The organism is Isoptericola dokdonensis DS-3, assembly GCF_001636295.1.
In the GTDB taxonomy this organism is placed as follows: domain Bacteria; phylum Actinomycetota; class Actinomycetes; order Actinomycetales; family Cellulomonadaceae; genus Isoptericola; species Isoptericola dokdonensis.
The window spans coordinates 3,084,138-3,141,411 of record NZ_CP014209.1; the positions used below are offsets into that span (position 1 = coordinate 3,084,138).

A 57,274-nucleotide genomic window follows, 5' to 3' on the forward strand; every position below is an offset into this window, starting at 1 on the left:
CCGCCACCGTCGGCGTGGTGTCCGTGCTGGGGGCGATGAGCGGAGGCGAGCCCGCGCCGCTCCCGGAGCTGCCGCCCGTCGCCGTCGCGTCGCCCTGGCCGAGCCCCGAGGCCGAGGAGCTCCCCGAGGTGGTCGCCTCGCCGGCACCCGAGCCGAGCGCCGACCCGACGAACCCCGTCAACGTGCCTCCGCTCGTCGATGCGGACGCGGTCGACCACGTCGTCGTGCCCCCGCCGGCGGACGTCACGGTCGCCCTGGTCGACCCGGGCGACGTGATCGAGCCGCGGGTCACCGACCACGTCGCCCTCCAGGTCGGCAACGCAGGCGGCAGCACCGCGACGGACGCCCAGCTGCGGGTGACGCTCCCGGCCGGGATGGCGCTGGGTGTCTCGTCGTCCCCGGCGGGCGCGTCGACGGGACCGCAGGTGCCGATCGACACGACGTCCCTGCCGTGCACGGCCACGGTCGAGCCGCAGGTCGTGCAGTGCCGCGTCGGCACGCTCGACCCGGGCGAGACGCGGACCGTGACGGTGCCCGTGGTCGCGAGCTCCGGCGGCACCTACGGTCTCGGCGCCAGTGTGTGGGCCGACGGGCTCGAGGAGCGCACGACCGCCCTGCCCGAGACGCAGGTGGCGTACTTCGGGCCGGAGCTGACGGCCGACGCGGGCCAGGTCGCGGCGGTCGACAACCCGGGCCGCGCCGACGTGACCTTCACCGTACGGAACTCGGGCGACCTCACGGCCGCGGCCGGCTGGGTCACGCGCGTCAAGGTCCCGGCGAGCCTCGCCCCCCACTCCGTCGCCGGGGGGCTCACCTGCGAGGGCGCGGGCGACGCCGCCGACGGCTACCGGTCGTGGCGCTGCACCGGCCCCGAGCTCGACGCCGGAGCCAGCCTCGCCGGGGTGGCGACGGTCGTCGCCGACGGCGCGACCAGCGCCGGGTACTACACCCTCCAGGTGGTGCCGGAGCTGCCCGGCGACGGCCCGGTCGTGCGTGACGCGGCCACGTTCCCCGTGGCGCGCGCCTGGGCCGGCGCGGTCGCGGGCGCGGGCGCGATGGAGGCCTCGTGCCGGGCCGGCGGGGGGATCGGTGTGGCCGACGCCGTCGTGACGGGCAAGTACACCAACCTCACGTCCCGGACGCTGACGGTCGCCCTCGACGCCGCCGGGTCCAGCTCCGCGTCGTCGCGGACTCTGGCGCCGGGGGAGTCGGCGAACCTCGTCGTCCCCGACGGTCTGCGCGTCCCGGCGGGGACGGGGACCTGGCGGCTCTCGACGACGGTCGCCGGCGGCACCTACTCCCGCACGGTCGACACGTCCGGGTTCGGGGACGCGGAGTGCTACGACCCGCCGTGGAACGTGGACCCCACCGCCCGGGTCGTCAACGACGGCGGCACAGTGCGGATCGAGGGCACCCTCGTCAACCGCGACGACGACCCCATGCAGGTGACGATGAACGCCGCGGGCACGTCCTCGGGCGCCACGCAGCTCGGTGCCGGGGAGACCCTGACGCTCTCGGTCGCCACCGACAAGCGGTCGGTGGACGCCGGCTCCGTGACGTTCGACGTCGTGCGCTGGCGCACCGACCGGGACGGCGACCAGCCCACCCGCGGCGTGCGACCGGCGAGCACGCCGACCGCCGCCTACCGGGCCGCGACGATCGCCCCGGCGGCCGGCGACGCCCAGGGGGCCGACGAGTGCGCCTACGACCCGGCGTCGGAGACGTCGACCCGCACCTTCACCGTGCTGCTCGACAACTCGGCCTCGACGCTCCCGGTGGACTTCGAGGTCCGGGTCGGCGACCGCACCGAGCGGGTTCGTCTCGCCGACGGCGTGACGAAGACCGTCCGGCTGTCGGTGCCGTGGGGCACGGCGTCCGGCCGGGTCCTCGCCGACGGTCGCGAGATCCGCACCCTCGACGTGTCGTTCGCGTCGTGCGCGACCCCGCTCACCTGGCCCGACGACGTCACGGTGACCGCGGCCGCGCAGTGCGAGGCCGGCTCGGTGCTGGTGGTCGTCGACGTGGCCAACGGCGGCGTCCGGGCGTGGGACGCGTCGGTGGAGCGGCGCGGGGCGACCGCCGCCTCGGGGAAGCTCGCCGCGTCCGGCGCGCAGCGGTTCGTCATCGACACCGACCGCTGGTACGCCCGCGGCGGCGAGGTGACGGTGCGGCTGGCCCGCACCGTCGAGGGTTCCGAGCAGGTGGTGTCCCGCACGGCGACCCACCGCGGCGCACGCTGCCCGGTCGTGGCCCCGGCCGCCCGCCTGGCGGACGTCGAGACGCGTCTGGACCGCTACGGGGACTGGGCGACGTCGTGGCGCGAGCCCCAGGTCGTGCTCGACAACTCCGGTTCCAACATCCCCGTGACGTTCACGGTGACCGGGCCGGCAGGGTTCGAGCGCGCGGTGAAGGTCGCCGCCGGCGGCAGCGAGACGGTGGCCGCGCCCCGGGTCGACGGCCGGCACGGCGCCACGTACACCGTGACGACCCGGAGGTGGAGCACCACCCTGGACACGGGGACCTTCACGGCCGCCGAGGCCGGCTGGTGCGCCGAGGGCATCGCGTGGGGCATGCAGTACACCGCCGGTGACGTGCGGTCCTGGAAGGGCGTCGCCTACCGGTACGCGGGCTGGGACGGCTCCGCTCCGGAGGGTGCGCCCACCGACGGTCCGGGCGCGGCGTGGTGGAAGGACGGCAGCCGCTGGAACGGCCAGTGGCGCCAGTGGGAGAAGATCGGGCTCTGCGAGTACCGCTGACCGGCGCTGCGGCCCGGGGAGCTCCGCGGGCCCGCAGACCGGGACGGGGTCAGACGACGCCGTAGAGGCGGTCCCCGGCGTCGCCGAGCCCCGGCACGATGTACTTCTTCTCGTTGAGCCGCTCGTCGACGGCGGCGACGACGATCTGCACGTCGGCGCGGTCACCCACGGCGTCCTGGACGACCTGGACACCCTCGGGGGCGGCCAGCAGGCAGACGGCGGTGACGTCGCGGGCACCACGCTGGAGCACGTAGTCGATCGAGGCGACGAGCGTGGCGCCGGTCGCGAGCATCGGGTCGAGGAGGAACACCTGGCGGCCGGTGAGGTCGTCGGGCAGGCGGTTGGCGTACGTCACCGCCTCGAAGGTGCTCTCGTCGCGCTGCAGGCCGAGGAACCCGACCTCGGCGGTCGGCAGCAGCCGGGTCATGCCGTCCAGCATCCCCAGGCCGGCGCGCAGGATGGGGATGACGATCGGGCTGGGGTCGCTCAGCTTCACGCCCGTCGTCGTGGTGACCGGTGTGCGGACCTCCTGCGGCTCGACGCGGACGTGCCGCGTCGCCTCGTACGCCAGGAGGGTGACCAGCTCGTCGACCAGGAGCCGGAAGATCGGCGACGGCGTGGCCTCGTCGCGCAGGACGGACAGCTTGTGGGCGACCAGCGGGTGGTCGGCGACGTGCAGGCGCATGCTGCCACGGTACCGGGCCCCCGGCCGCCAGGCCCGGGCCGGCGGTGTGACACGCGTCCGGCTCCGGTTCGCCCGCCGCACCCGGTCGCGCACGACAGCCCGTACCGGCAGGGACGACGACGGGCCCGGTGCGGGGGAGTCCCCGCGCCGGGCCCGTCGTCGAGGGGTCAGCGCTGCGACACGCGGCGGCGCACCACGAACAGGGTGGCGCCGGCGGCGACGAGCAGGGCGGCCACGGCGGCGGTGATGCCGACGGTCGCACCCGTGCGGGGGAGCTCGGTCGTCTGCGCGGCGACCTGCTCACCCGTGGCGTCCTCGACCTCGGTGTCGTCCACCTCGGTGTCCACGGCGACCTCCTGGGCGCCCGCGCGGTCCTCGGTGGGCTCCTCGACGGCCTCGGTGGGCTCCTCGGTGGGCTCCTCGGCCGGCGTGGTCGCGCACGGCTCGTCCGTGAAGACGGACTCGTCGACGGCGTAGACGGCGGTGGACGCGTCGACCGCGGCGTACCCGGCGGGCAGCTCGCCCAGCGTGTAGCCCGCGGCGGCGGTGGCCACGATGCCCTCGGCGGACGAGGAGTACGTCAGGCCCTCGGCGGCGGCCGGCAGGACCAGCTCGTCGGCCTCGGTGCCGCACTCGTCGATCACCTGCGGGGCGTCCGGCGTTACCACGACGGGCTCGCTCGCGCAGGCCTCACCGGTGAGCGTGTAGGTCCACGACAGGGCGGTCTCGGGAGCCACCTCGACGCCCTCGGCGAGGGCCGCGGTGACCATCACCTCGGTGCGGTCCCCGTTCCACTCCTCGGAGTAGGTCGCGAGGTCCGTGTCGGGCATCGTCACGGTGATCCCGGCGTCGCAGCTCTCCACGAAGGACGGGGAGGGCACGGCGACGGGCTCGGGGGCGTCCTCGCCGCACTCGGCCAGGTAGTTGCTCAGGTCGTCGTGGCGGGCCTTCTGGAGGCGGTCGCCGAACAGCGGGCCGTCGGGGTAGGTGATGTGCTGGAACTCGTCCCAGGAGAAGTCACCATCGACGCGCACGACGTCCTGCTGGACGCCCCAGGAGCCCTCGCAGACGTCCGCCGGCAGGGTGGTGCCGTCGAACAGCTCACCGGGGTACTCCTGCGGCAGCTCGTCCCAGAACTCCTCGCCCTCGCGGGTGGTGATCAGGGTCTGCTCGCCCGAGTTCTCCCAGGCGGCCGGCTTGGTCGAGTCCAGCTTCGGGTAGACGTAGAAGGCGGTCTCCAGCTCCGGCTCGACCTCCGGCGTGGGCTCGGGCGTGGGCTCCGGCTCGACGCAGGCGGCCAGGTCGCCCGACATGTTCCAGTCCCAGTCGTCGTCGTCCCACGCGTCGACGGACACGGTCCACGTGTGGGCCTCGTCCTCGGACAGCTCGAGCTCGGTGCGGAACTCCCGGCCGAAGGACTCCTCGACGCGGGTCTCGTCGTCGACGACGACGGTGACCGTGTTCGTGTTCCCGCCGCTCGAGCCGGCGTACTGCGTCAGGTTGATCGACAAGGAGCCGCAGACAGCATCGACGTCCGGGGTGTGGGCGGCGGCGGTCGTCGCGGTGGCGACGAGCCCGCCGAGAGCGAGCGTCGCGGTCGCGACGGTCGCCAGAATCCTCTTCACGTGGGGGTCTTTCCCTTCGGTGGTGGGTCGAGCACCGGCACAGCACCCGACAGTGGGTCTCAGGGGGAACTACGACATCCCAGCACCATCGGGTGAAAAAGTACAGATGACGGACAAGTCCTCCACAGGGGAGTTCTCCCCATCGACTCCGCGGCACCGGTGCCGGTTCCCTACGCTGAGCCCGTGGACGAACAGCAGGACGGCGAGCGGGGGCTGGCGCTGCCGTGGGCGGACGGCACGTTCCCGCCCGGCACGTTGAGCGCGCGGCGCGCCGTCTGGCACGACCTCATGGGCCTGGCCCTGCACGAGGCGACGCACGCGCTGGCGTCCGACGACGTCCCCGTGGGCGCCCTCGTCGTCTCCCCGGACGGCCGCCTGCTCGGTGTGGGGCGCAACCGTCGCGAGGAGACCGGCGACCCCACCGCGCACGCCGAGGTCCTGGCACTGCGCCAGGCCGCGGCATCCTGGGGGCGGTGGCGGTTGGAGGGCTGCACCCTCGTCGTCACCCTCGAGCCGTGCGTGATGTGCGCGGGCGCGCTCGTCGCCGCGCGCGTCGACCGGCTCGTCGTCGGCGCCTGGGACCCGAAGGCCGGCGCCACGGGCTCCGTGTGGGACCTGGTGCGCGACCAGCGGTCCCTGCACGCCGTCGAGGTGGTCGGCGGCGTCCGCGAGGACGAGTGCGCCGCCGTGCTCCAGGAGTTCTTCGCCGCCCGCCGCGGCACGGCGGGGTAGGGCGAGCCCTACCCCGGAGACGGGGGCGTGCCGCATGTCGCGGCACGTCGCCGCTCCGTAGTGTCGTGGGCATGACGATCCCTGCTCCGACGAGCCGCGTCGCCCCGGCACTCACGGACCTGCGTGGTCTGCTGCGCGCCCCCTGGGCACGGGCGACCTTCGACGGCGTCGCCCAGATCGTGGTGGGCTGGTTCTGGCTGCTCGTCGTCGGGCTGCCGCTGTGGATCCTCGTGGTCACCTCCGTGGGTCTCGTGCCGGCGCTCGGGATCGGCCTGCTCCTGCTCCCGCTCACGCTGGGGCTGGCCCGCGGGTTCGGCGCGGTCGAGCGGGCCCGGCTGGCCGCACAGACCGGCGTCGTCGTCGGGACGCCGCCGCGTCGCGTGCCCGCCCGGCCCGGCTGGTGGTCGTGGCTGTGGGCGCAGGTGGCCGACGGTCGCAGCTGGCTCGCCGCCGCCTACCTCCTCGTCGCTCTCCTGCTCTACGAGGTGCTGTTCACGCTCGTCGTCGCCGCGTCCGCCGCGTCGGTGGCCGCCGTCGTGCTCGGCGTAGGGGCGCTCGCCGACGGCGACCTCCTCGGTCTGCTCGCGATCCCCGCCGCCGTGCTGCTCGTCTGGCTGGCGGCCGTCGTCGCCCAGCTCGGCAGCCTCGTCACCCTCCTGCTCGCTCGCGCCCTGCTCGGGCCGCCCCTCGACGCCGAGGCCCGAGCCGCCCAGCAGGCCGCCGAGCACCAGGCTCGCGCCGCCGAGTCCGCCGCCGCCACCGCCACCGCGCGCGCCGACGTCCTCACCGAGACCCGGGCCGCCGCCCTCGAGGCCGCCGACGCCGAGCGCCGCCGCATCGAGCGGGACCTGCACGACGGCGTCCAGCAGCGGCTCGTCGCCCTCGGCGTCACCCTCGGCACGGCCCGCCGCGAGGCGGAGCGCGACCCGTCCACCGCCGTCGCCGCCCTGGAGCACGCGCACGGCGAGGTCAAGGAGTCCCTCGCCGAGCTGCGCGACCTCGTGCGCGGCATCCACCCCGCCGTGCTCGCCGACCGCGGCCTCGACGCCGCCCTGTCGGCGCTCGCCGCCCGCAGCCCCGTCCCCGTCCGGGTCGAGGCGGGCACCGGCCTGGAACGCGCCGGCACGACGGCGCAGGCCGCCGCCTACTTCGTCGTCGCCGAAGCGCTGACGAACGTCGCCCGCCACGCCGACGCGGGCAGCGCCGTCGTGCGCGCCGCCGTCGTCGAGGACGACCGGGGCGGGCGGCTGCGCGTCGAGGTCGCCGACGACGGCCACGGCGGCGCCGAGCCGGCCCCCGGCAGCGGCCTGGCCGGCCTGCGCGGACGCGTCGCCGCCCTCGACGGCACCTTCGACCTGACCAGCCCGACCGGCGCTGGCACCCGACTGACCGTGGAGGTGCCGTGCGCATCGTGATCGCGGAGGACTCCGTCCTCCTGCTCGACGGGCTCGCCCGGCTGCTGCGTGCGGAGGGCCACGGCGTGGCCACGTTCCGCACCGCCGAGGAGATGGTGGCCGCGCTGACCCGCTCCGCCGACATGCTGCCGGACCTGCTCGTCACCGACGTGCGGATGCCGCCGTCGCACACCGACGAGGGCCTGCGCGCCGCCGTCCACCTGCGCTCGCTGCACCCCGACCTGCCCGTCCTCGTGCTGTCCCAGTACGTCGAGCAGCGGTACGCCGCCGAGCTGTTCGCCGCCGGCACCCGCGGCCTGGGCTACGTGCTCAAGGACCGCGTGGCCGACGTCGACGAGTTCCTCGGCGCGGTCGAGCGGGTCGCCTCCGGCGGCACCGTCCTCGACCCGGAGGTCGTCTCCCAGGTCCTCGCCCGGTCGCGCAGCGACCTCGGGGACCTCACCCGGCGCGAGCGCGAGGTCCTCGCGCTCATCGCCGAAGGACTGTCCAACGCCGCGATCGCGGAGCGGCTCGTCGTCGGCCTGCCCGCCGTCGAGAAGCACGTGACCAACATCCTCACCAAGCTGGGGCTGCCGCCCGACGCCGACACCCACCGGCGCGTGCTCGCGGTGCTCCGCTGGCTCGACCTGAACGGAGACCTGCGATGACCGAGACCCGAGACCTCAGCCCGGCGGGTGCTGTGCCCCCTGCCGACCCTCCCGGCCCGGCCGGAGGCGAACCCGCCCGTCCCCGCAGCGCCGTCGGCCGGGTGCTGCTCGTCGTCGGCGTGACGTTCGGGGCGCTCGCGGCCGTCTGGGGCGGCGTGCACCTCGTGGACCTCGCCCTGAACGACACCACCCGTGCCCAGGAGTCGTACGACGCCGTCGCGCGGGTCGAGCTCGTGGCCGACGGCGAGGTGACCGTCCGCGCCGCCGACGACGCCACCGGTGTCGAGGTGGAGGCGGTCTCCCGGGGCGGCCTCGTCACCCCGGAGTACTCGGCGCAGGAGATCGGCTCCGACGGCCTCGTCGTCACGAACGAGTGCCCCGCCTGGGCCGGGCTGGTGTCGTGGTCGTGCTCCGGCGGGCTGAACGCCGTCGTGCCCGCCGGGACCGAGGTCGTGGTGCGGACGTCGAACGGCGACGTGATCGCCGCGGGTCCCGTCGGGTCCGTGGACGTGCAGACCTCCAACGGCGAGGTGCAGGCCGACGGCGTCGGCGGTGACCTGGTCGCCCGGTCGTCCAACGGGGACGTCGAGGTGCGCTCCGTCACCGGCGACGCCGACGTGCGGACCTCCAACGGCAGCATCGACGTCTCCGGCGTGACCGGCGACCTCACCGCGCAGACGTCGAACGGCCGGGCCGAGGCGTCCGACGTCGGCGGGTCGGCGGACGTGCGTTCCAGCAACGGCCGCGTCGACGTCGCCGGGGTCGCGGGGGACGTGCTCGCCCGGACCTCGAACGGTGACGTGACCGTCGTCGGCGACGGGGAGCCCGTGCGGCTCACCCTCGACACGTCCAACGGCGACGAGATCATCGAGGGTCCGACCGACCCGGCCGCGACCCGCACGGTGGAGATCCGCAGCGCCAACGGGGACGTCGCCTACCTGGCCCCCTGACCGGCCGTCCCGCGGCGCCGACGACCACCCGCTCGTCGGCGCCGTGCTGCTCACAGGGTGGGCAGGCGCAGGCCGAACACATCGCGGGCCGCGCGCCGGGCCGCGTGGTGGCCGGCCATGCCGTGCACGCCCGGGCCGGGCGGCGTGGAGGCCGAGCACAGGAAGACGCCCCCGGCCTGGCGGTAGGGGTTCGCGGTCGGCGTCGGCCGGGCGATCATCCGCCACAGGTCCGGCGAGCCGCCGGCGATGTCCCCGCCGACGAGGCTCGGGTTGTGGTGGGCCATCTCGGCGGCGGGCGTGCAGCGGCTCGCCACGACGACGTCCCGCACCCCGGGCGCGAACCGTTCGAGCCGGCCCAGCACGTCCTGCGTGACGTCCCGGGTGGAGCCCGCCGGGACGTGCGCGTACGCCCACAGCGGGCGCAGGCCGCGCACCTCCCGGGTGGTGTCGACGACGGCGGGGTCGCTCACCAGGCACATCGGCGTCTCGGCGTGCCGGCCCGCCGCGACGGCCCCCTCGGCGCCCACCATCTCGGTGCGGGTGCCGCCCACGTGCACCGTCCCGGCGAGGCCGACCTCCGGGTCCGTCCACGGCACCGGGCCCGACAGCACGAGGTCGACCTTCGCGGCGGCGTTGCCGCGGGGGAACGCCGTCAGCGCCCGGCGTCGTGCGGGGCGCAGGACCGCCCCGAGGACGCGCACCAGCGTGGCCGGGTCCGTGTCGAACAGGTACGCGCGCGCCGGGGGCAGGTCGGCGCGCGTGCGCACCGGGTGGTCCGTGACGACCGTGCCGCCGTGCGCCGCCAGGTCCGCGAGCAGCGCCGCCGTGATCGCGCCGGAGCCGCCGCGGGGGATCGGCCAGCCCGCCCCGGCGTGCCCGAGCGTGGCGAGCAGCAGCGCGGTCCCCGCGGCGGCGAGGGAGGGCAGCGGGGTGATGGCGTGCGCGCCGACGCCGGTCAGCAGGGCGGCGGCCTCCGCCGTCCGGAACCGGGAGCCCCACGCGCGGGTGCCCTGCTCCAGCAGCCCGGCCCCGAACCGGGCGGCCGTGACCAGGCCGCCGACGTCGTCCGCCCCGGGCGGGAGCGAGCGCTTGTCGCCCATCGCGACGCCGACGACCGCGTCCCACCGGGCGGCGAGGGGGCCCAGCAGGCGTCGCCAGGCCGGGCCGTCGACGCCGAGCCGGCCCAGCGTGCGGTCCAGGTCCCGGTAGGCGATCCCGGCACGACCACCGGGCAGCGGCTGCGCGTACGACACCTCCGGCGTCAGCAGCTCCACGCCGTGCGCGGGCAGGTCGAACGCGCGGAAGAACGGCGACGCCCACGCCATCGGGTGGACGGCGGAGCAGACGTCGTGCACCACGCCGTCCGCCAGGCCGAGGTCCAGCGTGCGCGCACCCCCGCCCGGCGTGGGCTGCGCCTCCAGGACGGTGACCGACAGCCCGACCCGGGCGAGCGTCACCGCTGCTGACAGCCCGTTCGGGCCGGAGCCCACCACGACGACGTCGTTCATGGTGGCCACCCTAGGGCGACCGGTCCCGACGGGTGCTGCACCTTCTCCGCCGTCGGCGACCGATGGGTGAGGTTCCGCGGTGGCGTGAGGAGCGGCGCCGTGAATCCTCTGCCATCGGCGCGTGATGCGTGAGGAGGTGCGTCGCCGCCGGGTCAGAGCCGTGCGGCCAGCGCGGTGAGGGTCGGGGTCACCCCGGCGTCGACCTTGACGGTCGCGAGCGGGTCGCCACGGGTCTCGCCCCGGTTGACGATGACGACCGGCATCCCGGCCTTCGCCGCGTGCCGCACGAACCGCAGCCCGCTCATCACGGTGAGGCTCGTACCCGCCACGAGCAGTGCGTCGGCCGAGTCGACCAGGTCGAAGGCCCGCCGCACCCGCTCGCGCGGCACGTTCTCCCCGAAGTAGACGATCTCCGGCTTGAGCACCCCGCCGCAGAACTCACAGTCCGCGGGCCGGAAGTGCGACGTCCGCTCGATGACGGCGTCGGCGTCGGGCGCCACCTCGATGTCCGCGACCGTCGTGCCGCCGTGGAGCACCGACTCCACGAAGCCCGGGTTGAGCGCGTCCAGCCGCTCCGCGAGGTGCGCGCGCGAGATGACGCGCGAGCACTGGAGGCAGATGACGCGGTCGTAGCGTCCGTGCAGGTCGATGACGGTGCGCGAGCCGGCGTCCTCGTGCAGCAGGTCCACGTTCTGCGTGATGACGCCCCGCACGACGCCCCGCTCCTCCAGCTCCGCGAGCACCCGGTGCCCGGCGTTCGGGTGCGTGCGGCGCACGTGCTGCCAGCCCACGTGGTTGCGCGCCCAGTAATGGCGGCGGAACGCGTCGTCGCCGACGAACTGCTGGTACGTCATCGGGTTGCGCGGCGGCGAGTCGGGGGAGCGGTAGTCGGGGATGCCCGAGTCCGTGGAGACCCCCGCCCCGGTCAGCACGGTCAGGGTGCGGCCCTCCAGCACGCGGGCGGCGTCGTCCACCGTGCCGTGGTGCACCACCGCGTCCGGCGGCAGCTCCCAGCGGCGGTCCTGGTAGGTCGGGGCGAGCGGTCGGGCGGCGGGCTGCACCGTTCGAGCGTACGTCGGTCGGCCGTCCGACGACGTCGTTCACCGGCGCCGCGCGGACGGAGGGCACCGAGATGTTCATCGGACGTTCGTCGACATCTCGGGCACCGGCTGGGAGCATCCGAGACGTGCGCCGAACATCTCGCCTGGTCACCGTCCTCCTCGCAGCCCTCTCGCTCGTCCTCGTCGGTCTCGTGCCGGCAGAGGCGGCCCCTCCCAGGGGGACCGGGACGTTCACGCTCAAGCAGGTCGACCTCGACGTCACCGTGTCGATGGCCGACGTCGTCGTGGGGCCGTCGCCGAAGGTGGCCCGGATGTGGTTCACGTTCGACCACCCGCGCGAACGCCTGTCGCTCGACGGCAGCGGCAAGAGCGTGGTTTCCGTCGACGGTCCAGGCATCAGCTCGCTCGGGATCGCCTACCTCGTCAAGACGTCGGAGCGTCGCGCCTACGCCGACTTCGTGCTGTCCGCCGGGGACCGGCCCGGGACCTACGCCGCCACCGTGGAGCTGCGGACGACGGTGGACGGCCAGGACTACGTCTTCTTCCGCGAGAACGCCGTCTCGTTCCAGGTGCGACGAGCCACCCAGGCGTCGGCGTCGGCGAAGCGATCGGGCGGGAAGGCCGTCGTCACCGGGCGCCTGACGCGATGGCAGGACGTCGAGCATCGGACGGCGATCGCTCGACGACCCGTCGCGGGGGCCGCGGTGCGACTGTCGTTCGACCCGAAGGGCAAGGCCGGGGCACGGTATGTGACGACCGTCCGCACCGACGGCGACGGCCGATTCCGCAAGGTCCTCCGGGATCGGGGCAAGGGACGGTGGGTCGCCTCCTACCGGGGGAGCGCACAGCAGGCGCCGTCGTGGGCACGGCCGACGGGAGCGAAGGAACCGGCCGTCGACCACTGGTTCTCGCGCAGCCGGACCACGGACGGCACGAGGGTCACGATGAAGGTCCGCACGCGGGACGTGGTCGTCAAGGGCGCGTCGACGAAGACCCGTGTCGACGTCGAGTGGTCCGCCTCCGGTCCCGGTCGGCTGGAGCACGGGACGACGTACGTCTGTGCGTCGAGCCGGATCGGCCGCTACGAGGGGGGCTGCTCCACGGTGCGCAAGGACGGCCCGAACAAGGTGTACGCACACCTGTACCTGGGGCCGGACGAACCTGCCGGGGTCTACGACGTCGAGGTCTGGGCGGACCCGGAGGTCCGCACGACGTCCGGGACGTCGTTCACCTACTTCCCGACCGCGCGGGCCGGGAGCTTCCGTGTCAGCAAGGCGACGCGGACGAACGTGCGGGTGAGCGACACGTCGGTCCGCCAGGGTGAGCGGGTCGTCGTGTCCGGCAGGCTGCGCATGCCGTCGCAGCTGGACCGGTGGAACTACGGGGGCTGGCGCGGTGCCGCCGGGGAGAAGGTCAAGATCTACTTCGACCCGAAGGGCTCCCGTGGCCCGGTGCTCAAGGGTTCCGACACGGTGGGTGCCGACGGGCGGTTCCGGCAGACGTTCGCCGTGCGCAAGTCGGGGACGTGGGTCGTGAGGTACGCGGGGTCGTCGGTGGCGCACCTGCGGCCGTCGTCGGCGAAGGTGTCCGTGGTGGTGCGCTGATCATCGTGATGGTCTCCGCCGAGCGTCTCTGAAAGTCGGGATCCGCCGCCGTATGGCCGACATTCAGAGACGCTCGGCGGAGATTGCACCCTTGACGAACCGTTGGGCAAGCGGTTACCTTACGAGAAACCGGTTTCTCGCGTCGATCACCGCAGAACGACGCGCATCTCGACGAGGAGATCCATGACACCGATCGGGCGGACCCTCCGCACGTCGCTGGCAGCCCTGGCCGCCGCGGCGCTCACCCTCACCCCCGCGGTCACCGCGTCCGCCGTCGGACCGGCGGGCGCCTTCGACGCGAACGACCTCACCCCCGGCAACATCACCGCGGACCTCGTGGTGGGGGACTTCACCGTCAAGGCCACCGCCGCCAAGGGCGTGACCGTCGACGCGTCGGACCGCACCTCCGACCGCGGCGACGTCTACACCCAGCGCGTCAAGCTCAACGGCTCCGGCGACGCCGCCCAGCGCTCCCTGCAGCTCACCGCCGAGGGCCCCGGCGAGGTGATCGTCCACGCCCGCAGCGGCAGCGGCACCGCCGACCGCGCGCTCGCGCTCTACGACGCCGCGTGGACGCCGCTGGACACCGCGCCGGCGCTCGCCGACGACGGCAGCCGCACCATCACCACCGAGACCCTCGACATCCCGGCCGCCGGGACGTACTGGATCGCGTCCCCGAGCTCGGGCGTCAACCTCTACTACGCCGAGATCAGCGACGGCTCCGCGCCGCAGCGCGCCCCGTGGACCGACGTCGCCGCACCCGTCGTGGACGCCGTCGAGGTCGACCCGGCCGACCCGTCGAGCCTGCTCGTGCACTACACGGGTCTGCTCGGCGAGGACGGCGCCGACGTCGCGCACGCCGTCCTCACGGACGCCGCGGGCGCCGAGGTGGACCGCGCGTTCACCGCGACCGACGGCACCTCCGGCACGATCGCGCTGTCCCCGCCGTCGTCCGGCACCTACACCGTGCAGGTCGAGCTCACCCGCTCCGGGGAAGCCGACGGCCTCGTCTCCGAGCCCGTGGCCGCCCCCGCGTTCCGGCTGCCCCTCGGTGCGCCCGCCGTGACCGGGGCGCTGACCTCCGGCGTGAGCGGCGGCCAGGCCACCGTCACCGTCGACTGGGGCGCCGTCGCCGAGGCCGAGACCTACTCGGTGCAGACCGCCCAGGGTGGCGACTTCACGGACGCCGTCACCGGCGTCACCGGCACCACCGCGGACGTCGCCGGCCTCACGCCGGGCGGCGTCTACCAGGTGCGCGTCGTCGCCCACCGCGGCACCGACTCCACCGCGGGCGAGCCGACCGAGGTCACCGTGGCCGCCGCCGTCGAGCGCTGGCAGTCCGCCGACATCGGCTCCAACGCGAACTCCGGCGGGTCGATCGTCGAGAACGCCGACGGCACCATCACGTTCGACGCGCGCGCCAGCTCGACCAAGCTCGCCTCCTCCGAGGACGGGTTCCAATACCACTACACGGAGATCGACCCCGAGACGGAGAACTTCACGCTCACCGCGACGTTCACCGTGGACGACGCCGCCGCGAAGGACAACCAGTCCGGCTTCGGCGTGCTCGCCGTCGACACCCTCACCCCCGGCGTCTCCGCCGCCCGCTACATGAACTCCGCGGGCGCCCTCATCACCCGCTACGGCGAGGGCACCGGCACCGTGAGCGACGGCACCCCCGGCGCGCGGTTCGTGCACGGGTACACCGGCGCACCGACCGACAACACCGCCGGGGCGCGCGACTCCTCCGACTCGGTCGTCTTCGACGAGACGTGGCGCTCCGACGTCGCGACCGGCCCCAAGTTCGCCACCGGCGACGTGTTCACGCTCAGCCTGCGCAAGTCGAACACCGGCTACCACGCGACCTGGCTGCGTGACGCCGCCGACGGCGGGGACGTCGAGGTCATCCAGTACGACCCCGACATGCTGCTCCAGCAGGACGGCGAGCGCCTCTACGTCGGCATGGCCGTCGCCCGCAAGATCATGGTGACGGTCTCCGACTGGGAGCTCACCACGATCCTGCCGGCCGACGACGAGGCCGCCCAGGAGCCGCCGACCGAGTACGTCCCGGCGACCCTCGGCGTCGACATCACCTCGACGACGCCGCACGACAGCCTCGACATCCCCCTCGTCGCGAACATGTACGGCACCGGGCAGATCCTCGACGCCGCCGGTGACGTCGTCGTCGACGGCGTCGCGCTCGCTCCCGGCGAGCGGGCGCTCGCCACCGTGGAGCTGGCCGACGGCGTCAACGAGCTCACCGCGCGGCTCCTCCCGGACGCCGAGCAGCCGCACCTCGGCGAGCGGGAGGAGATCGAGTCCACCGACCCGGTCGACGTGCCGCTCACCATCACGGTGAAGGCGTACGGCGAGCCCGGCCAGTCCCTCCGGGTCGCGCCCGACGGCACCCCCGACGGCGCCGGCACCACCGCCGACCCGCTCGACCTGCACACCGCCGTGGGCTTCGCCCAGCCCGGCCAGCAGATCGTGCTCGCCGGCGGCGACTACGCCCTCGACCGCAAGGTCGTCGTCGAGCGCGGCCGCGACGGCACGCCCGACGCGCCCATCACGCTCATGTCCGAGCCGGGGGCCCGCGCGACCCTCGACCTCGCCGGTTCGCCCGACGGCGGACTCGTGCTCCGCGGCGACTGGTGGCACGTCTACGACCTGGAGATCACCGGGTCGCGCGACAAGGCCAAGCCGATGCTCATCGAGGGCAACCACAACGTCGTCGAACGCGTCGAGTCGCACCACAACGCCGACACCGGCATCCAGATCTCCGGCCGCAGCGCCGAGCCGCCGTCGATGTGGCCGTCGCACAACCTCGTCGTGTCCTCCGAGTCGCACAACAACGCCGACCCGGGCGGCAACGACGCGGACGGGTTCGGCGTCAAGCTCACCGTCGGCGAGGGCAACGTGCTGCGGCACAACATCGCCCACCACAACATCGACGACGGCTGGGACCTCTACGCCAAGTCGACCACCGGACCCATCGGCACCGTGATCGTCGAGGACTCCGTCGCGTACGCCAACGGGTTCCTCGAGGCCGACCCGAGCAAGACGGGCGAGGGCAACGGGTTCAAGCTCGGCGGCGAGTCCATGCCGGGCGACCACCTGCTGCGCAACTCGCTCAGCTATGGCAACCTCGGCACCGGCGTCACGTCGAACTCCGGGCCCGACGTCCGGCTGCGCGACGTCACCACCGTCAGCAACGACCGCGGCGTCCGCCTCGAGACCAACGCCGCCACCACGGCGTACGAGGCGACCGGCGTCATCTCCTGGCAGAACCCCACCGTCGACCTGCTCGACCTCCAGCAGGCCGACACCTCCCTGCTGACCGACCCGTCGAACCACTGGCACCTCGGCGCCGGGACCGACGTCGACGCCTCCTGGTTCGTCTCCACCGACGAGACCCTGCGCCCCGAGATCGCCGCCGACGGATCCGTCGAGATGCACGGGCTCTACGAGCTGACCGACGCCGCACCGGCCGACACGGGCGCACGCTTCGTGCCCGTCGAGGACCCGACCGTCATCGACGTCCTGCCCGAGGTCTCCGCCGGCGAGCCCGGCCCCGCCGCCTGGTACGACACCGCCGTGTACGTGCGTGGCGACGTCGTCCAGCACGACGGCGTCGTCTACGAGGCCCGCTGGTGGACCCGCAACCAGGAGCCCGGTGCCCCCGGCTACGGGCCGTGGGCGGAGGTCGGCCCCGCCGACGCCGCCCCCGCCGTCGCCGAGTGCGCCCCCGCCTGGGACCCGCGGACCGTCTACACCGGCGGAGAGATCGTCTCCTTCGACGGCCTCAACCACCGCGCCCTGTGGTGGACGCTCCGCCAGGAGCCGGGTGCCTCCGTCTGGGGTGCCTGGTCGGCGGTCGAGGCCTGCGCCTGACGAGCGTGTGCTGACCGACGCCGGCTTCGAGCTGGCGTCGGTCAGCTTTCCGCTCGGTGTCAGGTCCGGTGTGGGTGTCGGTCCGGCCGGTGGAGGGGTGCCGCGCGTCGTCGCGTTCACGGGCCCCAGGGGGCCCTCCACTCCCGGTCTGACGACGACGCGCGGCACCCCTCCACCGGCCTTCGGCGTCCGGGCCTGCACCCTTGGCGCGAGTCAGCGCAGGTCCAGCCGAGTCAGCGCAAGAAACGGCCAGTCAGCGCAGGTCGGCGCGAGTCAGCGTACGAAACGGCCAGTCATCGCAAGCGGGTGGTCAGTCAGCGCAAGAGCTGCCGAGTCAGCGTAAGTAGGGACCAGTCAGCGCTCGTGTTCGTCAGTCAGCGCAGATGGGCGCGAGTCAGCGCAAGGAACGGCGAGTCAGCGCGGACTTCGAGAAGACCTTGCGCTGACTCGCGCTCGCCTGCGCTGACTCGCGCTCGCCTGCGCTGACTCGCGCTCGCTTGCGCTGACTCGCGCTCGCTTGCGCTGACTCGCGCTCGCTTGCGCTGAATCGCGCCGTCGTGCGCTGACTCGCGCTGGTTTGCGCTGACTCGCGTCAGGCGTCGGTCGTCGTCCCGTCCGTCGTGCCCGACGTCGTGCCCGACGTCGTGCCCGACGTCGTGCCGTCGGTGGTGCCGCCGGGCAGCTGGCCGCCCTCGGGCGGGGTCACACCCTCCGGCAGCTCGCCCTCGGGCGGGGTGCCGCCGCCGGGCCGCTGCCCGCCGCCGGGGCCGCCACCCATGGTGCCGGTCACCGACTCCTCGGCGGTGGCGGTGCCGACCTGCTCGCCGTCGACGAGCACCGTCACCTCGTCGCCCGCGGTCATGCCGTCGGCGGTGAACCCGAGCGACGACGTCTCCCGCGTCAGCTCGACGGACGCCAGTGTCTCGCCGTCCGACGACGCGACCTCGACCGTGGCGCCCGCCGCGACGGACGCGTCCAGGCTCGCCCAGCCGTTGCTGACGTCGACGGCGCCGGTGGCGGCGTTGCCCGACGTGACGACGGTGCCGCCCGAGACGGTGACGCTGCCGTTGGCGTCGATCGCGCCCTCGCCGCCGCCGCCCATCGCCTGACCGGCGTCGGCGGAGCCCGACCCGGCGGCCTCGACCACCGTGGTGCCGCCGCTGATCGCGATGACGCCGTTGGAGTCCAGCCCGTCGGTCCCGGCGACGGCGTGCACCGTGCCGCCGGTGATGGTCAGCGACGCGCCCTCCTGGACGGCCATGTCGCCTCCGCCTCCTCCGCCGGGTCCGGCCGGCATCGCCTGGTCGTCGGTCGCGTCGTCCTCGGCAGTGGCGTCGGCCGCGTCGTCCGTCGAGCTGCTCGACTCCTCGGTCGTCTCGACCTCCGCCTCCTTGACGGTGGCGTTGAGCGCGTCGTCGGTGGCGGTCAGGTCGACGTCACCGCCGGAGATCGCGATGACGGCCGCCTCGACGCCCTCCTCGGACTCCGTCACGGTCAGCGCGCCGTCGACGACGGCGACGTCGGTGAAGCCCTGCACGCCGTCCGACCCGGCCGCGACCGTCACCTCGCCGCCCAGGAGGGCGACGTACCCGGCGGTCGCGTCGTCGTCGGCGTCGGACTTCAGCCCGTCGCCACCGGCGGTGAGGTCGAGCGTGCCGCCCGAGACGACGAGGTAGTCCTTGCCGCGCACTGCGTCGTCGGCCGCGGTGACGGTGATGTTCCCGCCCGCGACGATCAGACCGTCCTTGCCGGTGATCCCGTCGTTCGCGTTGCCGACGACCTCGAGCGCGCCGCTGCCGGAGATCGCCAGGTCGGCGGTCGAGTAGAGGGCGGCGTTGGCGGCGTTGTCGCTGGTGGTGTCCTCGTAGGTCGCGGCGTCCTCCAGGCGGTTCGTCGACCCGTCGGCGAGCACCACCGACACCTGGTCGGCGTCGCGGACGTCGATCGCCGCACCCGTGGACGACGTGATGTCGGCGCCGTCGAGCACGAGCCGCACGACGCCGTCGGAGGCGGAGTCGACGACGACCTGTCCGGCGAGCGTGCCGGACAGCACGTACGTGCCGGGTGCGGTGATGGTGACGGTGTCGCCGTCGACCTCGACGCCGTCGGCCGCGGCGGGGTTGCCGAGGTCGACCGCGACCTCGTCCGCGGTGTCCCAGGTCGACGCGGCGAGCTCGACGGTCCCGGACGCGTCGAGGTTCTCGGCGAGCACCTCGGTGGCGGTCATCCCGACCGACGACGTGGCGGACACCTCGCTCGTGCTCGTCGAGGAGCCGGCGGCGCTCGCGGAGGTCGCGTCCTCGGCGGTGCAGGCGGCGACGGCGCCCAGGGTGAGGACGCCCGTCGCGGCGACGGCGACGGCCTTGGTCCAGGGGGTGCGGGCCCAGCGGGGCAGGTGCTGCGGGTTCATGGTGGTTCCCTTCGGTCAGGCGGTCAGGCGGCCAGGCGCTCGCGGCGCAGGCGTCGCCAGGGGTGGTCGGGCAGGTCGGGGCGCAGGACGGCGAGCCCTGTCGCGTACTTGGAGATGCGGTCGGGTCGGTGCCCGGCGCGCCAGAGCAGGCGGTCGACGGACGACGGTGCGGTGCCCGCCTTGGTCTCGACGACGACGAGGCCACCGACGTCGGCCCAGCGGGCGTCGCCGTCGGGGCCGGGCGCGAGGCGCCAGGTGAGGTCGGTGTCGAGGGTGACGCGGGCGTCGGGCGCGAGCACGGTGGTGCGGCGGTAGTGGGAGGACAGCACGGGCCGCAGGTCGGACGACGGTGGTGCGGTGACGCGGGCGGCGGCGAGCCGGTCGTCGACGAACCCGGCGGCGTCGGGCGTGAGGCGCGGTCCGGCGTCCTCGGCGGGGACGCGCTCCTTGACGGTGACGCCGCGGGCGGCGCGGGTCTTCACCTCGAGGAACGTGCCGCCGGTGTCGACGTACGTGCGCGTGCGCACCTTGTAGCGGCGCCGACGGCGGTGGGCGGCCTGGTGGAAGGTCACGAGGTCGGGGGTGTCGTAGTAGGTGGAGGCGTAGGTGAAGGTGCGGCGGTCGTCGATCTCCAGGACGCGGGTGGTGGGGGAGAGGGCGGCGAGCAGGTCGGCGACCTCGTCGGCCGTGAGCACGTACTTGCGGTCGACGCGGGTCTGGAGCGCGGCCGTGGCGTCGAGCTCGGCGAGCGAGACCGCGGCGTGCGGGGCGAGGCCGCGGGCGACGACGTCGGCGGCGGTGATGGCCGTCATCGGGTCACCGCCAGGTCGGCGTGCCGCGGTCCCTCCAGCGGGGTGGTCGGCAGAGCGTCCGGGAGGGGCCGGGACGGCGCGACGTCGGTGCGGTACCGCACCTCGACCCAGGTCGTGTCGTTGGCGAGGTCGAGCCGTTCCACCGAGGCGCTGTGCACGCGGCCGCCGAGCAGGTGCTCGAGGTGGGCGACCAGCTCGCCGTGGTCGGTGACGGCCCGGTCGACGACGACGTGCGCGGTGCGGTGGGCGGCGAACAGGCGCGGGCTGTCGGCGAGCGACATGACGAGAAGGATGAGCGCCATCCCGGCGACGGCGAGCCAGCCGACGGACGACCCGAGGCCGCCGAGGAGGCCGAGGGCGAGGGACGCGAAGTAGTAGGCGACCTCGTACTGGGAGAGCTCGTTGGAGCGCAGCCGGATGATCGACAGCACACCGAACAGGCCGAGGCCGAGGCCGGCGCCGACGCTGCTCTGGGCGAGGACGGACGCGACGGCGATCACTCCGACGTTCATCCCGAGGAACGCGACGACGAGGTCGCGGCGGCGGTGGCGCGGGAAGTAGAGGGCGAAGGTGAGGACCGCGATGGCGACGGCGTCGATCGCGTAGAGGAGGTAGGGCGACATGGTTCGGCTCCGGGTGTCGGGTGCGGCGCGGGCCGCGACGGGGACTCGGTCATGAGCAGCGAGTGAACACGGCCCGGCCGGTGGGGGACTGTGCCCGGCCTGCGGTTTTGCTGGGAAGCCTGGTGATTCGGCCCGGCGAGACTTGTCAGGCGAGATAACGAATCGGTGGAGATCGCGGTGTGTCCCTGGTCACAGCGGACGCTCAGGCGCTAACTTGCAGGAGTCCGAACAAACTCCTGTGCTCCCAGTGAGGCTCATCGATGAGACACCGTTCGACCCCGAGCCGCCGCGCGGCTCTCGCCCTGGTCACCGCCGGCGCGCTCGTCGTCGGCACCGGCGCGGCCGCCCACGCGGCCAAGCCGTCCGCCCCCGACGCCGGCTCCACCCACGACGCCGACGGCGTCAACGGGTTCCGCACCCTCGGCTACTTCCCCGGCTGGGGTGTCGCCGACTCCCACGACTACGAGGTCGCCGACCTCGTCAAGACCGGCGCCGTGGCGGACCTCACGCACCTCACCTACGCCTTCGGCAACGTCACCACCGACCTCGTGTGCGACATCAGCGACGACGTCGTGCCCGACGGCGGGATCGACGCCGGGCAGCCCGAGGGCGACCCGGAGAACGACTACCTGCGCCTCGTCGGCGCGAGCGACTCCGTCGACGGCGTCGCCGACACCCCCGACCAGGCCCTTGCCGGCAACTTCAACCAGCTCCGCAAGCTCAAGGAGCTGTACCCCGACCTGCAGATCACCATCTCGCTCGGCGGCTGGACCTGGTCCGACAACTTCTCCGAGGCCGCGCTCACCGCGGAGTCCCGCCAGCGGCTCGTCGACTCCTGCATCTCCACGTACCTCGACGGCGACCTGCCCGTCTACGGGGAGCAGGGTGGCGACGGCGTCGCCGCGGGCATCTTCGACGGCTTCGACGTCGACTGGGAGTGGCCCGCGGACACCGGCGAGCACCCCTCGCCGAACCCGGCCGTCGACAAGGAGAACTTCCTCGCGCTCATGGAGCTGTTCCGCGCCGAGCTCGACGAGCGCTCCGCCGTCACCGGCGAGGACTACCTGCTCACCGGGTTCGCACCCGCCGGCTGGGGCCCGCGCACCAACGGCGGCTGGGTCGACCCGCGCCTCGCGGACGTCGTCGACTTCCTCAACATCCAGGGCTACGACTACCACGGCACCTGGGTCGCCAACCGCACCGGCCACCAGGGCAACCTGCACCCCTACGCCTGGCCCGACAACCCCAGCGCCAACTGGGGCCTCGCCGCCGACGGGCTGCTCGGCGCCTACCGTGCCGCCGGGTACGACGACGACCAGATCGTCCTCGGCCTCGCCGCCTACGGCCAGGGCTGGCGCGGCGTCGACGACCCCACCCCCGGCGCACCCGCCGAGGCCGCCGTCGGCGTGAAGAACTACTCCGAGCTGCACGACCTCGGCACCGAGTACTACGACGAGGAGGCCGTCGCCGCCTACCGCTACGACGGCGACCAGTGGTGGAGCCTCGACACCCCGCGCTCCGTGGCCGCCAAGGCCTCCTGGGTCGCCGAGAACGGCTACGGCGGCGCCTACTTCTGGGACATCGCCGGTGACTACAAGAACGAGCTCGGCGGCACCCTCGCCGACACGTTCCGCGCCGCCACCCCCGGCCCGCTCGTCGAAGGCCCCGGCGCCGCCCCCTGGTACGCCTCCGGCGTGTACACCGCCGGGGACGTCGTGGCCCACAACGGCACCGAGTACCAGGCGCGCTGGTGGACCCGCGCCCAGGAGCCCGGCGCCAAGAACGGCCCCTGGGTGAAGGTCGGTCCCCGCGGAACCTTCCCCGTCAGCGCCGAGGACTGCGCCCCCGCGTACGACCCCGCCGCCACGTACTCCAACGGTGACGTCGTCTCCCAAGCCGGCGTCAACCACACCGCCATGTGGTGGACCCGCGGCCAGTCGCCCGCCGCCAACACCTGGAACGCGTGGGACGCCGGGACGCCCTGCGCCTGACCCTCGCGCCACGAGGTAGTACCGCCGGTCGTGAGGTCGTACCCCAGGGGTGCGACCTCACGACCGCCGGTACTACCTCGCAGGCCGTGACCGACGTCGCAGGACGGCGGATTTCGCCGGAGGCATCCGGTCCGGTAGCATCGTCAGGCCGGTCCGTCCGGCGAAGGTAGCGTGTCCGAGCGGCCTAAGGAGCACGCCTCGAAAGCGTGTGTGGGTGCAAGTCCACCGTGGGTTCAAATCCCACCGCTACCGCCACCCGAAGGGCCCCACCCGCAGAATCATGCGGCTGTGGGGTCCTTCGTCGTTTCCCGTACTCCTTTTTCACTCCGTTTTCCCTTCCGGGACGCCCGACGACGACGCCTGGGTGACGAGCTGGTCGATCACCGTCCGCAGGTCCGGGGCGACGTGGGTCCGCTTCACGTAGTGCCGCACCGTGGTGCCCTCGTCAGCGTGCCCGAGCAGCGCGGTCGCGTTGGCGATCGTGGTCGAGTTGGCGACCTGGGTGGCGACGGTGCGGCGGAAGTCGTGCGGTGTGACCTTGGTGCCGATGGCGGCCTGCGCGTCGCGGAGCTGGTCGCGGATCCGGCTCGGCGAACGCGGCGTAGCGCTGGTGGACGGGAACACCAGAGCGTCCGGCCCGCCGTCGAGCCCGAGGTCCAATGCCTCGGTGATGGCCGCGACGACGAAGTCTGGCAGGGTGATGGTCCGGCGTGACGAGTCCGACTTGGGCTTCGACTGCCGCAGCAACCGCCCCTCGACCCGGACCACGGTGCCCGTCACGGTGAGCGTCGGGATCAGAGCCTCGAGGTCGAGGTCCGCCTCCCGCAGCGCCAGGCACTCACCGATCCGCAGGCCGGTGCCGAGCATCGTGTCCACGATCTGCGGCAGCAGCGTGACGTTCCGCCGACCGCGGGGGAGCGCGGGACGGTCCTCCCACTCCCGCACGGCCTTGCGCAGCAGCGCGATGTCCTCCAGCCCGAGCGCACGGACCTCGGCCCGCCGCGGCTTGCGCACCGTCACGGCGTCCCGCACCGGGTTGAACGGCGCGGCCCCGTACCGGACGCACATCATCATGACCTGCGACAGCACGTTGCGAGCCTGGCGGGCGGTGTCGAACTTTTGCGCCGAACTCAACGCCATGAGCACCCGGTTCACCGCGACAGGCGTCACCTCCCGCACCCGCAGCGCTCCGAACGCCGGACGGAGGTCCCGCTCCAACACGCCGAGATACGTCGCGAGCGACTGCGGCGTGATCTGCCCCTCGACCCGCTTCTCTGACACCCACTGGTCGAAGACGACCGTCATCCGGGACTCCGGCGTGATCGCGGCGCCACCGCTGGTCGTGCCGTCCGTGCTCGCACGGTGCAGCTTGTCCTCCAAGCGACGCTGCGCAGCGGCACCGGACGGCCCGCGGGCCTCGTACTTGTGCAGCACCCCGGTGAAGTCGCGGTACAGCGCCTGAGCCCGCCAGACGCCGGGGGAGATCTCACGGCGGCGAATCTGCCCCCAGCGTCCCGGCTCGATGGGCTTGCGCGGCACGGCTCAGCCCACCGCGCGGTCGTCGGTGACGCGATCCAACCACGCCTCGACGTCGTCGGGCCGGTAGCGCAGCCGAGCGCCGACACGGACCACGTTCGGCCCACCACCGCGGCTCGACCACGCGTACACGCAATGCAGGCTCACGCCCAGGTAGTCGGCCAGCTCGTCCGGCGTCATCAGGCGCCGACGGGTGGACGTCCGGTCGATCTGGCTCACGCTCGTGGTGCTCATGGCTCTTCCTCCTACGTCGTCGTGGTGGACCTGCAGATCACTTCTTCGAATGTCTTAGCTCGGGTCTGGACCGGTGAGCTAGCGTCATGCCAGCCCGCCCAAGGCGCACCCAAGAGGTAAAGGCGCGTCCTGCCCGCAGTTGGAGAGGGTGGTTGCCCGTTCGAGCCGGGCCGGGTCCAGGAGTCCCTCATGCTGCGGGCGTGATCGGGACTTCACCGCCGCGGGTGCGCGCCTTCCACTGGGCGTACTCGCGAGCACGCGCGGCTGCGGCGTCGGCGAGAGCCTTGTCGCCCGGGTTGGTCCAGCCGGTGCCGGCGTAGGTCCAATGCCCGATGACGAGCGTCGTGTCCTCGTCGTCGGCGAGCAGGCGGTTCTCGAGGTCGGCGGTGTCCATCGGTGTGCCGTCGCGATCGGCGTCGGCCTTGAGCTTCTGGAACCTGGCACGGGCCCGGCGGAGTCGTCCGAGGGGGATGGAGTAGCGGCGCGACTTGCTGGAGAAGTGGCCGCGGAAGCCGAGCATGTGCGCCCACTTGGTCAAAAGCCGGTAGGGGCTGTCAGCGCACTGCCCGCACAGGCAGCCGTCGTCGTCCTCGGGGTCCGGGCCGGCGAGCCCACGGCACGCGGTACGGGCGCGTTCGGCAAGCCACCGGCAGGTGCGGATGAGGCGCTGGTGGTGCGGTCGCGGCGCGGACGGGTCGGTGCCGGTGCCCTTGGTGGAGTACTTGGCGAGGTAACCGGCTACCTGTTCGGGGCGCAGGTCGTCGGTGCCGTCGTCGTTGTCCGGCACGCCGGAGCGCACGCACCGCACGTCGAGCTGCTTGCCAAAGCGGAGCAGGCGCGGGACGTCGCCGCCGTCGACCGGGGGAGCGGTGACCACGACGGACCGGGCGGCGTCCTTGGCGGCCTGGGCCAGGGTCTTGCCGTCGAGGGGTGCGGGGGAGCCGGGGCCGTCGGGTCCGTCGAGGCGGATGAGGGCGTGGAAGTGCACGAGGCCGCGCACCTGGTATTCGGCGACCTTGGCGAACTGCACCGAGGCGACGTCGCGCAGGGCGGACTCGGGGACGCCGAGGCGGTCGGCGACCTGGCGGCGTAGGGCGATGGTGAAGCGGCGCCACAGCTCGGGGGCGTGCCACTGCCACACGACGGCGGAGTGCCAGTCGTAACAGGCCTCGCACAGTGGCCCGCCCACGAGGGGGTCGGTGTCGGAGTGCTGGGCGGTGCACGAGCGGGGGCGGCCGTGCGGGCAGACGCCGGTGCCGTGGGGGCGGCAGCGTCCGCCGCCGCGCTTGCCTCCGGTGCCGTGGACGTGCCCGAACGACGGCGCGGTGAGGGTCGCGAAGACGAGCGGGTTGTCCGCGACGGTGTCGGGGACGGTCTTGCCGCCGAGCAGGCCTGCGCGGATCATCTCGAACGTGTCGCGGGCGTACACGCGGGAGCAGGCGGGGCAGACGGACTCGCGTCGGTTGCCGCATGCCCGGTACAGGGTGGCGAGCGGGGCGTCGGCGGAGCTGAACTGCGACAGCACCTCGCCCGTCGCCGCGTCGATCGTCGTCGAGGTGCCCTGCAGCCGGATGGGGTGGGAGCAGTAGCCGGTGAGGGCAGCCGCTTCGGCGAAGGCGCCCGTCGTGCGGTCGCGCAGGCGGGCCACGATTCCAGCAGCCTGCGCGTCCGTGAGGTCGACCAGGTCGAGAGGGACCTCGGGGGAATGCCCCCAGAAGCCCTCAGCCGTCGCCGTGGCCGCGTTCATCAGGCGACCTCGGCGTCCCGCTCGACGGTCGACCTGCGGGGGGATCGCTTGCGCGGCGTTCGCGGACGCGGCGCCGTCTCGACGGGCTCGCCCGGAGCACCCGCCGGGACATCGTTGCCCACGGGGGAGCCCGCCTCGGCTTCGGTGGGCAGCGGGGGAACGGGCGGTGCCGGGTAGGTGGCGGCGACCATGCGGATGAAGTCGTCGGCCCAGTAGTCCGCGCGCACCCGTTCGACGTGGCCGTCGTCCCCGACGAGGTACCCGGCGCCGGGCATGGTGGCCGCGACGTGGTGTGCGGGCGCGGCAGCGGCCATGCCTTCTCCGAGGACCATGCGCGTCTCGGACGCCGACGCGAGTCGTAGCGCGATCGTCTGGGTGAACAGTTCCCGCATGCCCACGGTCTCCTTGCGCGGGTCCTGCACGAACGCGACGACCATGACCCCGAACGCGCGCCCCTGCGTCAGGATCAGCTTCAGCAGCGTTGCGGCCTCGTTGACGACGTCCTTGGAGGCGTAGGCGGTCAGCACGGCGAGTTCGTCGATCATCAGCACGTGGACGGGATCGCCCGGTGTCGGGGTGAACGAGCGCGACAGGCCACGCATGAGGCTCTGCCGGTCGACGATGACGCGGTGCAGGTCCGCGAGGAGCCGGACGGCGTCGGGCTCGTTCATGGCGACGTGGGAGAACATCGGCGCGCCGACCGCGACCTCGACGCCGCCCTTGAGGTCGACGCCCCACAGCTGCACCATCCCGGCGTGCGAGGCCGGAGCGAGGTTCCCGGCGATGCCCCAGAAGATCGACCCCTTCCCTGATCCGGAGCGGCCGACGACGAGGGTGTGCCGGGCTGTGAGATCGAGGCGCCAGGGTGATCCGTCCGAGGTGCGCCCGAGGGTGACCGCGCCAGTCTCGATCGCGGACGGGATGACCGGCAGGGTCGGCACGTGCAGCAGCTCGCGCATCGTCAAGACCAGCTCGAGCCACCCGCCGCCGATCCGGCGAGTCTCGACCGCCTCGGCACCGACCGACGTCGCAATGGCTTCGGCCGCGGCGGCGACGTCGTCGACGGTGTGCCCGACGCGGGCCCGGACCCGGAAGGTGAGCGTGTTCCCCGAGGTGCGCACACGCCGCAGGCGGGGGATCACCCGTGCCCCGTCGTCGGAGTCCGAGGTCGCCAGGCCGCAGCGGTCGGCAATCGTCGACCACCGCTTGCGCAGGTGACGTCGCCATCCGCGGCGCCGGATCGGCCCACCGAGCACCGCCTCGTAGGTCAGCGGGTGCACGACGGACCAGACCGCGCGCAGCAGGCAGAACGCCGGGACGCACCAGATGACCGCGTAGCCGGCGAGGCGCTGGTCGAGGATGAGCAGGACGTTGCCCAGCACGACGCAGGCCAGCAGCAGCCGCCAGGACCGCAGCGTCCACCAGACCAGATGCCACGCCGCCCCCGCGACAGTCCGGGTGACGGCCCACGCCGTGCCGAGCGCGTCCATCACGCCGCCTCCACCCCATCAGACGGACGGTCGTCGAGGTCGTCCCACCACGGCTCGGTCGGAGGGAACGCGCGCACCGGTCGGACCAGCTCGCCCGCGTAGTGCACCGCGAACCGCGGCTCGACCCCGGACATCGAGGACCACACCGTGAACCCTCGGGAATGGTCCTCGGGCGGGTACTCGGTCACCTCGCCCAGGGACAGCAGCCGGGCCAGGTGCTCCGCATCCGCCTGGTTGTCGACGTGCACGCTCACGCACGTGCGTCCCAGCGCGAGGTAGCCGACCCGGCCGCCGACCCACTCGACCAGGTCCCCGGCGACCTGCAGCAGCTCCGCAGGCGCGAGCCCGCCCGTGGCCGCGGACATCAGGCCGCCGCCTTCGCCGTGGGCGGCTTCGCGTCGGTGCGGTCCTGCCCAGGAGCGACCATGCCGCTGGCCCGGAACGACCATGACAGGCGCGGGCGCGGACCAGAGTCGTCGATCCAGGGCAGCGCCGTCAGGCCGGTGAACTCCACGGGCGTCCACGGCAGGGGAGAGGTGTTCTTCGGCGGCACCGGCTGGACCTCGGCCGCGAACTTCACGCTCACGCCGATGTCCTTGCGGTTCGCGTCGTCGTCAGCGTCGATGACCGTGCACTGCCACAACGGCAGCCCGGTCTCCTTGTCACGCTGCTGCGGACGCGAGCCGTCGGCCCGCTTCTCGCCGTTGAAGTCCGCGACCGGCTCCACGTAGCCGCGCAGGAACGCCCCGTTGGGGAAGACCATCGCGTGAGCGATGGGGAAACGCTTGGCGAGTGCCATGGTCTGACTCCCTGCATCTCGTGACTAGGTTGACTAGCCATGTGGTTGGACTCACTCAGGATGCACGGCTTGACTAGTCATGTCAACGGACTGGGCAAGGTTGGCTGACTTGGATGGACAACGCGCTCTAGGGTGGACGGCATGAGTCTCGATCCCGACGACCCGCGACCGCCCTACCTCCAGGTGGCGACGGCGCTCCGCGCTGCGATCCTCACGCGCAAGATCGAGCCGGGGGACAAGCTGCCCAGCCAGAACGAGCTGGCCGAGCGCTATGGCGTCTCGCGGATGACGATCCAGCAGGCGTTGCGTGTCCTCAAGGACGAGTCGCTTGTCGTCTCCCGCCAGGGAAGCGGCGTCTTCGCGCGCGAACGCACGGAGAAGCCCGTGGGCCTCCGACCGCACATCGAGAAGGCGTTCGAGGCCGACGAGGTCAGCATCGACTTCCTCGGCTACACCGCCGAGACTTTGCACGGCGCGATCGCCGAACCGCTCGACAAGATCCGCGCGGGCCGGCTCACGCCGAAGTCGATCCGGATCCGCATCCTCGTCTCCGACATGACCCAGCCCCTCGCCCTGCCCGTGGCGGTCGACGGCCTCGAGCGCGACTCGGCCGCTGCGCGTGCTCGCATGAACGACCTCAGTACCCGCTACATCGGCGGTGTCACGGACGCCGTTCAGGAGCTCGCAGACCTCGGTCTGGTCCCGGACGCCACTGTTGAAACGCGCCGGTTCACTGCGGCCCCAATGTTCAAGGCGTATGTCATCAACGGTGCCGATGCCTTCTTTGGCTACTACCCGGTCGTCAAGCACGACGTCCGGACCTCGGGCCGTCAGGTCTCCATCTACGACCCCATGGGCAAGGACACCGTCCTGTTCCACTGGACCGACGACGGCGACATCGAGGCCGTCGACACGCAGTTCGTCATCGAGACCCGCAACTGGTTCGACAGCGTCTGGAACACCATCGCCGTCGAGGATGCCCAGTGACCGACGCCCGCACGCTGCTGTGGTCCGCCCGCGCCGTCCTCCTCGACTTCGACGGACCCGTCACACCACTCATGCCCGCCCCGCTCAACATGCAGGCTGCCGACGCAGCGCGCGCAGCTTTGGCCTGTCACTGCCTCCCGCCTGCCGAGATTCGCAATACCTCCGACCACCTCGCGATCATCCGCTGGGCCGGCGCCTACGCGCCAAACGCGCTGCCGGACGTCGAAGCGGCGTGCATCGAAGCCGAGGTCGAGGCAGCCCGAACGTCGGAGCCGACCGCTGGCGCGCACGAGCTGATCGCGGCTCTCAACCACGCCGGCGTGCCCGTTGTCATCGTCACAAATAACGCCGCTAGTTCGGCACGCACCTACCTCAACCGATTCGACCTAGCGGAGCGAGTCCTAGACATTGTCGGCCGCCCAGAGCGCAGGCCCGACCTAATGAAGCCAAACAAGCATATGGTCGAGGAAGCTTTACGGACCACAGGTGCCACTCGCGGAGAAACCCTGCTGATTGGAGATTCCGTTTCGGACATAGAGGTCGCGCATGCGGCAGGACTGCAATCACTTGGCTACGCAAAGAACATGCTCCGGGGCCAGGAGCTTTCCGCAGCCGGCGCGGACGCGATGACGAAATCAATCGAGGCGCTGATGCGGTAAGCGAGCGACTCTAGCGCTGAATCGCCATCAGCGATGATAGTACTGAGAACAACAAGCAAACGGAAGGGCCATAGTGGCTGCAGGACGACCGCAAATACCGGCAAGAATCAAGCGTCAGGTATTCGTCGAAGCGGGACATCGATGTGCAATACCGACTTGCCGGCAACCCGTCGGGCTCCAGATCCATCACATCGTGCCGTGGTCACATGTCAAATCGCACGAGTTTGAAAATCTCATTCTGCTCTGCTCGAACTGTCATTCACGGGTAACCAGCAAAGAAATAGATACAAAGGCAGTCCGCGCGTACAAGACGAACCTTGCGCTCACCAATAATCGTTACGGCGACCTTGAGCGAAGGGTTCTAGAGTACTTCGTCCAGAATCCTGGTGAACGCACCATAACGATTGACCTTAGTCAAGAGTTGCTTCTGAAGTACCTCATCGCCGATGGCCTCTTGGTCAAAGCTGGCGAGGCCCGTGGCGCAATCTACTTCGCCACCGACGGCCACGACCCTAACTCGGAGGACGCCGATCCAACGATGTTCTATGGACCGTGGAACTGGGAATTGTCAGCCGCCGGTCAGGTGTTCGTCGAGAGCCTTCGGACAGCTACACCAGTAACTTAACAGTCGAGAGGTGCTCACGAGTGACAGGATGCAAAGTTGGAAGGTTGCACGTCCAGAATTCGTTCACTCCTGGACTGCGCCAATACATGCCTGGCTCCTCTGTTTGCCCTCGAGATACTTGAGTCGCGCGGCCGTCGCATACGTTCAACCAGTCGATTTTGCTGGGCCGTGGAACCTTAGCGACCAGTAAGACGCACGTCGCTGTCGTCAAACCCGAGTGGCCTACCTACGATCGATGTGGCCGAACCCCCAGAGACCCAGGCAATCGCTGATTCGTCATAGTCAAACCCAAGCGTACGTAGGTGCGACACCGGGTCCCGAAAAGTTGGAATGTGTGTGCCCGCGGGCAGAACTCGAACGGCTACCTGATGCTTTAGGTCACAAATGCGATACGTCCTAGCGTGCCAACGAGACAACTCGAGGCCAGGGTCGACCTCAGATATGACAACGACCACGGAATCGGTATCGCTGAGAGGTTCGGTTACGATCGATGCCTCGGCAAGTTCAGCAGAAATTGCCGCCAAAAGTGCGCGCTCATCTGTAATGCGAGATGCCAGTACAGATTCATCTAGGGGAATCTCGACCAGGGGCAATCCGCGGTTGAACTCCCGCCCATGCTTTGCAAGGCGTTCAACCGCCATGCGTAGCGGATGAACAATACTAGGCTCCGCGCCGCCGTGGATGGTCGCATGAAGAATCGACTCCGAGGGATCAAGCATTTCCTGCGCGCGCATGCGCAACTCAAGTAGTGGATCGAAGAATGATGGTCGGGGGCCAGCCCAATCTATGAGGTCAGGCTCTCGCTCTCCATTTCCTCCCACGAGGTACTCAGTCCAAGAGGTGGGCCACTGGGAGCTATCCAGCACGTAACGCAGTCGCCGACTTATCCCGAGGGCCGATGCCTCTTCGTTCGAGATGTGCCTTTGAAAGAGGGAGAAACATTCTGCGGCCTTCCGGTACAAGTTAAGCAGTTCCTCAGCGTCGGCTGCCGAGTTCGTGCTGCGAGTCAACTCAAACGACGCGAGAAGCTCCTGGTATCTCCCGAATCGAACGCGCACCGGCGGCAAGTCAGTAAGGCCCCGCAGGGAAGAGCGGCTCGCGAGCGAGGAAGAGTATCGCTCCGATATTCGGTCCCTCGCGGCCCTTTGGTCATCTTGGGTGTCGAATAGCGCGGTAATCGTGACCGGGTGTCCGTCGGCAGAGATGTCGACTCCCAGAGCCGAAGTCGGCGAGGATGTGCCATGGGTTTCGTCTGGAAGCTGCCTCATTGCGTCACGATGATTTGCAAGCGATCCAGCGCCGAGCGATATCGTAGCCGCCTTGAAGTGCCCCAGCAGCGGTCGTATGAAGGCCTCGAAAGCCGAAGTAGCGAATCGTGGTACCGGACGGACCTGGAACCTCTGCTCGATTTCGCCGATGAGCGCGGCCTGGGCAAAGGCGTCGGGAGTTATGAGGCAGATGATGGAGAGATGCTCATTTGTTGCCATATGGACCATCTGCATGTTGGCCAGACGCTCGATCGCCCCCACAGCATCGCCCCGGAAGCCAGCTCGGACGGTCGCATAGCGAACGACGTCGCTTGTCTCACAGAACACTCCCCGTTGGCCGTTGGGTTCCCGGACTTCAAGTAATGCCCAAAGTAGTCCGAGCTCATGGTCTGTTAGTGAGATCAGATTGTCGACGTATTCATCGCGCTCCGAGGGTAGCGCTTGGCGCACTACCGACGGAATAGCGCTAGATATCCAGGCGGAGATCACACCTGAGGAAATTGTGTGCGATCTAATGGCTGCGAGAATTTCTCCTGAGACGGCGCGTCGGTCACCGTCGGTGAGCAACATTTCCCAAATGTGCTTTCGGCGGCGTTCATGGAACCAAACGTCGTCGTCTGCGCGGGAGATGAATACCCCCGTAGATACTAGTCGCTTTCTTAGGGTCGATAGTTCCAAGTAGCTATAATTGAGATATTCGCGCAGAAACTCGTCGGTCGGAGGGTCCGCAAAGCCGGCTAGCCGCGTCACAATTAGCTGCATTCCGGGCTCAAGTGCATCCCAAGATGCGCGCAGGAGAGATTCGAATCGGATTGGTGCTTTGATCTTCGTGAGCGAAGTCCCGCCGTGAACGAGCCGGATCGCATCTTCGATGAATAGCGGGTATCCGCTTGACGCGTGGACGATCGCATCCCATGATGTTTCTGGGACTCCTCGCGCCGCAAGCCACTCGTAGATTTCGGTGCGTTGGAGGGCGACGAGGCGGTGACAGGGAGCGTCGCGACCTTCCGACATTCTTACTACGTCCGCTCCCTCGTTCGTGCTGGAGTTGACGCAGACGATAACGAGTGTGTCGATGCCCTGTAAAGACGTTGCAAGCTCGGCTAGGAGACTGCGATCATCGGGGGCAAGCCTTTCGCCGCCGTCCAGCAGAAGTACGAGACGGCGCTTCGTGTGGTGTGCGACTTCACGGGTGATGGCGGCAATGTCTGCGGCTGTGTCCGGCAGGACGAGCGATTCAAGCCGATCCTCATAGGTGGCACTGGCGGGCCTGAGTACCTCTTTCAGTACCGCACGTATTGCCCCCGATGCTTCCTTGCCAAGTTTTGACTCTAGGAATTCGTATGCTCTGGATATGAGCAAACTTCCTGCTTGGCGACCGGTTGCGTCGACCAGCCGAGCGGCTGCGGTTTTGATCGTGGCCCAGACCGCTTGAGCGGTTTCCGGATTTTGAACGGTGTATTGATGGAGGCAGTCTCCGAGCGCTTCGGCGAGTGATCCCTGCAAGGACCCTAGTATGGCGCGGAGTGTGATCGGTGACGCCACTAGATCGTCCTCGGTCCGCTCGCCGGCAAGGCTTGAAAGGAAGCTAGTCTTGCCGATTCCCGAGTCGCCTGCCACGATCACGAGGCCTCGGTCGTAGGACCGTACGGCAGCGTCGTCTTCACTTCGACCGTACAGATGCTGAGCCACGGCCCCAGTCTGCCAGCACGCACCCGCCGTAACCAGCATCGGCGCCTCCTCTCGATGGGGAGTGGAGTGAAGGGCCGCGCTCTGATTTGTAGGACTGACCGTCGTCAGGTTCGACGTGAGGAGTTTCCCTACTGACTCAAGGCGCGGCTCCGCCGCGCGTGCGAGCGCCGGGGAGCACCGCGGGGCCCCGCGCTTCGCTCGCAAGCTCGCTCGCGCACCCCACTGTGCTCCCCGGCGCTCGACTTCACCCGGCCCGCTGGGGCAGCCCCAACGTCACTCCGTTGCGTTCGGCCGTCGTCGGGTCTCTACGACCTGATTGTTCTGCTCGTCCGGCTCCAGACCCTTGCGCAACCAATCCTCCCGAGCCTGGCTCGTCCCCGCGATCAGTGCCCACGTGAAGAACGGGCCGAGCGCCGCCATGATCCAGGCGAAGGTCCAAGTCTTGTCGTGCGGGTTGTAGACGTCAGACCCGCCCGGAGCGATCACGACCGGGTCGATCGCTGCTTCGGTCGCCTCGGGTTGAGGTTCCCCGAAGCCGCTGGAGAACTTGACGCCGTCGACGTCGTGCGCGCCGTCGGCCGACTCGAAGGCCCCGTACCAGTGGCAGTCCTTAGGGCCGCAGTCCTCCACCAGAGGGATGAAGCGTCCCTCGATGCCTCGGTGCGTCGCCTGCCAGCTGTCGACGGACCAGAAGACCCCGATCGCGACCCACGCACCGCCGAGGGCGATCGAGACCACCCAGACCGGAAGAGTGACTAACCAGAACGACACGAGTCGACGACGACGTGGTGGCGGAGGCACGGCGCGGAGTCTACGCAGGTCGCCCCGGGGCCGTTCGTGCCGGGGGCCGGCGTCAGCTGGGGTCTCCTTCGCCCTGACGTCCCGGCCCCGCACCGACAGCCGAGCATCCGGCCGACTCCGGACCGCGTCAAGGGCGCCTGCGGCGTCGCTACGCGATGGCCTGCGGCCACCCTTGACCCGGACCTCCGCCGACCTCTTGTGCTCCGCTATCGGTACGGCGCCTCCGAGTGTCCCCACCGGCCGAGGTATCGACAGGCCGCCAGATTGCCTCCGTTCTTGTCGGCGGGACAGGGGTCTACTGACGACGACCGACCTTGGTGGCGGGGCTGCGCCGCCTCCGTCATCCTGCTCGTCCGGTTCTGCACTTTGTAGGATCCCGGCGTGACCACCGCACAGGAGCGCTTCCGCGTCGTCGTTCGTGATCGGCTCGCTCCTGGACTGCGCTCGATGGGGTTGCGTGGGTCCGGGCAGACCTACACGCTGCCCAGTGACACTTGCTGGGCGCAGCTCGGTATCCAGCGCAGCACGTGGAGCGACCGTGACACCGTCGAATTCACGGCCAACCTGAGTGTCATCAGTCGAGCAGCGTGGGTGAGCGCGGTTGAGGAGCGTCCTCACCTTGGTGCGAAGCCCACACCGAACACCTACTCTCTGTCCCGTGGGCGCTTCCAGGAGCGGATCGGCCGAGTTGCCGGCGGCGGGGATTACTGGTGGCGGCTCTCGGCGGACGGGCGCGACGAGGCCTCGACCTGCAGCGACTTCTTGGCAATGATCGAAACTCACGGGCTGCCCGCGCTCCGACACGAGGTCGAGAATCGAAGCTGAGAGATCGTCGGGGCAAGCGCTCCACAGGCCGCCAGATTCCCTCCGTTTTGCACACCGGATCAGTGCCCGCAGGTGCGACGCGGTCCAACGGGCGGACTCGCGAATGTCCAGGTCAGGTGCCAGAACGACCTGAGCGAACAGAGCGGGCCAACGCACCGTTTTGAAGCCCACCGCTACCGCCATGTGATGTCTCAGGACATCGGCAAGGCCCGGACCCACGAATGTGGGTTCGGGCCTTTGTCATGTGTCGGTGGTGGTGGTGCCGCGTGGCTGGTAGTCGCGGGTGAGGTCGATGGTGAGCTCGCGCAGGATCTCGCCGGTGGCGGCGTTGATGACGCGCACGTCCTGGTCGTGGACGAGTAGTAGGACGTGGGTTCCTGGGTGTCGCGCGTCAGACTTAGTGGCAGAGCCCGTCGCTCGCCCACTCGTCCGGCTGCCTGCGCGACGGAGGGCGGACCCGAGCCCCCGGGATCCGCCCAACCCTCTTGTCGTCGCCCGCGATTTCGCTGTCGATGCTCGTCCTTCCCTGGCGCATCCGTGACAGGGCGCACCCCTCGTCACCCTTCGGCTGGTTCCCAGCCCAGGTCCGTGCACTGCGCCAGGAAGCTCTCGACGCTGGCCGAACGGTCCTCCTCAGCGCCGTCGTCCAGCTCATCGGCGGCAGCGATCAGCGAATCGTGATCTGAGTCCGCCAACTCCTCCTGAGCTGAGGCCACCGCCTGATCGAAGCGGTCGGCCTGGCCTCCTCCGGTTTCCCATGCGTGGATGGAGTTGCACGCCTCGTCCTCAGCGTCTGATGTTCCGCCCGAGCAGGCCGACAGGCCCAGCAGCAGGACTACGACCACCAGGGGCACCATGGGCCTTCTCATCGAAGAACGATACTGCGCTGACCTGGTGTTCTGCGAGGCAAGGCGCGGCTCTGCCGCGCGGTAGGCCTGCCGGGCAGGGCCCCGCGCTCCGCTCGCAAGCGCGCTTCGCGCACCCCACCCGTTCGGCCTCCCCGGCACGGCGAAGGCGGCCCGGAGTCTCCCCAGGACCGCCTTCATGGTCACTTGCTTCAGGCTGTAGCTACTCGCCCGGCTGGGTGCCAGCACGGTTCAAGGCCTCGAGCTCTACTCGAATCCGGGCGAGTTCCTGCCGGGTCCCTGCGCTCGAGTTCAGGATCAGGCCGACCACGAAGATGACTGTCCCGGGAACGATGAAGAGCACGGCCGTGTCGACGCCGGGTTCGCCGACGCTCCAGATCAGGCCGATCGCAAGAAGAATGGCGCCCACTACCGTCGCGGTCATGGCCGGTATTCTTGCAGGTCGTTCCGCCGTTCGGGGGGCATCTGCGAGGTCCTGGGGCTGACGCTCGTTGCGAACGTCCCGGCCCCGCACCGGCAGCCGAGCATCCGGCCGGCTCCGGCCCGCGTCAACGGCGCCTGCGGCGTCGCTGCGCGATGCCCTGCGGCCACCCTGGACCCGGACCTCCGCCGACCTCTTGTGCTCCGCTATCGGTTTGGCGCCTCCGAGTGTCCCCGCCTGGATGGGCGCAGGGAGGTCGCCGGATTGCCTCCGTTTTGGCCGCCGGATCGGTGCCGGCGGGTGCAAGGCAGTCCAACGGCCAGCACCGCGAAAGACCAGGTCAGACGCCAGAAGTGCCCGAGTGAGCAGGGCGGGCCAACGCGCCGCTGTGAAGCCACCGCTACCGCCACCCGAAGGACTCCCACCCTCAAGATTCCGCGGCTCTGGGGGGTCCTTCGTCGTCGGTGGAGTAGCGTTTCGAGGTGGTTCCAGCCTCGACGCCCCGCCTTCGCTTTCGGGAGATGACCCGCGATGACCTCGATGCGATGGCCGCGCTGCTCGGTGATGCTGAGGTCATGGCCTATTACCCCGCGCCGAAGACCAGGCACGAGGTACTGGACTGGATCGACTGGAGCCGGCGGAACTACGCGCAACACGGGCATGGCCTCTGGGTGATCGAGACCCACGACGGTGAGTTCGTCGGTGATTGCGGACTGACCTGGCAGCAGGTCAACGGGTCAGCCCGGCTCGAGGTCGGTTATCACGTCCGCCGCGACCGACAGGGACAGGGCTACGCCACCGAAGCGGCCGAGGCGTGCCGTGACTTCGCGCGAGACGTTCTCGGAGCGTCGGAGCTCGTCGCGATCATCCACCCGGACAACACGGCGTCGCGCCGCATCGCGGAGAAGATCGGCATGGAGCATGTCGACGACGACACCACCGGATCGCGGGGAAGTCGGACGGTGATGGGCATGGCGCTACGGCCCTCTGAGCCGGGAGTCGTCGACTGACGTCGTCCACGGACTCGCCGTCGTCCACTACCGCGGCGGCGTTCGGCAACGGTCGAGGGACGCCGCGGACACCTAAACCTGCGGGGGTCGACTCGCCGGACCCTTGGTGGCGCAGACCCGCCTCGCTAGCCTTCCCGTCATGACCGTGCCGACGCCCGAGATCACTGTCCGTGCGGCGACGCCCGATGACGCCGCAGCGTGCGCGTTCGTCCACTACACGTCGTGGGGCGAGACCTACACGGGCCTGGCCAGCGCGGCGTTCTGGGAGCGCGCTTCGCTGGAGCGCAGCACGACCACCTGGCAGCGCTGGCTCGACGATGGTCTGCCCGCCGTCGTCGGCGAGGTGGACGGGCAGGTCGTGGGCATCGCGCTGGCCCGGGAGGGACGCGAGAGCGACGGTCACCCGCCGGTGCGCGACCAGGAGCTCTACCAGCTCTATGTGCTCGCCTCGCACCACGGCAGCGGGATCGGGCAGGTGCTTCTCGACCACGTGCTGCCGCCGGGAACGCCCGCCCAGCTGTGGGTCGCCGAGCACAACCCGCGGGCCCTCCGCTTCTACGAGCGCAACGGGTTCGCCGCCGACGGAGCGACCGACCCGGGCGACTCGTTCGGCGGCATCGCGGCGCTCCGGCTCGTGCGGTAGTCGCGCGCACCGCGCCGGCCGACCCGTCGCCGTCACGACAGCGGCCGCGAGCCCCCGACCCGCCGAGCCTCGGGCCAGACCCGGCGCCAGGTGAACAGGGCGGCGACCCAGCAGCCGACGGCGATGGCCAGGAGCGACGGCACGAACAGGGAGCAGACGCGGGCCACGGGGAGGACGACCTCGATGACCAGCAGGTTCGGGTGTGCGGTGTGCTCGGCCCACCAGGTCGCGGCGAGGTGGAGGACAGCCGCCGAGGCGCTGATCACGGAGAACCACGAGGCGATGCGGACGGTGCTGCGGAGGGCGTCCTGCGGGCTCGGTCGGTCCACGGTCAGAGGGTACTTCTCGCCCGGCGGTCGTCGGTGCCGTGGACGACGGACGAGCTGCGCGGAGGCCTCGGGTCAGACGACGAGCGACTGCCCGCCGTCGACGAACACCTCCGTACCGGTGACGTGACTCGCGGCGTCGGACACGAGGAACGCGATGGCGTCGGCGACCTGCGCGGACTGGCCGGGCTCGGTGCCGGTGAGCGGGATCGCGCCGTCGGGGAACTCGGCCCGCACGCCGAGGCTGTCGGTGTGGCGGTGCTCGGTGTTGTCGCCGATCTCGGTGTCGATGGCGCCCGGGCAGACGGCGTTCACGCGGACGCCGCGCGGACCGAGCTCGACGGCGGCCATGCGGGCGAACGCGACCTGCCCGGCCTTGCTCGTGGCGTAGGCGGACGCCCCGGAGTTGCTGAAGGTGCGGGTGCCGTTGATCGACGACACGACGACGACGGCGCCGCCCTGCCGCACGAGCAGCGGCACCGCGTACCGGACGGTGAGGAACGTGCCGGTGAGGTTGGTGCCGATCGTGCTCTCCCACTCCTCGGGCTCCAGCTCGTCGAGGGGCGCCCAGACGCCGTTGACGCCGGCGTTCGCGACGACGACGTCGAGCCGACCGAGCTCCCGCTCGACCCGCTCGATGACGCCGCGCACGGTGGCGGCGTCTCCGACGTCGCCCGCCACGGGCAGCACGCTGCCGCCGTCGGCGCGGATCTCGGCCGCGACGTCGTCCGCGCTCTCCTGCCGGTGGCCGAGCGCGACGACGGTGGCGCCCTCGCGGGCGAGGCGGACGGCGGTGGCGCGTCCGATGCCGGATCCCGTGCCTGTGACCAGGGCGACCTTGCCTTTCAGCGTCATGTCGACTCCTCTCGTGGGGGACTTCGACGCTAACCAGATCGTCGCCTCGGCGCCCACCGAACGAGGAGTGTGCCGCGGCATCGACGAGTCCGCGGCGATCGTGCGCGGAATCCGCTGGGCGTCGCCCACCGGGTCTGAGAAGGTCGGTGCGTGACCGACCCGTTCGATGCGCTGATCGCGGCCGGGGCGTCCGCGGACGTCACCGGCTGGGACTTCTCGTGGCTGGAGGGCCGGGCGACGGAGGAACGCCCGCCGTGGGGATACGCGCGCCTCCTCGCGGAGCGGCTCGCGACGGCGTCGGCGTCGCTCGACGTGCAGACCGGCGGCGGGGAGGTGCTCGCCGAGGCGGAACGGTTCCCGGCCACTGCCGTGGCGACGGAGTCGTGGCCGCCCAACGTCGCCCGGGCGACGCGGCGGCTGCACCCCCGAGGCGTGGTGGTGGTCGCGGACCCGGACGAGCCGCCCCTGCCGTTCGCGGACGGCGCGTTCGACCTGGTGACGAGCCGGCACCCCGCGACGATCTGGTGGGACGAGATCGCCCGCGTCCTGCGGCCCGGCGGCACGTACCTCGCGCAGCACGTCGGCCCGGCCAGCGTGTTCGAGCTCATCGAGTTCTTCCTCGGCCCCCAGCCGGAGGCACGGCGTGGCCGCCACCCCGACGACGAGGCCGCGGCAGCGCGGGCAGCCGGGCTGGAGATCGTCGACCTGCGCACCGCACACCTGCGCATCGAGATCCACGACGTCGCCGCCGTCGTCTACCTGCTGCGCAAGGTGATCTGGTGGGTGCCCGGCTTCACGGTGGAGGCCTACCGCGACCGGCTGCGGGACCTGCACGACCTCATCGCGGCCGACGGCCCGTTCGTCGGGCACTCCACCCGGCACCTGATCGAGGCGCGCCGCCGCTGACGTCGCGCGGGAGCGCCGTCAGCGGCGGACCGTCGTCCAGATGCCGTAGCCGACGACGGTGACGACGGCACTCACCAGCATGACGACCAGCGCGACCGTGACGACAGCGGCGTCCTCGGGCAGAGCCGGGCAGCCCGCCGGCACATCGTCGTCGGGGCAGGAGCGCCACGGCTGGAGCAAGAAGACGAACGCGACGACGCCCGCCGCCACGCAGATGCCGGCACCGAGGCCGATGAGCCGCCGCACGGTGCGTCGCGGGTCACTCATCGTCGAGGCACATCTCGGCGAGCTCACGCTGGAAGGCGGCGGAGTCCGCGGGGAGCTCGCTCTGCCAGAGGGAGCCGCGGAACTCGACCCGGGCATCGTGGGGGAGGCCGAGGGACCACACCTGGACGTCGGCGCCGTCGATGCCGATGCGGTTGTCGATCCCTTCGGACCCGTCGGGCATCGACCCGTCCTCGGGGAACGGTTCCGAGATCCACATCAGGACCTCCTCCCCGGCCGGGATGACTGCACGCTCGGTCGTCTCGTCGGGCGGGGGGACCGCACTGTCGACGGAGGGGAACGTCGTGAGCTCGTTGAGGACGGCACCGAACCGGAACACGTCGGGCCGGGAACTGACGACCTCGACGGGCCACGGTGACCAGTTGAGGACGGTCTGCACGGCGACGACGTCCTCGTCGGCCGCGTACAGGGCCCAGAAGTCCTCGTCGGAGAACGAGCACTCGTCGCGGTAGCCGGGCGACCAGCTCGACGACCCCGTCTCCACGACGCCCTGCGCGGAGACCGCCCACCAGACCCCGACGAGCACCACCACGCCGGCGCCCACGCCCACGATCCGCGCCGTCCGGCGTCGGAACCGCCACCTCACCTCGACCATGTCGTCCGTCACGTGCGTGAACCTAGCGCGGCCGCTCTGCTCGGGCACCGTTCTGCGGAGCGACGCGCCAGGAGCGTGGGCGGCTATCGGCTACTCGTGTAGAGGTCGTCGAGGCTGACGAGGTGGACGTCGTCCCGGCGAGAGGCCTCGTCGACGAGCTTGTCGTCGAACCCGGACCTGCTGAACAGCGCGAAGTGGGCTCCGACGGAGTCCCGCCCCGAGGCGTCGAGGGCGTCCCGAAGGTGCTCGAGCCGCCGCAGGTCCGCCGCCGTACGTCGTCGGTTCGTGGACTTCGCCTCCCCGAGAACGACGACGCGTGCTTTGACGTCGTAGGGCCGGCGCCCACGTTCGAGGGCGACCACGTCGATCTCGTGCTGGCGGCGTGCGCGCGCGTCGTTGACGACGGCGGGGCCGACCTGGCCGAGCGGAGCGCCCCACCGGTCACCGGAGAAGCGTGCCGTCCACACCCGGGCGAGGTGCTCGAGGTGCGGGCCGAGCACCTGAGAGGAGTAGGCGTTCGTTGCGGCTCGCCACGCGCCGTGCGTGTCGCGCTCCTCGAGCATCGTGCGGTGCGGGTCGACGACCACCTGGGCGAAGCGCACGACGGGGTCCGCGAGGTAGTAGAGCGGCCGCCGCCGGGTGAGGACGTCGTCGACCCGGTTCAGGAAGCCGGTGGTCTCCAGGACGCCGAGCGGATGCTTCAGGGTGTTGTAGTCGCGCCCGACGGCGGTGCCGATCGACGCGGGCGAGTGGTTCCCGTCGGCGACGGCCTGGAGGACGGAGTGGTAGACGGTCTTGTCGAGGTTGCGGGGGTCTTCACGGAGGAGGAAGGACTTCTCGTTGAAGAGTGCGCTCGCGGGGCTCAGCACCTGACGGGCCAGCCAGTCCTCGAGCCCGTCGATCGTCGTGGGGGGCGGAGCGGTGACGAGCTGGCGGTAGCCGGGGGTGCCGCCGAGGATCGCGTCGACGTGGAAGGCGACCAGGGGATCGGTGATGCCCCAGTAGTCGCGGGATGTCCGGTAATCGAAGGGGCGGAGAGTCAGCTCCAGCTGCGCGCGGCCGCGGAGCGGCCGGGCGCCGGTCAGCAGCTCGCGCATGACCGACAGGGCCGACCCGCACAGCACCAGGGTGGTGCCCGGTCGGTCGAGGGCGTCCTGAGCCTCGTCGTAGAGGAGCTGCAGGACGGAGGGGATCTCGGGGGAGTGCGTCAGGAGATAGGGGAGCTCGTCGACGACGAGCAGGGGCGTGCCGACTGCAGCACCTCGTGAGCGGCCACGGCGCAGGCCGAGCGCCGTGCGGAACGCCGTCTCCCAGTCGTCGAAGCGGAGCGCATCAGGATCGAGGTCGAGGTGATCGGCGACATCGGCGGCGAACTCTCGCAGGGCGGTCGTCCGGTCGAGCTCGCGGGCCTGGTGATAGAGCCCGCCGGCGGCTCGCGCGAGCCGCCGTAACAGGTAGCTCTTGCCGTGGCGTCGACGGCCGGTGACGACGGCGACGCGCAGGCCCGGTCGGTCGGCCGAGACGAGGTCGGAGAGGTCCTCCCACTCGTCGGTGCGGTCGAAGAGGTCGGTGGGGCGGGCGAGCGTCGGCACGAACAGCTCCTCTCAAGAACCGTAGTAGCCATTACGGTAATGCGATTTACGGTAACTTGCCAGGGTGGCCGGTTCATGATGAGGCCATGACGGCGATCACCGCGTGGGTCTCGTCGTCGGCTCGCTGCCGTACCTGGTGCTCGCGCTGCTGCGCCTCGCCGGCCTGCGCTGAGCAGGCTCCGGACACGACCGTGGGCGCACCCCCCCGAAGGGAGTGCGCCCACGGCGTACCGGGGGAGGGCTCAGCGGCGGGTGACCCGCTCGACGTCGTACAGCGTCGTCGTGCCGGACACCTCGTTGGCGACGGCGAGCATGGGCTGCCAGGTCGGGGAGGCGTACCAGGGGACGAAGGTGATGCCCTCGGGGCCGAGGTCACCGGCGGCGGCCAGCGTCTCGCCGACGTCGGCGCCGTCGTCGAGGGCGTCCTCGACGGACACCGAGTAGTCGCGGTTCGAGACGTACGAGACGAACTCGGTGCGCCGCGGCGACGTGACGTCGAAGATCATGACGCCGCTGGCACGCTCCAGACCGACGAACGCGTAGGTGCGCCCGGACACCTCGCCGAGGGTGAGCGCCTCGGGCTCGGGGCCCTTGTCGTCGCTGCGCCCCTCGAAACCGGTCTCGGAGTGGTTGGTGTTGAACGCGTCGCCGAGCGCCGCGGCCGTGACCTCCTCGAGCTGCTCGCCGGAGTCGAAGACGAGCTCGCCGTCCGTGCTCCAGATGGAGAACGACCGGCCGCCCATCGCGTACAGCTCCTCGTAGCAGGAGCCGTCGGCACGCAGCCCGGACGCGGTGGTGACGTTGAGGCGGCCGAGGTCGGCGTCGTCGAGCAGCGCGGCGGCGGGGGAGTCCGCGCAGACGGGCGCGAGGCCGTCGTCGCCGAGGTCCTTGACGCGGGCGGGCTCGACGTAGTCGCCCCACTCGCGGGCGTCGCCCTCGTTCGCGGTGACGAGGTACGTCTCGCGACCCACCTGGTACGACGAGATCGTGTCGGGCATGTACAGGCCCTTCACGGGTACGGTGCGGACGTCGGCGACGTCGTCGCGGTCCGACGGGTCGATGCCCTGCCCGACGACGGAGTGGTCCTTGGCGCCGAGCGACCAGACGTCGGTCACCTTCGCCCGCTTGAGGTCGACGACGGCGATCGCGTTCGCCTCCTGCAGCGTCACGTAGGCGGTGCGGGAGCGGGAGTCGACGGTCACGTACTCCGGCTCGAGGTTGCGCGACACGCGGTGCTCCAGCGACCCGGAGGCGTCGGCGACGTCCGGCCCGAAGACGCGCACGCCGTCGGGCAGGTTCGCACCCTCGAACGCGTGGAAGTCGGCGGTGGCGACGTCCTTCTGGCGCAGCGACGACGCCTTGCGCTTGAGGACGGGCAGGTCGACGACCGACACCGAGCCCTCGGGGTCGACGCTGAAGTCGTCGGCGGGCTCGCCCTCGTTCGCGACGACGGCGGTGCGGCCGTCGGGCGTGATCGTCACCATGTCGGGCAGGGAGCCGACGCGCACGGCGCCGAGCGCGGCCCCGCGACCGGCGGCGTCGAAGAACACCAGCCAGCCCAGGTCGGTCTTGACGTCGGACTCGACGGCGATCACGCCCAGACCGTCGGGCCGCACCGCCACGGAGTTCGCGACGGCGCCCTCGGGGACGACCGACCCGTCGGCGGCCTGCACGCCCGTGGTCTGCACGGCGAACAGCTCGGTGGGGGACTCGGGGCGGCGCACGTCGAGGGCGCGGACCTGCGCGGCGGCCGCGTCGACGGTGAACATGCGGCGCGTGAGCGCGTGGTAGGCGACGATCTCCTGCGCGGACTCGTCGAACACACCGGTCGAGTAGGTGCCGATCGGGTCGATGGTGATCCGGGCGTCGTCGGCGAGGTGCTCGACCGGGTCGAACGGCGCGGGAGAGGCCGCCGAGGCGGACAGCGCCAGCGGCAGCGTCAGCGCGGCGGCGGCGCCGAGCGCGAACAGGGGACGGGTTCTGCGAGACAAGTGGTCCTCCGTGGTTCCCGGGGCGCGCGCAGGCCGCGACGCCCGTCGCCGGAACGCTAGGGGCGGCCGGTGGCGGCCCGGCCCCCGGCCGGTGAACCGTTCATGACCTGGGGATGAACGCCTCCGCCGTGGCCTGGGCGGGCAGCGCCGGGCTGAGGGCGGGCAGGTCGAGCGGCACGCCCCGGGCGTCGTCGACGACGGCCCGCACCAGGCCCGGCAGGAAGTCGCGTCCCCGCCGCCAGGCCCAGGGGACGCCCGCGACGGCGAGCCAGGCGGCCCGTGCGACGGCCGACGGTGGCGCCGGCGCGGCGGGCAGGCGGCCGACGAGCGTCGCCGCGTCGAGGCCGCCCCCGCCGCGGGCGAGCCGCCGGTACGCGGCCGCAGCGACGTGCCGGTGCCCGAGCGGCGACGGGTGCACCCGGTCGACGTGCCACGCCCCGATCCCCGCGGCGCGCAGGGCATCCCCGACGGCGAACACCGGGAGGCCCCGGGCGACCACGCGGACCGTCGCGTTCACGGCCTCGACCCGCGCCCGCATCACCCGCCGCACCCGCGGCGGCAACAGCTCGAACAGGCCGATGGGCGGCAGGGTCGCCAGCACGATCGTCGCGCCGCGCCCGCGCAGCACGTCGACACAGACCGCCAGGTGCCCGGCGACCTCGACGGGGGAGAAGTCGCTGCGCAGCGCGTCGTTGCCGCCCGCGACGAGCGTCACGACGTCCGGGTCGAGCGCCAGGGCCGCGTCGAGCTGCTCCGCGACGACCGATCGCGCCCGCGCCCCGTTGCTCGCCAGGTTCGTGAACGTCGCCGCGCCGCAGAGGGTCGCGAGGTGCGCCGCCCAGCCGGGTCCGTGCGGCGCGTCCGGGGCGACGACGTCCCCCACGCCCGCGGTGATGGAGTCGCCGAGCGCGACGACGACGGGCCCGCCCGTCACCGGGCGCCTCGCACGACCACCGCACCCCGCGCGGGCGCCGGTGCGCGGACGTCCGCGCCGTGCAGGCGCAGCATCGCCTTCGCGGACGCCGCCCAGCCGAACAGCTCGGCCCGTTCCCGGGCCGTGCGGCGGCGCTCGCGGGCGTCACGGTCCAGCACGACGCGCACGGCCAGCTCCAGCGCGGCGGGCTCGGGGGCGGCCGCGGCCCCGGCGGCGCCGACGACCTCGGGCAGCGCGCTGGTCGTGCTGCACACGACGGGCGTGCCGCAGGCCAGCGCCTCCAGTGCGGCGAGCCCGAACGTCTCGACGGGCCCGGGGGCGACCACCACGTCGGCGGTGGCGAGCAGCGCGGCGACGTCGTCGCGGTCGGGCACGAACCCGAGGAACCGGGCGTCGACGCCCCGGGCCGACGCGCGGGCACGCAGCCGGCGCAGCTGCGGCCCGCTGCCGGCGACCACGAGCCGCACCGCGACACCGTCCGCGACGAGCCGCCCGACGGCCTCGACGGCGAGGTCGACGCGCTTCTCCCGGGACAGCCTGCTCACGACCAGCACCACGGCCTCGCCGTGCGGCGCGAGCCGGCGACGCAGCCCGGCGTCGAACCGGTCGGGCGTGAACCGGTCCAGATCGACACCGAGCGGCACCCGGTGCAGCGGCGGCAGGATGCGGCGCCCCGCGAGCCGTTCGACCTCACCCGCGGCGAACTGGGTGGTGGCGACCAGCCGGTCGAACCGGGTGAGGGTGGCGGCGTTCCACGCGTCGGCGACGGCGGGCGCGAGCCGCCGCCCGACGGGCCCGGGCCGGGCCCCGCTACCCGCACCCGGCCAGAACGCGGCGAGGACGCCGTCGAGCCGCTCGTGCAGGAACGCCAGCGACGGCACCCCGGCGTCGCGCGCCCACAGGCCGAGCCCGGTGAGCGAGGCGCGGTCCGACACCTCCAGTCGGTCCGGCTCCAGGGTGTCCAGCAGGTCGCGCACGGCGCCCGGCCGCACCACCATCCGGTAGCCGGGGGCGCCGGGCACGGGTGGCGCGGCCACCTCGACCACCCGGACGCCGTCGGCGTCCCGCACCCGCGCCGTCGGGCCGGGCACGACGAGCACCGGTTCGTGGCCGCGGGCCCGGTACTCGCCGGCGAGCGCGTGCATGGCCGTGCGGATGCCGCCCGAGCGCGGAGCGTACGCGTTGGCGACGTGGACGATCCGCACGCTCACACCCCCGCGGTCTGGCGCGCGGCCTCGTAGTGCTGCACCAGCTCGTGGCACACCTTCGCCCACGTGCGGCCCAGCGCGCGCTCGCGGGCGGCCTGCCCGAACGCGGCCCGCTTGCGGGCGTCGCCCAGCAGGTCCACGACGTGCGCGCGCAACGCCGCGTGGTCCCCGGGCGGGTAGAGCCAACCGGTGTGGGAGTGCGCGACGACGTCGAGCGGCCCGCCGGTCGCGGGCGCCACGACGGGCACGCCGCTGGCCAGCGCCTCCTGGAGGGTCTGGCCGAACGTCTCCAGCTCGCCGGGGTGGACGAACACGTCGAGGCTGGCCGTCGCGCGGGCGAGCTCGGCGCCGCGCAGCAGCCCGGTGAAGTGCGCGTCGGGCAGCAGGCTCTCCAGCAGGGGCCGCTCGGGGCCGTCCCCGACGACGACGAGCCGTACGCCGGGCAGGTCGTCGAGCACGCGCAGCGCCTCCACCTGCTTCTCCGCGGCGAGCCGCCCGACGTATCCGACGAGCAGCGGCCGTCCCGCCCCGACCCGGGCCCGCCACGCCTCCACGCGGGCGCCGGGGTGGAACTGGACCGTGTCGACGCCGCGGCCCCAGTGGTGCAGCCGCGGGACGCCCCGGGCGCGCAGGTGGTCGATGGTCGAGGAGGACGGCGCCAGGTTGACGGTCGCGCGGTCGTGCAGGTTGCGCACGCGCCGCCACAGCAGCGGCTCCAGGTGCCGCATCCCGTACCGGGCGGCGTACCCCGGCACCTCGGTCTGGTAGACGGCCACCGTCGGCACCCCGAGGGTCTCGGCGGCCTGGAGCCCCCGGTACCCGAGCATGAACGGCGAGGCGAGGTGCACGACGTCCGGCGCGAACGCCGCCAGCGTCCGTTCGATCCGGGCACGCTGCCCGACGACGACCCGCACGTCCGGGTAGCCCGGCAGGCCGACGGCGGGGACCTCGACGACGGGCGCGCCGTGCACGAACGGCGGCACGTCGTCGTCGGCGTCGGGCGCGAGGACGAGGGCCTCGTGGCCGGTGGTGCCGAGGTGCTCGAGGACCCGCAGCACGGAGTTCGTGACCCCGTTGACCTGCGGGAGGAAGGACTCTGCGACGATCGCTACCCTCACGCTCGCACTGTCCCGGCGGCGGGTGACGTCCGGGGGTGCGCGCGGCGACGTGTCGTGGTCGGGTGGCGGAACGCCCGGGAAACGGACGCCGAGAACTACGCGGACCGTACGGGCTCGGGAGCCTTCGACGCACCGACACGGACGATCCGCCACAGGGCGCCGAGCATGAGCACGACGAGGGCGAGGTTGCGCAGGGCCTCGACGGCGACCATCCACGGCTGCCCCTCGAGGAAAGGCCCGTAGGCCACGGGGTAGACGAGGTAGGTGGCGTACGCGGCGAGCACCATGCCGAGGGCGGGGGGCCACCACCAGCGCAGCGGACGCCCGGCGGGCACGGCGGCGAGCGCGACGGCGACGGGCGGGCCGATCCACGCGATGAACTGCGGCGAGCCGACCTTGTTGAACACGATGAGGGCGACGAGCAGGGCGGCCGCGCTGAGCAGCACGAGCTCGTACGTGCGGGCGGGGTGGCGGCGCGCCGCCCACCAGGTGACCGCGGCGACGGCGACGACGGCGACGATCAGCAGCCAGTCGAGCAGGTCCGCGACCGCGCGGGCGGCGTCACCGGTGAACTCGTAGGTGAAGATCTCGTCGTTGTAGTCGATGACGACGGTCGGGTCCCACAGCCGCGCGACGGAGAACCAGGTGCCGAACACGGACTCCGCCTGGAGGGTGCGGTCCCCCTGCTCGCCGAACACGCTGAGCGCGCGGGAGCCCGCACCGCCGAACAGGGCGAGGCCCACGACGACGAGGCTGACGACGGCGCCGGGCACGACGACGGCGCGCAGCAGGTCACGCAGGTCCCGCCGGGTCGCGGCGACGGCGACGACGACCGCGCCGGGCGCGATCTTGATCCACGCACCGAGGGTCGCGACGGCGACGGCGACGCGCGGGTGGCGGCGCGCGACGACGAGGGCGACGAGGATGAGCGGGGCGATCACGCCGTCGAGCCGGCCGAGGAAGATCGGGCCGAGGGCCAGCAGGAACAGCAGCCACCACCAGGCGCCGAGCGCACCGCGCGGCGTGGAGCGGACGAGCAGCACGGTGGCCAGCGCGTTCAGGGCGACGACGAGGGCCACCCACACGATCTCGTAGCCGAGGACGTCGTCGGAGAGCAGGGCGGGCAGCCCGACGGGCAGGAGCGCGCCGACGGGGTACACCCAGTCGTAGTCGAGGACGGGCCACTGGCCGTGGTCGAGCCCGTAGCGGGCCCACCACTCGTAGAGGGTGACGTCCCCGAAGATCGTGTTCTGCCAGATGATCGCCTCGTGGACGAGCTTGGCGTGCACGACGGCGAACGCCAGCGCGAGCAGCCACGGGGACGTGAGGTAGCGGCCGCCCCGGTCGCCGGCGGCGGTGTCGTCCCCGGTCGTGCGCGCGGGGGTGCCGCCGGTGGGGCGGTCGGAGGGGCGGAGGTCCGCGTCGTCGGGCACGGGGACATGGTGGCAGAACGGCGCGCGCCGGTGAATGGGACGTCGTATCAGTTGACTGAGACTGCGTCGCAGGCGCATGATGGGAGCAGAACGGCGCCGCCGCCACCAGCCTCGTCGGCGGCGCCGTCGCTCCCGCTCGAGAGAGGTGCCCCATGCCCCGCCCCGCCCCCGTCATGCCCGGCGTCACCGCGCCCGACTACGACCTCACCACGCCGTCGGACGTCGACTACGCCGGCGCGTTCGCCGGCGTCGCCCCCGAGGCGCGCGAGCACCAGCTCGCCGTCCGCGCGTTCGTCCAGGACGAGGTCCTGCCGGTCATCGACGGCTACTGGGAGCGCGCCGAGGTGCCGTTCGACCTCGTGAAGAAGATGGGTGAGCTCGACCTCCTGCGCGACGGCGTCGACGTCGCCGGGCGCCCCACGGTGTCGTTCATGGCCGAGGGCCTCGCCAGCATGGAGATGTCCCGCGGCGACGGCTCCGTGGCCACCATCTGCGGCGTCCAGGGCGGCCTCGCCCTGCGCTCCATCGTCATGCACGGCTCGCCCGAGCAGGTCGAGCGGTACGCCGAGCCGATGGCGCGCGGGGAGATCCTCGGCGCGTTCGCGCTCACCGAGCCCACCCACGGCTCCGACTCCGTCTCCCTGGAGACCACCGCCCGCCGCGAGACCCGCGACGGCGTCGAGGGCTACGTCCTGGACGGCGAGAAGAAGTGGATCGGGTTCGGCTCCTGCGGCGACATCACCGTCGTCTGGGCCCGCCTGGTCGGGGACGACGGCGACAACCAGGTCCACGGCTTCATCGTCCCGCAGGACGCCCCCGGCTACACGGGCACCACCATCGAGGGCAAGGCGTCCCTGCGCGCCATCTGGCAGGCGCACATCGTGCTCGACGACGTGTTCGTCCCCGCCGACGCCGCCCTGCCCGGCGCCACCTCCTTCAAGGCGACCGCCGCCGTGCTCTTCGCGACCCGCCTCACCGTCGCGTGGTCCGCCGTCGGGCACGCGATCGCCTGCTACGAGTCCGCCGTGGCGTACGCCCAGCAGCGCATCCAGTTCGGCAAGCCGCTCGCCGCGCAGCAGATGGTCCAGGAGCGCCTCACCCGCATGCTCTCCACCGTCACGCAGATGCAGCTCCTCGTCGCGCGCCTCACCGAGCTCGCCGACGCCGGCACCCTCACCGGTGAGCAGGCGTCCCTCGCGAAGTACACCTGCACCCGCGGTGCCCGCGAGGTCGCCCAGATCGCCCGCGACATGCTCGGCGGCAACGGCATCCTGCTCGGCAACCGCGTCGCCCGGCACTTCGCCGACATCGAGGCCATCCACACCTACGAGGGCACCGAGTCGATGAACGCGCTCATCGTGGGCCGCGACATCACCGGCTTCTCCGCGTTCGCCTGAGGTGAGCGGAGGGTGAGGGCCGCAGCGCAGCAAGGCACTCGCCCGCAGCGGAGCCGAGGGCGAACGCGGCGCAGGTTCCGGTTCGCCTGACCACCCCAGACTGACGGCGTGGGTCGACGCCGCAGACCGTGCGCACCGCCGGGTCCACCAGCCCCGGCGGGCCGCACCCGCAGGGCGTCGTCCCCTCCCACCCGGAGGGGGCGGCGCCCTGCGTCGTCAGGTGAGGTGGAAGGCACCCGCGCGGGCGTGCGCGTGGAGCCGGTCGAGCAGGGCGAGCTGGCGGTGCGCGCGAGCGGCGAGCACCGCGAACCGCTCGGGGTCCAGCCCGAGCTCCGGGGCGAGGTCGTGCAACGTCTGCCACCCGCCGAGCTTGCCGACCACGGCCGAGCGCATGAGCTCCACCTCGAGCACCAGCGACAGCGGAGACCTGCTCACGACCCGCCCGTTGAGCTTGAGGCGGCCCAGCCGCTCCGCCAGACCGGCGGCCGCCTGACGCCACGGACGGCGGGGCAGGCCGAGGGCGGGCAGCAGCGAGACGTACAGCGCCCGTTCGGCGCGGATCTGCACGGCGAGCTCGGCGAGCTCCGGGTGGAACGGCGAGTCCGGGTACGACCCGACCATGCGATCGATCCGTCCGAGGCCCGCCGTGGCACCGGTGAGATGGTCGGACAGGTAGAGGCCCAGCAGCTCGGTGTCGATCTCGGCCGGCACTCCCGCGCCGTCGTCGACGGGCGACGAGCCGTCGGGGTGCGTCGCCGGCCGGAGCGGGCCGGAGGCGAGCCCTCGGCCGTCGGCCATGCCGTCGACGACGTCGGCGAGCGCTGCCGCCGCGCTGTGCCGGGGCCGCCACCCGAGCTCCGTCACGGCGCGGGTCGTGTCCATCACGGGCACGCCCATCCCCATGTCGAGCCAGCCGGGGTCGGTCGGGACGGCGCGCAGGTCGTAGGCGGTGGCGAGGGCGGCCCGCACGACGCCCCGGGGGAGCTCGAGCACCCGGCCGTGACCGACCACGCGTGCCAGGTCGGGCCCGCGGAGCAGCTCGGGCGCGGCAACGTTGAAGGCGCCCCCGTGCCGCCCCAGCACGACCCGCAGGTAGGCGTCCGCGACGTCGTCGGCGTGGACGGCCTGCAGCCGCAGACCACTCGGCAGCGGCAGCACCGGCAGGTGCCCGCGCAGGACGCCCACGGGTACGAGCGGGCCGACGAAGTAGCGCACGATCTCGTGCCCGGCGTCCCCCTGGAAGATCAGCGCCGGCCGCACCCGGGCCACGCGGAGCCCCGGGTGCCGCCGTTCCAGGTCGTCGAGCACGCGCTCCTGCGCGGCCTTGTCGACGCTGTAGTGGGACGAGGCGATGCCGCGCGTCGGCCAGTCCTCCGCGTGCGGGACGTCGTCGTGGGCGCGGGAGTAGGCGCCCACCGACGACGCGACGACGAGGTGCGGGACCCCGGCGCGTGCCGCGGCCTCGCCGACGCGGCGGGTCCCGTCGACGTTGGTGCGGCGCAGCAGGTCGCGGTCGCGGTTGGGCTGGATCAGCCACGCCAGGTGGACCACGGCGTCCGCACCCGCGAAGAGCCGCGTGAGCTCGTCGACGACGGGTGCGTCGTCCGGGGCGGCGAGGTCGAGCGCCGCCCACCGGGCGTGACGGTAGGGGTCCGCGGTGCGGTCCGGCAGGCGTCGTGCGACGCCCAGCACGGAGGTGACGGCGGGTTCTGCGGTCAGGGCCCTCAGGAGTGCGGTCCCGACGTTCCCCGTCCCGCCCACGATGACGATGCGCATCGTTCCACCCTCACACCGAGGCTCGTGGAACGCATCACCTCGGGCGGCGACGGGGATCCGTACCGTCAGGCGAGGGCGGCCTGCTCGCGGCGGTGCACCCGCCACCACACGAAGAACCCGACGAGCGTGAACGCGCCGTAGAACACGTACATCAGCGCGGTGGCGTAGTAGCCGGCGCTCCACAGCAGGGGCACGCCGACGACGTCGACGGCGACCCAGATCAGCCAGAACTCCACCCAGCCGCGCGCCATGCCGTACGTGGCGAGCAGGGAGCCCATGAAGATCCAGGCGTCGGCCCAGACCGGCTCGTAGGAGCCGAGGGCGCGGAAGAGCGGGGTGAGCGCCAGCGTGCCCACGGCCATCGCTGCGACGAGGAGGATCCGCTGCCACCAGGTGGCCCACTGCGGGTGCACGCCCTGCCCGCCCGACGACGGCACCTTGCCGTCGGCGCGCACCTCCAGGTCCTGGCGGCGGGTCTCGCGCCAGCGCATCCACCCGTACACGGACACGGCGATGAACATGACCTGGCGGCCCGCCTGGCCGAGCATGTCGGGGCGGCCCGCGTCGCCGAACCAGGAGCCGAGGAACACGGTGAACAGCAGGACGTTGCCGACGATCCCCACCGGCCACGCCCACACCTTGCGCCGCATGCCGCCGAGCGCGGACGCCAGGCCGAACCCGTTGCCGATGACCTCGCGCCACAGGATCGGCTCGGAGCCGCCGACCGTGAACGTCGCGGTGAAGAGCCAGTCGATCATCGGATGCCCCCGGGTCTGGTGGTCGACGTGCGGGTCAGGACAGGACGTCGCGGACGGCGCGGGCCACGTCCTCGGGGCGGGCGCCCGCCTCGAGGACGGTGACGACGACCCGCTTGCCGCTCGGCACGGGCTCGTTCGACGCGGCGCTCGGCGCGGCGGCCGCACGCCGCAGGTCGGCGAACGCCTCCTCCAGGTCGGGGCGCAGGTCGAGGTGCGGGTTGCGCAGCCAGCGGCGCAGCACCGCGTTGTGCACGGCCACGACGGAGGCTGCGAACGAGATGGACATGGTGCTCAGGGAGCGGTCCGGGGGCAGCGTGTCGCGCAGGTAGGCGGTGAACGCCCGCTCGTAGCGGTGCGTGGTGACGAGCTCGCGGTCGCGCAGCGCGGGGACCTGCTGGAGCAGCTGGTGCCGGGCGAGCGACGTCTCGCGCTGGCCCACGTGGTGGTCGAACACCAGGCGCGCGGCCCGGCACACCTCCAGGTACGGGTCGACCGCCGGGTCCCACGCCGTCTCGCGGCTGCGGTTGGCCTCCTCGCTGGCCCGCGCCTCCGGGCGGGTCGCCGCCAGCAGGACGACGACCTCCTCCAGCAGCAGCTCGTGGTCGGCGAAGACCACGTCCTCCTTGGAGCGGTAGCGGCGGAAGAACGTCGCCCGGCTCACCTGGGCGGCGTCGGCGATCTCCTCGACGGTCGTGCTCTCGTACCCCTGCCGGGAGAACAGCTCGATGGCGGCGTCGACGGCCTGGGCGTGGGTGTGCGTCCGGACGGCGGTCATAGGCAGGAGGCTACTCCGGCGTGAGACTGCGTCGCGCGGCGTTCGACCTGCGGGACGCCCCTGTCGCCAGAAGGTGAGGTTTGCCTATCCTGTGCCGGTGACCCCAGCCCTGCTCGACCTGCGCGGCCTGCGCGTGCGGCACCACCTGCCGGACGACGACGGCGGGTACCGGCTCGGCGAGCCCGCGCCCGACGGCGTCGACCTCGTCGTGCACACCGGCGAGACCGTCCTGCTGCTCGGACCGTCCGGCTGCGGCAAGTCCACGCTCGCCCTGGCCACCAACGGGCTCGTCCCGCACGTCGTCGGCGCCGACGTCGACGGCACCGTCATCACCGCAGGACACGACGTCGCGGGCCACCGCACCCCCGAGCTCGCCGCCGACGTCGCGATGGTGTTCCAGGACCCCGACGCGCAGGTCGTCACCGCCACCGTGCTCGACGAGGTGTGCTTCGCCCCCGAGAACCTCTGCGTGCCCGCCGACGAGGTACTGCGCCGCGCCGAGGCCGCGCTGCGACAGGTCGGGCTGTGGGACCGTCGCGCCGACGACCCCGCCGTCCTGTCCGGCGGCGGCCGCCAGCGCCTCGCCCTCGCGTGCGCGCTGGCCTCCGGCGCCCGGCTGCTCGTCCTCGACGAACCCACCGCCAACCTCGACCCGGCCGGCGTCGAGGAGGTCTACGCCGTCCTGCGCCGCCTCACCACCTCGGGGGAGCGGGGCGTGCTGCTCGTCGAGCACGACCTCGACGCCGCCGCGTCCCTCGCCGACCGGGTCGTCGTGCTCGACGGCGCGGGACGGGTCGCCACCGAGGGCGCCGTCCGGGACGTCCTCGTCGGGCAGGCCGACCGGCTGGCCGCGCTCGGCGTGTGGCTGCCCACCGCGACCCTGGCCGCGCTGCGCCTGCGCGACGCGGGGATCGTCGTCGACCCGCTGCCGCTGCTCCCCGCCGAGCTCACCGCGGCTCTCGACGCCCTGCCCGCCCTCCCGCCGCCCTCGCCTCCGTCGACCGCGCGGACGACGTGCCGCCCGACGGCGCCCGCGACGTCCGCGGCAGACGCCCCCGGACCCGACGCCGACGCCGTCGTCCGCGTCCGTGACCTCACCGTGCGGCGCGGTGGCCGCACCGTCCTCGACGGCATCGACCTCGACGTCGCCCGCGGCGAGCTCGTCGCCCTCGTCGGTGCCAACGGCGCCGGCAAGACGACGCTCGCGCAGGTCGTCGCGGGCGTCCTGCGACCCCGCCGCCGGGACCTCACCGGTTCGGTCCGGGTCGCCGGGCTCGACCCCCGCCGTGCCGCCGTCCGCGACCTCACCACCGCTGTCGGGTTCGTCTTCCAGAACCCCGAGCACCAGCTCGTCACCACCCGCGTCGACGACGAGCTCGCCCTCGGCCTGCGCCGCCGCGGGCTGCCCGAGGACGAGGTCGCGGCCCGGGTCGAGGACGTCCTGCGCCGCTTCGGCCTCACCCACCTGCGCGACCGGCACCCCTTCTGGCTGTCCGGTGGGCAGAAGCGCCGCCTGTCCGTCGGCACCGCCGTCGTGACCCGACCCGACGTGCTCGTCCTCGACGAGCCCACCTACGGGCAGGACCGCGAGCGCGCCGTCGAGCTCCTCGACCTCCTCACCGCCCTGCACGACGACGGCACCACCGTCGTCGTCGTGTCGCACGACATGCAGCTCGTCGCCGAGCACGCCACCCGGGTCGTCGCGCTCGCCGACGGGCGCGTCGTGGCCGACGGCACCCCCGACGTCGTGCTGGGCGACGACGACCTGCTGCACGCCGCCGGGCTGCGCGCACCCGCCCTCGCGCGGGCGACCCGGGGACTGCGCGACCCTGCCTGGCGCGGTGTCACCCGCCTCGCCGACCTCCCGTCGGCGCCGCTCGTCGGGGCGGGCGCATGAGCCCCGCCGTCGCCGTGCCGGGCCCGATCGCAGCGGCCCGTCCTCGCCGGGGCAGCCCGGCCGACCTGCGCACCTACAACCCGCTGGTCAAGATCCTCGGGCCGCTGCCCGTCATGGTGCTCGTCGTGACCACCCGCGACCTGCTCACCCCCGCCCTGGTCGCCGCCGCGACGCTGACCGCGATCCTCGTCATGGCGCGCCCGCGCGGCCGCGTGCTCGCCGGCCTGCTGCTCGGCCTGCCCGCGCTCGCCCTCGTCATGACCGTCTCGTTCGGCGTGCTCACCGACCCGGCGCAGGTCGACGACACCCGGCTGCTCGCCGTCGTCGGACCGTTCGAGCTGTGGTCCGGCGCGCTCGCCGTCGGGCTCGCGACTGCCCTGCGCACCGTCGCGCTGCTCCTGCTCGTGCTGCTCGGCGGGCTCACGACGTCCGGCACCGACCTCGTCCGGTCCCTCACCCAGCAGCTCCGGCTGCCCTACCGCATCGGGTACGCGGCGCTGGCCGCCCTGCGGTTCGTCCCGCGCTTCGCCCACGAGCTGCAGGTCATCCAGGGTGCCCACCGGGTGCGCGGCGTCGCCGACGGTCGCGGACCCGTCGCCGCCGCCCGCCGCCGGCTCGCCACCGTCGTCCCGCTGCTCGCGGGAGGCATCCGGCACGCCGAACGCGTCTCCCTCGCGATGGACGCCCGCGGGTTCGGCGCCCACCCCCGCCGCACCGAACGCGTCGTCGTGCCCTGCGGCCCGCGCGACGCCGTCCTGCTCGTCTCGATCTGGGCCGTCGGCGCCGCCTGCGCCGTCCTGGCCGCCGCCCTCACCTGACCCTGGAGAGCCCGATGACGTCCCTCACCACCCGCTACCTCATGACGTGCGCCGCCATCGGCGCCGCCCTGGGCGTCCTGCTGATCCCCGCGAACTTCGTCAGCGCGCCGCTGGCCGCCGCCGCCCCGATGGCGTACGCGCCGATGGTCGGCCTGTGGATCATCGGGCCCGTGCTCGCGCTCGCCCTCGTGCGGCGACCCGGTGCCGCGGTGCTCACCACGTTCGTCGCGGGCGTCGTGTCCTCCGCGTCCCCCGTGGGCGCCTGGTCGATCGTCACCTGCCTCATGGCGGGCGCCG

Annotated in this window: 50 protein-coding genes and 1 tRNA gene (2 of these 51 only partly in view); 21 read left to right on the plus strand and 30 right to left on the minus strand. The window is 72.3% G+C overall.

Annotated elements, in window-relative coordinates; all coding sequences use genetic code 11:
- Positions 1-2,756 carry the 3' portion of a sigma-70 family RNA polymerase sigma factor gene (locus I598_RS14110; protein ID WP_198155699.1) on the plus strand. Its footprint begins 1,234 nt before the window's first position, so the window shows 2,756 of its 3,990 coding nt (coding positions 1,235-3,990); its start codon lies off the left edge, out of view; it ends in the stop codon at positions 2,754-2,756.
- A 49-nt stretch (positions 2,757-2,805) separates the two neighbouring features.
- Here I598_RS14110 and upp read toward each other — a convergent pair whose 3' ends face one another.
- Together upp and I598_RS14120 are read right to left on the minus strand one after the other, a co-directional pair.
- On the minus strand, positions 2,806-3,441 hold the full coding sequence (gene upp / locus I598_RS14115; RefSeq protein ID WP_068203501.1) for a uracil phosphoribosyltransferase: 636 nt from the start codon (positions 3,439-3,441) through the stop codon (positions 2,806-2,808).
- Between the two features lie 167 nt (positions 3,442-3,608).
- Entirely contained in the window at positions 3,609-5,066 is a 1,458-nt protein-coding gene (locus I598_RS14120) for an LPXTG cell wall anchor domain-containing protein (RefSeq protein WP_068203502.1), read from the minus strand.
- Positions 5,067-5,354: 288 nt separating this feature from the next.
- On the opposite strand from I598_RS14120, the gene I598_RS14125 reads away from it, so the two are divergent.
- The 4 genes from I598_RS14125 (at position 5,355) to I598_RS14140 (ending at position 8,810) form a co-directional block, all read left to right on the plus strand.
- Complete coding sequence (locus I598_RS14125; protein WP_068205312.1) at positions 5,355-5,798, plus strand: nucleoside deaminase; 444 nt, start codon at positions 5,355-5,357, stop codon at positions 5,796-5,798.
- Positions 5,799-5,869: 71 nt separating this feature from the next.
- Positions 5,870-7,213 (plus strand): sensor histidine kinase, encoded by a 1,344-nt coding sequence (locus tag I598_RS14130; protein ID WP_068203504.1) that lies wholly within the window; start codon positions 5,870-5,872, stop codon positions 7,211-7,213.
- Complete coding sequence (locus I598_RS14135; RefSeq protein ID WP_068203506.1) at positions 7,201-7,860, plus strand: response regulator transcription factor; 660 nt, start codon at positions 7,201-7,203, stop codon at positions 7,858-7,860. The genes I598_RS14130 and I598_RS14135 overlap by 13 nt, the downstream gene beginning before the upstream one ends.
- On the plus strand, positions 7,857-8,810 hold the full coding sequence (locus I598_RS14140) for a DUF4097 family beta strand repeat-containing protein (RefSeq protein WP_157557248.1): 954 nt from the start codon (positions 7,857-7,859) through the stop codon (positions 8,808-8,810). Before I598_RS14135 ends, I598_RS14140 begins: the two co-directional genes overlap by 4 nt.
- A 50-nt stretch (positions 8,811-8,860) precedes the next feature.
- On the opposite strand, the gene I598_RS14145 is transcribed toward I598_RS14140, so the two are convergent.
- Entirely contained in the window at positions 8,861-10,318 is a 1,458-nt protein-coding gene (locus I598_RS14145) for a phytoene desaturase family protein (RefSeq protein ID WP_068205313.1), read from the minus strand.
- Positions 10,319-10,470: 152 nt separating this feature from the next.
- Positions 10,471-11,325 (minus strand): NAD-dependent protein deacetylase, encoded by an 855-nt coding sequence (locus tag I598_RS14150; protein WP_068205314.1) that lies wholly within the window; start codon positions 11,323-11,325, stop codon positions 10,471-10,473.
- A 179-nt stretch (positions 11,326-11,504) separates the two neighbouring features.
- Here I598_RS14150 and I598_RS14155 point away from each other — a divergent pair, with 179 nt between their 5' ends.
- Both I598_RS14155 and I598_RS14160 read left to right on the plus strand, forming a co-directional pair.
- Positions 11,505-12,983, plus strand: coding sequence for a hypothetical protein (locus I598_RS14155; RefSeq protein ID WP_068203510.1), 1,479 nt, complete (start codon positions 11,505-11,507; stop codon positions 12,981-12,983).
- Between the two features lie 183 nt (positions 12,984-13,166).
- Complete coding sequence (locus I598_RS14160) at positions 13,167-16,874, plus strand: carbohydrate-binding protein (RefSeq protein ID WP_068203512.1); 3,708 nt, start codon at positions 13,167-13,169, stop codon at positions 16,872-16,874.
- A 592-nt stretch (positions 16,875-17,466) separates the two neighbouring features.
- Here I598_RS14160 and I598_RS14165 read toward each other — a convergent pair.
- From I598_RS14165 to I598_RS14175, 3 genes are read right to left on the minus strand one after another with little or no spacing between them, the layout of a single operon-like run.
- Positions 17,467-19,284: a carbohydrate-binding domain-containing protein gene (locus I598_RS14165; RefSeq protein WP_068203515.1), complete on the minus strand. Its 1,818-nt coding sequence runs from the start codon at positions 19,282-19,284 to the stop codon at positions 17,467-17,469.
- Between the two features lie 23 nt (positions 19,285-19,307).
- A complete protein-coding gene (locus I598_RS14170) occupies positions 19,308-20,096 on the minus strand; it encodes a polyphosphate polymerase domain-containing protein (protein ID WP_068203518.1) in 789 nt (262 codons plus the stop codon).
- The gene (locus tag I598_RS14175) at positions 20,093-20,719 is read right to left on the minus strand and encodes a DUF4956 domain-containing protein (protein ID WP_068203519.1); all 627 of its coding nucleotides are present in this window, start codon (positions 20,717-20,719) and stop codon (positions 20,093-20,095) included. Before I598_RS14175 ends, I598_RS14170 begins: the two co-directional genes overlap by 4 nt.
- Positions 20,720-20,979: 260 nt before the next feature.
- Here I598_RS14175 and I598_RS14180 point away from each other — a divergent pair, with 260 nt between their 5' ends.
- Together I598_RS14180 and I598_RS14185 are read left to right on the plus strand one after the other, a co-directional pair.
- A complete protein-coding gene (locus I598_RS14180; protein ID WP_068203521.1) occupies positions 20,980-22,710 on the plus strand; it encodes a glycosyl hydrolase family 18 protein in 1,731 nt (576 codons plus the stop codon).
- A gap of 165 nt (positions 22,711-22,875) precedes the next feature.
- Positions 22,876-22,965: transfer RNA gene (locus tag I598_RS14185), tRNA-Ser, on the plus strand.
- Positions 22,966-23,031: 66 nt separating this feature from the next.
- Here I598_RS14185 and I598_RS14190 read toward each other — a convergent pair.
- The 6 genes from I598_RS14190 to I598_RS14215 all read right to left on the minus strand — a co-directional run bounded on the left by I598_RS14190 (position 23,032) and on the right by I598_RS14215 (position 28,516).
- The gene (locus I598_RS14190) at positions 23,032-24,249 is read right to left on the minus strand and encodes a tyrosine-type recombinase/integrase (RefSeq protein ID WP_068203523.1); all 1,218 of its coding nucleotides are present in this window, start codon (positions 24,247-24,249) and stop codon (positions 23,032-23,034) included.
- Positions 24,250-24,252: 3 nt separating this feature from the next.
- Positions 24,253-24,480 (minus strand): helix-turn-helix transcriptional regulator, encoded by a 228-nt coding sequence (locus I598_RS14195; RefSeq protein ID WP_068203525.1) that lies wholly within the window; start codon positions 24,478-24,480, stop codon positions 24,253-24,255.
- Between the two features lie 187 nt (positions 24,481-24,667).
- Positions 24,668-26,227: a replication initiator gene (locus I598_RS14200; RefSeq protein WP_198155700.1), complete on the minus strand. Its 1,560-nt coding sequence runs from the start codon at positions 26,225-26,227 to the stop codon at positions 24,668-24,670.
- Positions 26,227-27,717, minus strand: coding sequence for an FtsK/SpoIIIE domain-containing protein (locus I598_RS14205; RefSeq protein ID WP_068203527.1), 1,491 nt, complete (start codon positions 27,715-27,717; stop codon positions 26,227-26,229). The genes I598_RS14200 and I598_RS14205 overlap by 1 nt, the downstream gene beginning before the upstream one ends.
- Positions 27,717-28,082 (minus strand): hypothetical protein, encoded by a 366-nt coding sequence (locus I598_RS14210; RefSeq protein WP_068203529.1) that lies wholly within the window; start codon positions 28,080-28,082, stop codon positions 27,717-27,719. The genes I598_RS14205 and I598_RS14210 overlap by 1 nt, the downstream gene beginning before the upstream one ends.
- Positions 28,082-28,516, minus strand: a complete 435-nt coding sequence (locus tag I598_RS14215) for a hypothetical protein (RefSeq protein WP_068203530.1) — start codon at positions 28,514-28,516, stop codon at positions 28,082-28,084. The genes I598_RS14210 and I598_RS14215 overlap by 1 nt, the downstream gene beginning before the upstream one ends.
- A 141-nt stretch (positions 28,517-28,657) precedes the next feature.
- Here I598_RS14215 and I598_RS14220 point away from each other — a divergent pair, with 141 nt between their 5' ends.
- The 3 genes from I598_RS14220 to I598_RS17480 all read left to right on the plus strand — a co-directional run bounded on the left by I598_RS14220 (position 28,658) and on the right by I598_RS17480 (position 30,787).
- Positions 28,658-29,503, plus strand: coding sequence for a GntR family transcriptional regulator (locus tag I598_RS14220; protein ID WP_068205316.1), 846 nt, complete (start codon positions 28,658-28,660; stop codon positions 29,501-29,503).
- Positions 29,500-30,162: an HAD family hydrolase gene (locus tag I598_RS14225; protein WP_068203532.1), complete on the plus strand. Its 663-nt coding sequence runs from the start codon at positions 29,500-29,502 to the stop codon at positions 30,160-30,162. The genes I598_RS14220 and I598_RS14225 overlap by 4 nt, the downstream gene beginning before the upstream one ends.
- Before the next feature lie 73 nt (positions 30,163-30,235).
- The gene (locus I598_RS17480) at positions 30,236-30,787 is read left to right on the plus strand and encodes an HNH endonuclease (RefSeq protein WP_198155701.1); all 552 of its coding nucleotides are present in this window, start codon (positions 30,236-30,238) and stop codon (positions 30,785-30,787) included.
- A gap of 176 nt (positions 30,788-30,963) precedes the next feature.
- On the opposite strand, the gene I598_RS17710 is transcribed toward I598_RS17480, so the two are convergent.
- Both I598_RS17710 and I598_RS14230 read right to left on the minus strand, forming a co-directional pair.
- Positions 30,964-33,747: an ATP-binding protein gene (locus tag I598_RS17710; RefSeq protein ID WP_198155702.1), complete on the minus strand. Its 2,784-nt coding sequence runs from the start codon at positions 33,745-33,747 to the stop codon at positions 30,964-30,966.
- A gap of 273 nt (positions 33,748-34,020) precedes the next feature.
- Complete coding sequence (locus I598_RS14230) at positions 34,021-34,485, minus strand: hypothetical protein (RefSeq protein ID WP_157557251.1); 465 nt, start codon at positions 34,483-34,485, stop codon at positions 34,021-34,023.
- Positions 34,486-34,929: 444 nt separating this feature from the next.
- Between I598_RS14230 and I598_RS14235 the strand changes: the two genes are divergently transcribed.
- Complete coding sequence (locus I598_RS14235; RefSeq protein WP_157557252.1) at positions 34,930-35,373, plus strand: DUF4304 domain-containing protein; 444 nt, start codon at positions 34,930-34,932, stop codon at positions 35,371-35,373.
- A 557-nt stretch (positions 35,374-35,930) separates the two neighbouring features.
- Here the strand turns inward: I598_RS14235 and I598_RS14240 are convergent.
- Both I598_RS14240 and I598_RS14245 read right to left on the minus strand, forming a co-directional pair.
- A complete protein-coding gene (locus I598_RS14240; RefSeq protein ID WP_068203536.1) occupies positions 35,931-36,230 on the minus strand; it encodes a hypothetical protein in 300 nt (99 codons plus the stop codon).
- A 211-nt stretch (positions 36,231-36,441) separates the two neighbouring features.
- Entirely contained in the window at positions 36,442-36,663 is a 222-nt protein-coding gene (locus tag I598_RS14245; protein WP_068203538.1) for a hypothetical protein, read from the minus strand.
- A 518-nt stretch (positions 36,664-37,181) separates the two neighbouring features.
- On the opposite strand from I598_RS14245, the gene I598_RS14250 reads away from it, so the two are divergent.
- The gene (locus I598_RS14250; RefSeq protein WP_232314169.1) at positions 37,182-37,670 is read left to right on the plus strand and encodes a GNAT family N-acetyltransferase; all 489 of its coding nucleotides are present in this window, start codon (positions 37,182-37,184) and stop codon (positions 37,668-37,670) included.
- A 139-nt stretch (positions 37,671-37,809) separates the two neighbouring features.
- Complete coding sequence (locus I598_RS14255) at positions 37,810-38,313, plus strand: GNAT family N-acetyltransferase (protein ID WP_068203542.1); 504 nt, start codon at positions 37,810-37,812, stop codon at positions 38,311-38,313.
- Positions 38,314-38,345: 32 nt separating this feature from the next.
- Here the strand turns inward: I598_RS14255 and I598_RS14260 are convergent, their stop codons facing one another.
- Both I598_RS14260 and I598_RS14265 read right to left on the minus strand, forming a co-directional pair.
- A complete protein-coding gene (locus I598_RS14260; RefSeq protein ID WP_068203544.1) occupies positions 38,346-38,642 on the minus strand; it encodes a hypothetical protein in 297 nt (98 codons plus the stop codon).
- A 72-nt stretch (positions 38,643-38,714) separates the two neighbouring features.
- On the minus strand, positions 38,715-39,494 hold the full coding sequence (locus I598_RS14265) for an SDR family oxidoreductase (protein ID WP_068203546.1): 780 nt from the start codon (positions 39,492-39,494) through the stop codon (positions 38,715-38,717).
- Here I598_RS14265 and I598_RS17720 point away from each other — a divergent pair.
- On the plus strand, positions 39,493-39,648 hold the full coding sequence (locus I598_RS17720) for a hypothetical protein (RefSeq protein ID WP_157557253.1): 156 nt from the start codon (positions 39,493-39,495) through the stop codon (positions 39,646-39,648). The genes I598_RS14265 and I598_RS17720 overlap by 2 nt on opposite strands.
- Positions 39,645-40,400 (plus strand): class I SAM-dependent methyltransferase, encoded by a 756-nt coding sequence (locus tag I598_RS14270; protein WP_068203548.1) that lies wholly within the window; start codon positions 39,645-39,647, stop codon positions 40,398-40,400. Before I598_RS17720 ends, I598_RS14270 begins: the two co-directional genes overlap by 4 nt.
- Before the next feature lie 18 nt (positions 40,401-40,418).
- Here I598_RS14270 and I598_RS14275 read toward each other — a convergent pair whose 3' ends face one another.
- The 8 genes from I598_RS14275 to I598_RS14310 all read right to left on the minus strand — a co-directional run bounded on the left by I598_RS14275 (position 40,419) and on the right by I598_RS14310 (position 49,556).
- A complete protein-coding gene (locus I598_RS14275; protein WP_232314170.1) occupies positions 40,419-40,667 on the minus strand; it encodes a hypothetical protein in 249 nt (82 codons plus the stop codon).
- Positions 40,660-41,292: a hypothetical protein gene (locus tag I598_RS14280; protein WP_157557254.1), complete on the minus strand. Its 633-nt coding sequence runs from the start codon at positions 41,290-41,292 to the stop codon at positions 40,660-40,662. The genes I598_RS14275 and I598_RS14280 overlap by 8 nt, the downstream gene beginning before the upstream one ends.
- Before the next feature lie 71 nt (positions 41,293-41,363).
- Positions 41,364-42,872: an AAA family ATPase gene (locus I598_RS14285; protein WP_083973343.1), complete on the minus strand. Its 1,509-nt coding sequence runs from the start codon at positions 42,870-42,872 to the stop codon at positions 41,364-41,366.
- 242 nt (positions 42,873-43,114) lie between these two features.
- Positions 43,115-44,863: a choice-of-anchor I family protein gene (locus I598_RS14290; protein WP_068203556.1), complete on the minus strand. Its 1,749-nt coding sequence runs from the start codon at positions 44,861-44,863 to the stop codon at positions 43,115-43,117.
- A gap of 100 nt (positions 44,864-44,963) precedes the next feature.
- Entirely contained in the window at positions 44,964-45,797 is an 834-nt protein-coding gene (locus I598_RS18185) for an SGNH/GDSL hydrolase family protein (RefSeq protein WP_068203558.1), read from the minus strand.
- Positions 45,794-47,008: a glycosyltransferase gene (locus tag I598_RS14300; RefSeq protein WP_232314171.1), complete on the minus strand. Its 1,215-nt coding sequence runs from the start codon at positions 47,006-47,008 to the stop codon at positions 45,794-45,796. The genes I598_RS18185 and I598_RS14300 overlap by 4 nt, the downstream gene beginning before the upstream one ends.
- Positions 47,005-48,123, minus strand: coding sequence for a glycosyltransferase family 4 protein (locus tag I598_RS14305; RefSeq protein ID WP_068203562.1), 1,119 nt, complete (start codon positions 48,121-48,123; stop codon positions 47,005-47,007). Before I598_RS14305 ends, I598_RS14300 begins: the two co-directional genes overlap by 4 nt.
- Positions 48,124-48,218: 95 nt before the next feature.
- Entirely contained in the window at positions 48,219-49,556 is a 1,338-nt protein-coding gene (locus I598_RS14310) for a glycosyltransferase 87 family protein (RefSeq protein ID WP_232314172.1), read from the minus strand.
- A gap of 152 nt (positions 49,557-49,708) precedes the next feature.
- Here I598_RS14310 and I598_RS14315 point away from each other — a divergent pair, with 152 nt between their 5' ends.
- Positions 49,709-50,953 (plus strand): acyl-CoA dehydrogenase family protein, encoded by a 1,245-nt coding sequence (locus I598_RS14315; protein WP_068203563.1) that lies wholly within the window; start codon positions 49,709-49,711, stop codon positions 50,951-50,953.
- 216 nt (positions 50,954-51,169) lie between these two features.
- Here I598_RS14315 and I598_RS14320 read toward each other — a convergent pair whose 3' ends face one another.
- The 3 genes from I598_RS14320 to I598_RS14330 form a co-directional block, all read right to left on the minus strand.
- Positions 51,170-52,729: an NAD-dependent epimerase/dehydratase family protein gene (locus tag I598_RS14320; RefSeq protein WP_068203565.1), complete on the minus strand. Its 1,560-nt coding sequence runs from the start codon at positions 52,727-52,729 to the stop codon at positions 51,170-51,172.
- A 65-nt stretch (positions 52,730-52,794) separates the two neighbouring features.
- Positions 52,795-53,487, minus strand: coding sequence for a nicotinamide riboside transporter PnuC (gene pnuC / locus I598_RS14325; protein ID WP_068203568.1), 693 nt, complete (start codon positions 53,485-53,487; stop codon positions 52,795-52,797).
- A gap of 34 nt (positions 53,488-53,521) precedes the next feature.
- Positions 53,522-54,262: a TetR/AcrR family transcriptional regulator gene (locus tag I598_RS14330; RefSeq protein ID WP_068203570.1), complete on the minus strand. Its 741-nt coding sequence runs from the start codon at positions 54,260-54,262 to the stop codon at positions 53,522-53,524.
- A gap of 97 nt (positions 54,263-54,359) precedes the next feature.
- Here I598_RS14330 and I598_RS14335 point away from each other — a divergent pair, with 97 nt between their 5' ends.
- The 3 genes in view from I598_RS14335 to I598_RS14345 are tightly spaced (at most 14 nt apart) and all read left to right on the plus strand, a layout consistent with a single transcriptional unit that may run on beyond the window.
- A complete protein-coding gene (locus tag I598_RS14335; RefSeq protein WP_335583265.1) occupies positions 54,360-56,159 on the plus strand; it encodes an ABC transporter ATP-binding protein in 1,800 nt (599 codons plus the stop codon).
- On the plus strand, positions 56,156-56,977 hold the full coding sequence (locus tag I598_RS14340) for an energy-coupling factor transporter transmembrane component T (RefSeq protein WP_068203573.1): 822 nt from the start codon (positions 56,156-56,158) through the stop codon (positions 56,975-56,977). The genes I598_RS14335 and I598_RS14340 overlap by 4 nt, the downstream gene beginning before the upstream one ends.
- 14 nt (positions 56,978-56,991) lie before the next feature.
- Positions 56,992-57,274 carry the 5' end (the start) of an ECF transporter S component gene (locus I598_RS14345; RefSeq protein WP_068203576.1) on the plus strand. It continues 290 nt past the right edge of the window, so the window shows 283 of its 573 coding nt (coding positions 1-283); the start codon lies at positions 56,992-56,994; its stop codon lies beyond the right edge, outside the window.

Excerpts from the sequence above, each read along its gene's own strand:
- I598_RS14340 (WP_068203573.1), top strand. The coding sequence starts at position 56,156 with ATGAGCCCCGCCGTCGCCGTGCCGGGCCCGATCGCAGCGGCCCGTCCT.
- I598_RS14245 (WP_068203538.1), bottom strand. The coding sequence starts at position 36,663 with ATGACCGCGACGGTAGTGGGCGCCATTCTTCTTGCGATCGGCCTGATC.
- I598_RS14275 (WP_232314170.1), bottom strand. The coding sequence starts at position 40,667 with ATGAGTGACCCGCGACGCACCGTGCGGCGGCTCATCGGCCTCGGTGCC.
- I598_RS14255 (WP_068203542.1), top strand. The coding sequence starts at position 37,810 with ATGACCGTGCCGACGCCCGAGATCACTGTCCGTGCGGCGACGCCCGAT.
- I598_RS14210 (WP_068203529.1), bottom strand. The coding sequence starts at position 28,082 with ATGTCCGCGGCCACGGGCGGGCTCGCGCCTGCGGAGCTGCTGCAGGTC.
- pnuC (WP_068203568.1), bottom strand. The coding sequence starts at position 53,487 with ATGATCGACTGGCTCTTCACCGCGACGTTCACGGTCGGCGGCTCCGAG.
- I598_RS14125 (WP_068205312.1), top strand. The coding sequence starts at position 5,355 with ATGGGCCTGGCCCTGCACGAGGCGACGCACGCGCTGGCGTCCGACGAC.
- I598_RS14195 (WP_068203525.1), bottom strand. The coding sequence starts at position 24,480 with ATGAGCACCACGAGCGTGAGCCAGATCGACCGGACGTCCACCCGTCGG.
- I598_RS14160 (WP_068203512.1), top strand. The coding sequence starts at position 13,167 with ATGACACCGATCGGGCGGACCCTCCGCACGTCGCTGGCAGCCCTGGCC.
- I598_RS14145 (WP_068205313.1), bottom strand. The coding sequence starts at position 10,318 with ATGAACGACGTCGTCGTGGTGGGCTCCGGCCCGAACGGGCTGTCAGCA.
- I598_RS14320 (WP_068203565.1), bottom strand. The coding sequence starts at position 52,729 with ATGCGCATCGTCATCGTGGGCGGGACGGGGAACGTCGGGACCGCACTC.
- upp (WP_068203501.1), bottom strand. The coding sequence starts at position 3,441 with ATGCGCCTGCACGTCGCCGACCACCCGCTGGTCGCCCACAAGCTGTCC.
- I598_RS14200 (WP_198155700.1), bottom strand. The coding sequence starts at position 26,227 with ATGAACGCGGCCACGGCGACGGCTGAGGGCTTCTGGGGGCATTCCCCC.
- I598_RS14315 (WP_068203563.1), top strand. The coding sequence starts at position 49,709 with ATGCCCCGCCCCGCCCCCGTCATGCCCGGCGTCACCGCGCCCGACTAC.
- I598_RS14205 (WP_068203527.1), bottom strand. The coding sequence starts at position 27,717 with ATGGACGCGCTCGGCACGGCGTGGGCCGTCACCCGGACTGTCGCGGGG.
- I598_RS14265 (WP_068203546.1), bottom strand. The coding sequence starts at position 39,494 with ATGACGCTGAAAGGCAAGGTCGCCCTGGTCACAGGCACGGGATCCGGC.
- I598_RS14220 (WP_068205316.1), top strand. The coding sequence starts at position 28,658 with ATGAGTCTCGATCCCGACGACCCGCGACCGCCCTACCTCCAGGTGGCG.
- I598_RS14330 (WP_068203570.1), bottom strand. The coding sequence starts at position 54,262 with ATGACCGCCGTCCGGACGCACACCCACGCCCAGGCCGTCGACGCCGCC.
- I598_RS14180 (WP_068203521.1), top strand. The coding sequence starts at position 20,980 with ATGAGACACCGTTCGACCCCGAGCCGCCGCGCGGCTCTCGCCCTGGTC.
- I598_RS14250 (WP_232314169.1), top strand. The coding sequence starts at position 37,182 with ATGACCCGCGATGACCTCGATGCGATGGCCGCGCTGCTCGGTGATGCT.
- I598_RS14215 (WP_068203530.1), bottom strand. The coding sequence starts at position 28,516 with ATGGCACTCGCCAAGCGTTTCCCCATCGCTCACGCGATGGTCTTCCCC.
- I598_RS14165 (WP_068203515.1), bottom strand. The coding sequence starts at position 19,284 with ATGAACCCGCAGCACCTGCCCCGCTGGGCCCGCACCCCCTGGACCAAG.
- I598_RS14240 (WP_068203536.1), bottom strand. The coding sequence starts at position 36,230 with ATGGTGCCCCTGGTGGTCGTAGTCCTGCTGCTGGGCCTGTCGGCCTGC.
- I598_RS14130 (WP_068203504.1), top strand. The coding sequence starts at position 5,870 with ATGACGATCCCTGCTCCGACGAGCCGCGTCGCCCCGGCACTCACGGAC.
- I598_RS14140 (WP_157557248.1), top strand. The coding sequence starts at position 7,857 with ATGACCGAGACCCGAGACCTCAGCCCGGCGGGTGCTGTGCCCCCTGCC.
- I598_RS14175 (WP_068203519.1), bottom strand. The coding sequence starts at position 20,719 with ATGTCGCCCTACCTCCTCTACGCGATCGACGCCGTCGCCATCGCGGTC.
- I598_RS17720 (WP_157557253.1), top strand. The coding sequence starts at position 39,493 with ATGTCGACTCCTCTCGTGGGGGACTTCGACGCTAACCAGATCGTCGCC.
- I598_RS14170 (WP_068203518.1), bottom strand. The coding sequence starts at position 20,096 with ATGACGGCCATCACCGCCGCCGACGTCGTCGCCCGCGGCCTCGCCCCG.